Raw genomic sequence first — 45483 nt, 5'->3', positions numbered from 1 at the left:
CCTTCGACTTCGCTCCCTTCGACTTCGCTCCCTTCGACTTCGCTCCCTTCGACTTCGCTCCCTTCGACTTCGCTCCCTTCGACTTCGCTCCCTTCGACTTCGCTCCCTTCGACTTCGCTCAGGGAACAGGAATGCCTTTATTTTCTCAGGGTAAATCTCATGCTGAACAAATGGCGACTAAAAAGATTTGGTATTATCAATTAGATCCGGGGCGAAGTTTGGGGAAAACTAATCCTTTAAATGATGATGATTTACGGGAGTTTGTGGAGTTACAAGCTACTTTTGCAGTGTCGGAAAAGTCTTGGTTAGTGGATGTTGCTGATATTGATCAGGAGTCGTTTGATTTATCGGTGAAAAATCCCAATAAGGGGGAGGAAGTGAGGTTAAGAGAACCGCAGGATATTTTGGATGAAATTGCAGTTTTGGATCTGGAAAGTGCTGATATTTTGGCAGATATTGGAGGGATGTTATGAGAGAAGGTTGGGAAGTAAAAACTTTAGGAAGTTTATGTGATTTCATTCGCGGACCATTTGGAGGTAGTCTTAAAAAATCCTGTTTTAAAAGTTCTGGATATGCGGTTTATGAGCAACAACACGCAATTTATAATCAGTTCAAGGAAATTCGATATTTTATTAATGAATCAAAATATCAAGAGATGAAGAGATTTGAGATTTTTCCAGGTGATTTAATTATGAGTTGTTCGGGAACTATGGGAAAAGTTGCAATAGTTCCTGATGGTATTCATAAAGGAATTATAAACCAAGCTCTTCTGAAACTTGCTCCTAGACAGGATATTAATGCTAATTTTTTAAAATATTGGATGAGTAGTCCAAATTTTCAAAATCAAATTTTAAACCTTTCTATGGGCGTTGCAATTAAAAATGTTGCTTCTGTAAAAGTTCTTAAAGAAATTCTAATTAATTTACCACCACTTCCAGAACAAAAGAGAATTGTAACGATATTAGATGAGGCGTTTGAGGGAATTGATAGAGCAATAAGCAACACTGAAAAAAACCTCAGCAATGCACGGGAACTATTTGAAAGTTATCTAAATTCTATTTTTAGTCAAAAAGGCGAAGGTTGGGAAGAGAAGAAATTAGAGGATGTTTGCAGTATTACATCTAAACTCGTTGATCCTCGACAACCAGAGTTTATTGATTTACCACATATTGGCGCAGGTAATATGATTTCTATGACTGGGGAACTAATAGAGGTTAAAACTGCCAGACAAGAACAATTAATATCTGGAAAATTTCTTTTTGATGAAACTATGGTTCTCTATAGTAAAATTCGTCCTTACTTGATGAAAGCTTGTAGACCTGATTTTAGTGGTCTTTGTAGTGCAGATGTTTATCCACTACTTCCTAATAATGAACAATTAAACAGAGATTTCTTATTTTATATTCTTATGAGTCGAGATTTTACAAATTATGCAATTTCAGGTTCAGACCGAGCAGGAATGCCGAAGGTAAACCGAGATCATCTTTTTAGATATAGTACATGGATTCCTAGTATTTCAGATCAAATAAATATTGCACAAAAAATTGATGAATTATTTACTGAAACACAACGCCTTGAAAATATCTACCGTCAAAAAATCGCTGCATTAAAAGAACTGAAACAAAGCATCTTACAAAAAGCCTTTGCAGGGGAATTAACAGCAGATAACTCGAAAACCGAAAAGGGGGAAGTAGCCGCATGATTATCTTAAAAAAGTGTTTTAGAGCAAATCGAGATTAGCAACCCTCAATTCCTGAAACCCTCGCAAAATCAACAAAAAAGTGTTTTAGAGCAAATCGAGATTAGCAACTCTCAATTCCCGAAACCCTTGTAAAATCAACAAAAAAGTGTTTTAGAGCAAATCTAATTGCTAGAACTAGATAAAAGTGGTATTCATGTTGCCTCATACCTGACCGTGTTACCACTTAAAGAGTTGTTACAAGCTAAACTACAAGAAGCGATCGCTACTGCCCGTCGCTGACTGCCATATTCTCAAGATGAGCCATAATAAATACAGCACAACTTATTGATGATTAACCACTAACCGAAAATTTCCCAAAATTTAATTTATGTTGATTGATAAAATTATCCAAGAACTGCGAGACATTCCTGAAGATAAATTAGCAGAAATCTATGATATAATCCACCACTTTCGTCTAGGCTTACAAGAAGAATTATCTGCGGAAGAAACACCTACAGAAATCGTCATCGAAGGTATTCATCAAGGCATCAGAGAGGCTTTAAGTGGGCAAACTCTACCCCTTTCACAAATGTGGGATGGTATTGATGCAGAGTGAACCATTGATCCAAATTGCTCTTACACCTCGATTTCAAAGGGATTTAAGAGAACTTGCTAAACGCTATCGTTCAATTCGCAGTGATATTCAACCCTTAATTGAACAACTGCAAACAGGAGAAACTCCTGGAGATAGAATTTCTGGGCTGAAATATCAGGTGTTTAAAGTTCGTCTGAAAAATAGCAACATTCAAAAAGGAAAAAGTGGAGGTTATCGAGTCATTTATTATGTGAAAACTGCCCAAGCCATCATACTCACTACGATCTATTCTAAATCTGATATTTCAGATGTGAGTAATGAAATAATTGAAGAAGCGATCGCCAAATATGAAGAAGAAAATCAAATAGAAGATAATCCAAACTAACACTACAAATTAAGTTAAATTTACTTAACTACTGTCAACTGTCAACTGTCAACTGTCAACTGTCAACTGTCAACTGTCCAATGAACGAAGCCGAAACCTCTAAGTTGAGCGAAGCCGAAACTCGCGCCGAATTAATTGACCCCGCCCTTACTGCTGCTGGTTGGGGAGTAGTTGAAAATAGCCGCATCCGTCGAGAAGTCATCGCCCCTGGCCGTTTAATTGGCAATGGTAAACGGGCTAAAGCAGACATCGCTGATTATGTATTAGTTTATCGTGGTGAAAAACTCGCTGTTATTGAAGCTAAAAAACGCGATTTACCCGATACAGAAGGTCTAGCACAGGCGAAAAAATACGCCGAAAAATTAAAAACTCGCTTTGCATATTCTACCAATGGTGTGGGCATTTACCAAGTAGATATGCACACCGGAAAAGAAGGTTATATCAACAAATATCCCACACCCGATGAACTATGGAAATCCACCTGGCGGTTGAGCGAAGTCGAAACCAGCGAAGTCGAAACCAGCGAAGTCGAAACCAGCGAAGTCAAAACCAGCGAAGTCGAAACCAGCGATTTCCCTTCGACTCCGCTCAGGGAACAAGAACAAGAATGGCGTGATTCTCTTTCAGCGATACTTCGTGAACGCTTTGCAACTATTCCCTTTGAAGATAAAAGCGGTACATGGGAGGCTCGATACTATCAACATAATGCCATCAAATATGTATTAGAGGCGATCGCTCAAGGACAAAACCGAATTTTATTAACCATGGCCACTGGTACAGGTAAAACTTTTATCGCTTTCCAACTGGCCTGGAAACTCTTCCAAAGCCGATGGAACTTGAGCTATAACCCCACACTTCGACTTACTTCGACTTCGCTCAGTACAAGTCGCTCAGTGACCACACGCCGCCCTAGAATACTGTTTTTAGCAGATCGTAATATTCTCGCAGACCAAGCCTTTAACGCCTTTTCTGCCTTTGCTGATGATGCTTTAGTTCGCATAGATCCCGAAACCATTAAAAAACGGGGTCGAGTTCCCAAAAATGGCAGCATCTTTTTTACAATTTTTCAAACCTTCATGACTAAAACAAGCGGTTCTCTGAGCAGTTGTCTGAGCGAAGTCGAAGACAACACCCCCAAATTTAACGACTATCCCCCCAACTTTTTCGACTTTATTATTATTGATGAATGTCACCGAGGGGGAGCAAGTGACGAAAGCACCTGGCGAGGAATTTTAGAATACTTTTCCCCTGCGGTACAACTAGGACTTACTGCCACACCCAAACGCAAAAATAATGCTGATACTTACGCTTATTTCGGCGAACCAGTTTATACTTATGCTTTAAAAGATGGTATTAATGATGGGTTTTTAACTCCCTTTAAAGTCAGGGAAATAGAAACTAGTTTAGATGAATATATTTACAGTGCTGATGATGATGTCATAGAAGGGGTGATAGATGATGAAAAAACCTATACAGAAACAGACTTTAACCGCATTATTGAAATTGAAGAACGGGAACGCTACCGAGTGCAATTGTTCATGGAGGAAATAGATCAAAATCAAAAAACCCTTGTATTTTGTGCTAACCAAGATCATGCCCTAGCGGTAAGAAATTTAATCAATCAAATCAAGATTAGTCATAATCCTAATTATTGCCACAGAGTGACAGCTAATGATGGGAAATTAGGAGAACAACACCTGAAGAATTTTCAAGATAATGAAAAAAATATTCCCACAATTTTAACCACTTCTCAAAAACTTTCCACCGGGGTTGATGCTCGCAATGTGCGGAATATAGTTTTAATGCGTCCTATTAATTCCATGATTGAATTTAAACAAATTATCGGTCGTGGTACTCGGTTATATGATGGAAAAGATTATTTTACTATTTATGATTTTGTCAAAGCTTATGAACATTTTAACGATCCAGAATGGGATGGTGAACCCCAAGAACCTGTGAAAGTTACCAACAGAAAAGCACGGGAATTATCACCAAATACAGATAAGAATACCACAAAAGAGAGAACCGAAAAAACAGAAGATACCACACCTAAAATAATTAAAGTTAAATTAGGAGATGGTAAAGAAAGAACTATTCAACATCAAATATCTACCAGCTTTTGGAGTGTAGACGGTAAACCCATAACGTCCGCAGAATTTATAGAAAGGCTATTTGGTGAAATTCCCGAATTGTTCAAAAACGAAAATGAATTAAGAACTATTTGGAGTCGTCCAGATACTCGAAAAGCACTGTTAGAAGGATTATCAGAAAAAGGTTATGATGCAGAACAATTAACAGTAATTAGCCGTTTAATTAATGCGGAAAAAAGTGATTTATATGATATTTTAGCCTATATTGCTTATGCTGCTGTACCTATTAGCCGTCGGGAAAGGGTTTTAGCTCATAAATCGTTAATTTTCTCTAAATATGTAGGTAAACAACAGGAATTTCTTGATTTTGTCTTGGATCAATATATTAAAGATGGAGTAGAAGAACTGGATCGATCTAAGTTACCCCAATTATTAGAGTTGAAATACCATACTATCCATGATGCTATTAAAGAATTAGGTAGCGTTGCTAATATCAGTGAAGTATTTATCGGGTTTCAGCAGTATTTATATTCACAGGATATAGCAGCTTAATTGTCGCAATCTGTCAAATTAAGCTTCCAAATGACGAGTATAAACACCAAGAGTATCTGCTACTGCCTTATTTATCTGAGATTTAATAGTGAGGTTGGGTGATTCAGCAAACCACTGGATGAGATGAAATTTCAGTTTTGCCTTGATTTGCGACATACAATATGCAAAATAGGCAAATTGGTCTGGGGTAGAGATAAATAAGCTATACTCCTTACATAGTAAAGGTTTCAGCTATTACATTCTATTGCGACAGGAGTTGCGAAAAGCGACATTTAATTTGCGAACGTACACATATAATACTCGGTTTATTAATGTTTTGTAAGAAATCGCACTTTGGGCTAAAATTTACCGTAGCATAATAATATATATATGAATAAAATTCAAGTAGAAATCAAAGAACTCAACTCACAAATTCAAGCCCTCCTAAGAGAAAGGGCTGCATTAACTCAAAATAGTATAGAATCTAGTGAAAATAATACAAATTTGGCAATAGTTGAAGCTTATCGCCGTCAAGCTAGGGAAAATCCCGAAATTGCGGCAGAAATTCAAGGTATAGATAATGCGATCGCTTTTTTAGAAAAACAAAAACAACAAAAACAAGCTCAGTTAAATGGTTCACTAACTTTTTCTAAACGTCTTGCTCAACAACAACAAGAATTAGAAGCAGCGAAAAAAGTAGCCGAAATTCACGCCCAAAGGGTAAATGAACTCGCACAAGAACTAGCAGAAGAAATTAAACTACTCAAAGCTTGTGCTGATGAACTTAGCCCCATGTATTGGCAAGTGTACTATAAACCGTTCATTACCGGATTCAAAACCATTTCAGTTCCCCATGTTCGTTCTGATGGAGAAGTTTGGACAATTGTCAACCGTATTGTTTAGGTATTTAATACCTTGCGTGTATCTGGGTTTCTGCTCTTTTTTAACTCAAGAAAATCTGCCTTTGATCTTCCCACAAGATAAAATTTTTAGTAAAAGCGTTGATGAATCGTCAGAGGAACTCATGGCTGTAAAAAAAGGAAATATGGTTCGTGCTGTGCGCGAGAAGTTGGAAAATAGTGTAGAAGCAAAAGCTAGTGATACTCGCTTTCCCTCCTATTTATTTGATAGTCCAGGGGAAATAGTAGATATTAAAGGTGATTATGCTTTGGTGAAGTTCGGAAAAGTACCAACTCCCAATATTTGGTTAAAATTAGAACAATTGGAAGAGTTTGCATAACAAAGGTTGTGCTTTAGTGTACAATTCCCGCAAGGAACTTAAGTTCCTTGCTAATAGCTGAAGTCATCTAAAGATGACTAAATAATTGAGAGTTTCCCAAATTTGTAAATTTATTTCTATCCAAGGAAATAAAATAATCCAAGGAACTGGATATGATTGAACCGCAAAGGGCGCAAAGGACACAAAGGTAAGAGAATTTAAGAGATTTTTTGGTTTTGCTGTGGTGATTTTTTTTCCAAATTGGGATGCTCCAAATTAAATTAGAAATTTAATTTCTAACTTCAGTGGATATCAATATTTACTAATCTACTCTACTATTAGTCAGGAATTGCAATTGTCAAGAAAATATTTCTTATGTCTTATTTACTTTCTTCTCCTGTTTTCTGTAAATCTCCCCGTGTGACTATTGTGGGTGCGGGTAGAGTTGGTAGCACTTTAGCCCAACGCATCGCGGAGAAAAATTTGGCCGATGTAGTATTGTTAGATATTGTCGAAGGAATGCCCCAAGGTTTAGCTTTAGATTTGCTAGAAGCGAGGGGATTAGAATTACATAATCGGCAAATTAGCGGTACTAATAATTATGCAGATACGGCTAATTCTAATATTGTTGTCATTACCGCTGGTTTTCCTCGCAAACCGGGAATGAGTCGGGATGATTTGCTAAAAATCAATGCCAAAATTGTGGTTGAAGCGGCAAAAAATGCGATCGCCCATTCTCCCCATGCTATTTTTATTGTCGTCACAAATCCTTTAGATGTGATGACTTATTTAACTTGGCAAGTTACAGGTTTACCCAGAAATCAAATCATGGGAATGGCTGGAGTTTTAGACTCAGCAAGATTTGAAACTTTCATTGCTTTAGAATTAGGGGTTTTACCTGCGGATGTCAAAGCAATGGTTTTAGGAAGTCACGGTGATTTAATGGTTCCTTTAGCCCGTTATGCTACTGTTAATGGTATTCCGATTACAGAATTATTAGATGCAGAAAAAATTGAACAGTTAGTACAAAGAACACGCAATGGCGGCGCAGAAATTGTGGAATTAATGCACACAGGCGGCGCGTTTTTTGCTCCTGCTTCTGCCACTTCTTTGATGATAGAATCTATTTTATTAAATCAGTCTCGCTTATTACCAGTTGCAGCTTATTTACAAGGTGAATATGGTTTAAATGATGTAGTGATTGGTGTTCCTTGTCGTTTAGGATGTGGTGGAGTCGAGAGTATTTTAGAATTGACTCTCAACGATACAGAAAAAGCAGCTTTACAAACTTCGGCTAATTCTGTAAGTAATAATATCAAAAGAGCGCAAGAAATTTTATCTAATATAGGTGACTGGTGACTGGTGATTGGTGACTGGTGATTGGTGACTGGTGACTGGTGACTGGTGACTGGTGACTGGTGACTGGTGACTGGTGACTGGTGACTGGTGACTGGTGACTGGTGACTGGTGACTGGTGACTGGTGACTGGTGACTGGTGACTGGTGACTGGGTAATAAATTTGATGTTTCCCTATTAACTATCAACTATCAACTAGTATCAATTACCAATCACAAATTGATCAAATTTTACAACTTGCGAATCAGGTTTTTTGGTATTAAAGCGATAACTACTAATAGTACCTGTTCCCGTGTCGAAAATGCTGAAAACTGTAATCTCATTACTAGCAATATAAGGTAAAGGTTGACCATCTTCTCCTAATAATGGAGAAATCGTTGGTATAACTGGTTCTAAACCATTGGGATCACCAATTCTGGTATAATCATCTTCTGGATAGTTTACGGGAACATCTCGCTTTCTTTCACCCCAAGCAGCACCATAGGAATTACCAACATTAGAAGTTTCTAAAAAGTGCATTCCACTAGAACTAACAAACCTATTCCATAAATGGGAATGTCCATAAAATACTAATTGCACTTTAGCAGCTTCTAATAAAGGAATCACATCACGAATAATGTAATCTGCATTTTTGGGATATTCGTAATTTACAGATTTAATATTTCCTGTTTGATCTTTTTCAATAATCTGTAAAGGATTAGTGTAAGCTGGAACAATATTATCACCCAACGTATGAGGAGGATGATGGAACATAACCACCTTATATTTTGCCTGTTGAAATTCAGGACTTTTTAATTCTTCCTCCAACCAATCATATTGATCACTTCCTTTAAAACTAGGTTCAAAAATTAACTGTCCATAACCCCAATTTTCAGGATTATTCAAATCTGTTTCTGGTTCTATATATCTACCTTTTCTCTCTGAATTTAATTGAGGATGTCGCCACATATTCGTAATATACAAAACCACCAAACGGACATCACCAAAAGTAACAGCGTAATAGGTTTTTCCACCTGATTTAGTTTCAGGTAAAGTAAAAATTTCCTCGTAAGTGATAGTATTAAAAGAATTATCTATTAAAGATTTTTTACCATACAAATTTTCAGCTACTTCACGGGGAACAGTATCATTAAATTCATCATTTAAACTCTTTTTTCTCTGATATCTTCCCATGACTTCATGATTACCAATACAAGGAAACATAGGGGCATTTTGAATAATTTTCCCACCAGTGTAAGTAACCTTGACACCATCATGAGATTCCATTGTATAATTACCACGACCTTGTAAACCTGGAAATAAAGCATTTCCGCGATTATCATCAAACCATTCAGAAGCACGATCTGGAACATTAATTAAATCTCCAGCAAACCATACGCCGTCAACTCTCCCCACAGTTTCCACAACTTTTTGTAAATTTGCTGCTGTCATTGGTTTTAATTGATGATCAGATGTGAGGAGAACTTTTAACGGTGTACCGGGTTTTGGAGTAGATGCAAGAGTAAAAACCTCACTATTAACCTTTTTCCCATCTTCTCGTATACTGGTGACAAAATAGGGAACTCGTAGATTAGGAGTTAAACCAGTAACTTCAGCTTCATGTCGCCAAATATCTCTTTTTACAGGTTGTTCATAAACTTGCCCATTTGCCTTTTGATCTGCTACTCTTGACCCTTGATCTTCCCGAACACGACTAAGTTTAGTAGTTTTTGCAATTGAATTTCTATCAAATTTATCACCGTAAACAACCAAATGTTTATCACCGGCAAACTCAGTAAACCAAACTACACGCACAGAATTTTCTGTTGGTAGTTGTAAAAATGGATCTGTTAATAGTTGTGGTGGTGATATCATAGTTGCTTGTCCCAAATAACTTACACTTACTACCGTCAAACATATTACCAAAAAAAGTACAATATTTAGGGTATTCTTCATATGCTTAGTCCAAAAACTGAACTCCTACCTTCAACCCTAAAGAAGACTTCTTTTCTTCCTTTGTGTACTTTGCGTACTTTGCGGTTAGTTTAATCAATATCAAAAGCAGCATAACAGATAAGTAGTCGTGCAAAATAAATTTTATATTTGGGAGAGGGAACAGGGAACAGGGAACAGGGAACAGATAAGGAATACAGGGATTTTTGTTTGTTCCAAAAATGTTAAATTAATTTTGCCCAGGTACTTAATTCTTATTACTTTGCGTCTTTGAGTGAGAAAAAATATGAACATCCAAAAATCAAACCGACAAATCTTCATCATATACGGATTATTGACAGCGATCGCACTCCTCACCCTGTTTCCCTTATTATGGCTCATTAGTACAGCCTTAAAATCACCCACCGAAAATCTTTTACAGTCTCCACCCCAGTTATTACCCATTCAACCGACTTTAAATAATTTCTCTCGTGTTTGGCAATCTTTACCTTTTGGGCAATATTTATATAATAGTATTTTGGTATCTGTATTGACTGTAATTTTGAATTTAATGTTTTGTTCTTTAGCCGCTTATCCTTTAGCCAGATTATCATTTTTAGGACGGAATGGAATTTTTATTGCGATTGTTTCTACAATTATGATTCCCTTTCAAATAGTCATGATTCCCTTATATATTTTGATAGTGCAGTTAGGGTTAACAAATAGTTATTTAGGAATGATTTTTCCCAGTTTAGCTTCTGCTTTTGGCATTTTTTTATTAAGACAAGCTTTTATGGGAGTGCCTAAAGAAATAGAAGAAGCCGCCCGCATGGATGGTAGTTCTGAGTTAGGATTATGGTGGTTTGTGATGTTACCCGCTATTAAACCAGCACTAATAACTCTGGCTATTTTTGTATTTATTGGTGCTTGGAGTGACTTTTTATGGCCGTTAATTGTTATCCAAGATGAGAGTTTATATACTTTACCCTTGGGAGTGGCTAAATTAGCAGGTACATTTTCCTTAGATTGGCGATTAGTAGCAGCTGGATCTGTAATTTCAATTGCTCCAGTTTTGCTGTTATTTCTCTTTTTACAAAGGTTTATTGTCCCCACAGATACAGGTAGCGGTGTTAAAGGATAATTGCAATTCAAAAGTCAAAGTGTAAAAATTCAGGAGTCGTAGGGGCGAAGTAGGGGCGAAGCATTCGGAAAATAACCTGTGATCAAAATTGAGAATTGATCGCCCGAATGCTTCGCCCTTACAGGAAAATAACCTGTGATCAAAATTGAGAATTGATCGCCCGAATGCTTCGCCCTTACAGGAAAATAACCTGTGATCAAAATTGAGAATTGATCGCCCGAATGCTGATGCTTCCAGCACGCTTCGCGAACGCCCTTACAGGAGTCAGGAGTTATTAATTTTGGATTTTGGATGCAAGGATTTTGGATTGTTTTTGTTATCTCCAATCTAAAATCTAAAATCTAAAATCTAAAATTTTCCTCCCTGTTTCCTTTCTCCACGAAAAAACTTTCTCAGCAAACCCTATTTATTGGCTAACAGTTGAGATCAAGTTAACCGCTAAAGGTTCTTTTAGTGATTGTAAAGAACTAGCTTTGATAGCATCCAGATAACGACGCAACAATAGAAGTTGTTGAGAATTGGGACGATATGTGAGATTTCCTTGTTTTTGAAACAATGGTGCAGAGGCGATCGCCTGATAATCAGGATTTTCCTGAGAAGTTTTTGCTAACCATAGAGAATTTAAAGATGTTTGCCCTGAAAGAAGTTTATCATCTGGTTCTGGTAAGATTTCAGCAGCAGTAGGTATTAAACCAGCAGGTAGTTCACCTTCCAAAAAAGCCAGCAAACGCTGTTGACAAATGCGGGTATTGATGCCACGATTCTCAAACAATTGCAGAATTTCACCAAAAGATAGAGAACGCATAGTTTCACCACCTGAGCTATGCGGTAAAATTTTCAGCAATTCCGAAAACAAGAAGTAATCTGTATACTGTTGTTTAGGTACTTCTAAAACCTGGGGATGTAGAGGTAAGGTAGCCAACCCATAAGCCACCCGACTACATTTAGGAGCGCCATTTTCACCCAGATATAAATCCTGAATAATTTTGGCATTGGGAAGTTTTTGTCTTAACCAACGGTTGACTGTAGCAATAGCAGCCACCCCACCAGAAATAATTGTCTGATCAACAGCTTCCGTAGGAATACCACGAGCTACTAATAATTTATTCAGTTCCCGGTTGAGACGACGTATGTAGGGGACAAAAACCTGAGTTTCCAAATCTCGTCGCTGCAATATCCAGCACTGATCTGCTAACTCCAGAGTGAAAGATTCTTGATGTTGCAAAATCAGCTTCAGAGCCAGAGCAGCATCTAACAATCCTTGTCCCAACAAAGAACTTTCTAACTTTTGCTGGAAGCGGATGCGGGAAAGTAGATCCGGTTCTCCAACTCGTGGTAGTTCTAACGCTTCCAAACTCAAACTAGACCATTGTATCTGGTCTAAACCAGGAATTGAGGGTTGCCAATGCCAAGGATTACTACTAGAAATGCTACTGTTAGCTTTTGACCTCCCACGGGGTTGGCGAGATTTTGGTGGTAGTAGCAACTGACAAATAATATCCTGCTCCATAGCCTTACCAGCATAGGCAAAACTGTGAAGCATAAAATCTCTGTATGTTAATTGGCTCAAATCTGTCGGTAAATCAACCAATGCCATCTCTGTAGCAGTAGCACCAATATTTAGAGCCAGGGTTGTACCCCCATGGAAATTTTCACTGGTTTTTAAAGGACGCAAACCTTGATTGTCATGCAACTGTACTGAAGGAGAATTGTTAGGATTAAGTTCTGGCAGCAAACTAGCGATCGCCTCCTCCACAAAAAATATCTCTTGGGGATGGGAAACAAGCTGACTAGCCAGTATTGCTTCCCGCACATTAAAACGATATTGTTCAGACCAACTAGAAGGACAACTACAAACAACACCGGCAATATTATTCATAATCTCAGAGAAAACTTGAGTATCTATCCCCACAGCATGAGCAATTAAAGCTGGAGTTGTACTTGTTTGATCCGATTTGAGAGTTAACAGTAATTTAGAGAGCGATCGCACCACCCAAATCAAAGGACCTGCGGAAAATTCATTTAACTGCAATACAGGTTCCCATTTTTGCTGCGTAGTTCTATAAGGAATCCCTATGTCTAAAAAAGGCTTTAAATGAGCAGAGTAAAGATTTTGTTTCGGTGCTGTTGTGGAGTGAGTTTGATCCTGTGCCACCGCCGCAGGTGTTGTCTGCTCTCTATTTTCTCTGCTTTCTGCGTCTGAATGAGGTATGGAAGCCGTAGGTAAATAAACTTCTGCCGGTAAACGAAAAGATTGCTCAAAAGCAGTGTTACCTGATGGATTTTCTGTTGACCAGTAGATCGGATACACAACCAACTGCGAACGATTCAACAACGCCGCAGAAATCCCAGTTGTACCCAAATCAATTCCTAAATACCAAACAAAGTTTGGGTCGTTGACTCTCAACACAGAATTATCACTTAACTTTTCATCGCCCAGCAAAGCAACTTCTGGTGCAGAATTTGTGACTTCCTTTTTTTTTTCAGTTTGCGGACTTTGCGGACTATTCACATTAGAAACAGCAGCTAATGGGATATTTTCTGTTGCTGTGCTGCTAGGAGATTCCATCAACTGCATTCCTGTATCCAGGATATCCTGGAGAATATTCTGACCTTCAGATACCGAATCCTGCAAACTTTCTACATTCGTTGTCTGTTGCGATTCAGAATTTAACCGCCAATCAAAATTGGTTAAATCTCGATCCAATTGTTGCAACTGCGCTTCATCTAAAACAATATTCGGTATACCTTGCGTCTCTGTATCCGTGTTATCTATAGATAGTAAATTTTCCTGTGGTGAAGCCAGAATGTAAGCAGATGCTAAATTTTGTGTCTCTGTCGATTCCTCTACAGCAGAGCTAACTATGGGAGTCTCTAGTTCTGTCGTGTCTGGATGATCATCAACAGCTAAAGCTTCTGTAACTTGTTCTTCACCGAAGACATCAACTAACAAGTCCGTCAGCACTGTGATTGTATCACTACTATCTGGATGAAAGTTCAGTAATGTAGGAGTGCTGGCAAATTCAGCTTGTGATTGCGTATCCTCTGGCAACAAGGATTTTTCCCATAAATCAGATGATGCTGGCTCTGTGGTTTCTACAACCATAGCCGCATTTTCAGGTGGAAAATTGTTACTCTGCTCAAAAATATTTAAATCCTCTTGCTCTACACTTTCTGACGACACCTGCACATTAAGCTCTTGTGCTTCTTCTTGTGCTTCTGGAATAATTGGTGATGCTGACATACTTTCACTAATCTCAGCAGTGTTATTTACCTCACTTGTCACCACTGGCACAGCAGTAGATTCTGTAGTCGATTTTGTTGATTTAATCCTATCTGCACCACCAAACAAACTCGCATAAAGTTCATCTACTTCATCAATACTCTCTGAGTGAGTTTCATCAGGGGTGGTAAAAGAAGCAGCAACTGAACTTGAAATCTCATCTGACCTCAGTTGTAACAGCACTGCTTCCAAATTCTCCACAATCTCAGGTTCTTGAGTGTCCGCAGTCACAGTATCCTGAATTAATTCCTCCCCATTCTCTGATGGAGTTTCATCAGAACTAATATTAGAACTAATATTAGAACTAATAAAACTATCAACTGCTGAAACTGGTGCTGGTTGTGCAGTCAATTGTGAAAGCACTGCTTCCAGATTTTCCACAATCTCAGGTTCTTGAGTGTCCGCAGTCACAGTATCCTGAATTAATTCCTCCCCATTCTCTGATGGAGTTTCATCAGAACTAATATTAGAACTAATATTAGAACTAATAAAACTATCAACTGCTGAAACTGGTGCTGGTTGTGCAGTCAGTTGTGAAAGCACTGCTTCCAGATTTTCCACAATCTCAGGTTCTTGAGTGTCCGCAGTCACAGTATCCTGAATTAATTCCTCCCCATTCTCTGATGGAGTTTCATCAGAACTAATATTAGAACTAATATTAGAACTAATAAAACTATCAACTGCTGAAACTGGTGCTGGTTGTGCAGTCAGTTGTGAAAGCACTGCTTCCAGATTTTCCACAATCTCAGGTTCTTGAGTGTCCGCAGTCACAGTATCCTGAATTAATTCCTCAGCAACAGAAGAAACAGGTTGTACTTCTGTTGCAGAATCTAACCCAAAGGTTAAAGGTGGAGCATCTGGAGATTGTATTTGTAAAGTCTGATGCAAATTATTCAGAAAATTTGCCATCAACTGTTCACCTTGCAACCCCTGACTGTGCATTCTTGCCAGTGCTTGGGATAAAGACTGATAATAAGTGTTAATGTTACGCTCTAATGCCTCAAAGATAACGTTAACAGTTCCATCTAGTGATAGTAAACGTTGATCCAACTCCTTGGCCAAACTAGCTAACCTTTCTAACCCTTCGACGGATTCCACAACAGGTTGAATAGCAGAGTTGCTGACTTCTTGCTTAGTTTCACCTGTAGTCAAACTAGAAGAATTAGCTGCATTTCTTGTTAAATATGGAATTAAATTTGGCACTAAACGACTGATTAGCACTTGTAAAAATTCGCTAATTATCTGCTCTTGGGTGGCTAACTGCTGTGTTAAGGAATAGTTTTGCAGTCGCTTTTGCTCTAGCTGTCTAATTTCCTGGACAAGAGAAGCTCTTTCTTGCAACAGACTTGATAATTCTGCCTGCAAAGGTTGAAGCACAACCAAAATTTCATCTTTTAATTGTTCTGCGGTAAAATTAGCCTGTGGCTGTTGGGATTGATAAGACTTTGATCCAGCTTGGTTATGCTCCTGCTCCACATATCGCGCCAACAAAGATGACAGTGGTTGTGTCTGTGATTGCTCCACAGGAGTTTCTTCTGGTGTCTCACTTTCATTGAGTTTGACAAGAAACTCACGCACTCGCTGTAAAACATCTCTCTCTTCTTGTCCCTGACCAGACAGCAGTTTTGATAGGGGATTACCACTATTGACAAGCAAGTTGTCAATATCTGCAATCAGTTTGTGAATTTCATCTTTACGGGAAGTCACGTTAAATTACCTTAGCTAGAAATGTACTGTGATGTTTATGGTAATTAAGTTTACGAAAGCACTGAGTAACCAAATTTATTGCTCGTACTTCTGACGGCAATTATGTTATGAATCACTCAGAGATGCAACTTGATCTAGATGATTAGCTGTGTTTTTAGGTAGTTTGCCAAATTTTGCGTTAGGTTAAGGTAAAATCAAATTCGTGGTATTGGTGACAGGGGGGTTAAGCCTGGTGTATTTAATCAGCAAATACTAAGGGAAAGTAAAAATTGTTGAGAAAAAATTATTTGTCGTTTTCTTGTGTAACATAGTTTAGTCTCCTCTTTGAAAGCGGCTGTAATAATTTGATAGGTAAGGCTAAAAACACCGATCTTACTTGTTCTGTTCATAGCAGCTTAAATAAATATGTCCTAATGGAAGACCGATATAGCTTGCAGACATCCGCTCAAAACTTGATCACTTCAGCACCCTTTTTTCAAGGGTTGCCTGAATCTATTGTAGAAACAGCCCTCACCAATCTTGTTACCCGTACCCACCCAGCCAACCAAGTGATCCTGCTAGAAAATGACTGGGGTGGTTCAGTATATTTTATTTTAGAGGGATGGGTAAAAATCCGTACATACAATTTAGAAGGAAAAGAGGTAACACTAAACATTATTGGGCATGGGGAATTATTTGGAGAAATGGCGGCACTAGATGAAGTTCCCCGTTCCACTGATGTCATAACTCTTACCCCAACCATGATAGGCAGTATGCCTGCTCAAGATTTTGTCAAATTGTTGCAAACAGAACCTTTAGCGGGAATGAGATTATCCCAATTAATGGCGCGACGATTAAGACAAGTAAATCGTCGTTTGCGTCTGCGAGAATCAGATAGTCAATCACGGGTAGCAGATACTTTGCTATTTTTAGCAGAGGGACAGGGTAAGATAGGAGAAACAGGTACAGAAATTCCTAATTTACCTCATCGAGAATTGAGCAGTTTGAGTGGACTGGCACGGGAAACAGTTACACGCGTACTGACAAGGTTAGAAAAAAAAGGCTTGATTATCCGGGAACAAGATGTAATGTGTATCCCTGATGTAGTAGCTTTGGAAAAAATGATCATTTAATAGGGAATAGGGAATAGGGAATAGGGAATAGGGAACAGGGAGCAGGGAACAGGGAACAGGGAGCAGGGAACAGGGAGCAGGGAGCAGGGAGCAGGGAGCAGGGGGAAATTATTTGTATTTTCCCAGTCACCAATCACCAATCACCAATCACCAAGCAAAACAGATATGATAGGTGTTAAAACAAACATGATATGAGTATTTTAGATTCTATGCCAGATGAACCGGGAGAAGATTCATCACCTGAATCATCAAACCCTGGTAATCAGCCAGATATACACCAACACTTAAAGCGTCCCCAACTTAAAGTTGATGCTCCTTTGAGGATGGTGGAAACGGCATTTTTAGCCAGTACAGCTAGTTTAATTTGGTTTATTAATTTTTATTTTCCTTTGGGTCCGGTTTTACGGATGTTTTTCCCTTTACCCATTGCTTTAGTTTATTTGCGCTGGGGTAAACGTGCTGCCTGGATGGCTGCGGTAACATCTGGTTTACTGTTGGCGGTGCTGATGGGACCTGTTCGCAGTATGTTATTCGTGATGCCTTTTGGTTTGATGGGTGTACTTTTAGGGGCAACTTGGCATCGTCGTGTACCTTGGATTGTGTCAATTACTTTAGGTATGCTCCTGGGTACTTTGGGTGTGTTTTTCCGACTGTGGTTACTGTCGGTTTTATCTGGTGAAGATTTGTGGGTTTATGTGATTAACCAGGTGACAGAAATTATTGAATGGATATTCCTGAAACTGCAAATATTAGCAACTCCCAATGTGTTTGTTGTTCAGGTGGGGGGGATGCTTTTGATTGCATTCAACAACTTGATTTATTTGTTTGTGGTACATCTGGTAGCATGGTTACTTTTGAATCGTCTGGGAAATCCTATCCCCCGTCCCCCACGTTGGGTACAAATCTTGTTGGATTATGAAGGTTAATTAATAATTGATAATTGATAATTGATAATTGATAATTCATAAACTCCTGTCTCTTCCCTGTTCCCTATTCCCTGTTCCTAATGACAATGATTAAAATTTATACCCAAATTGAACAGGGTGAAGCATGGCTCAAACGTTATTATGGTAGTTTACCTATTTTTGCCTGTGTTTTAGGTTTTACAGAAACTTGTTTGATTCCTGGTATTTCTGCTGCTGGTTTGACTCCAGAGGATAGAAAATATACTGCTTGTGCTGATGCGGAATTTTTGTATTATGGTGCAGCACATCAGCCTCAATATCCCTTACCACCTTTGACTGCTGGCGCTTCCCCGGTGCTAATTTCTCGTGCTGTGGTGGAAGAACTAAAAATACCAGTTTATTTGTTTAATGCGGGTTTACCTTTGATTCCGGCTGTACCATTAATTGATTTGGGAGGCACGACTGCTAGGTGTTTAAGCACAGGTGCAGCTATGGAAATAGCCACAGTTAAACATTTGCTGGAACAAGGTTTACTTTGGGGTGATCAACTCGGTGCTAAACACTCTCAGGGATATCTAATTTTAAGTGAGTGTGTGGTGGGTGGTACTACAACTGCTTTGGCAATTTTAACTGGTTTAGGTATTGATGCGGCTGGAAAAGTTAATAGTAGTCATCCTGTTTGTAATCATGCACAAAAGTGGGCTGTAGTACAAGCAGGTTTGGAAAACCGACACAATTTTACAGATCCTCTGGAACTGGTGGCCGCAGTAGGTGATCCCATGCAAGTAGTGGTAGCTGGGATGGCGATCGCTGCTAGTCGGCGTTGTGGGGTTTTGCTGGCTGGTGGTACACAAATGCTGGCTGTTTATGCTTTACTGCAAGCGATCGCTCAAGCTTACTCTTTATCTTGGCAACCAGAAGCAATAGTTGTTGGTACAACTCGTTGGGTTGCAGAAGACACTACCGGGGCTACAGTTGACTTAGCCCTCAGCTTGGGTAAAAACAACTTTAGTTGGGGTAAAATCACTCCTCCCCTACTAGCTACACAATTAAGTTTTGCTAATTCTCGTTATCCCCAACTCCAAGCTTATGAGCAGGGTTTTGTCAAAGAAGGTGTTGGTGCTGGAGCAGCGTGTCTAGCGGCCTATCTCAGTCAAAATTGGCTGCAAGAACAACTTTTAACAGCCATTGAAGCCCAAATGACACAATTAATAAATTCGTTGTCGCATTAATTGTTCTTCTAAAGCAGCAATACGATTATATGCCGCTGTTAATTGTGCTGTTAGTCGTTGGATTTGAATTTCTGGTGTTATTTGCCTATCTCCAGCTTGCATATTCATATCTGGATAAATGCCATCTATTAACACATCCTTATGTTCCAAATTAGAATTGAAAGTAATCTGTGGTTTGAAGTTGAACATTTCAACTTCATGATTTTCTAGATAATTATCTTTTGGCTGTTTTTGCTCTAAAAAGCAATCAGTCAAACCCTGAGACAGTTTCCTGTCAAGGTTTTCAATCACCTGGTATAGAGCATCTACTTTCTGGCTCAAAGTCAGTATCTGTGTTTGCAGTGAGTCCATTTAATACCTTTATTCCCAAATAGTGTTTCTATGTTATTCAATTTACTGGCAATGTTAAAAATACTTATGATTTATTTAATCTTTGATATTTTTCTTGGTAGGTTGTGAAAGAGATTATTAATTATATATGTACATCAATAAAATCTATCCATATCACTCAAATATTTATTAATAAATTGAAGTATTAGGCGGCATTGCTCACCAACACTGATGGGAAAGTTACAAGATGTAAATATTGCTATACGCAAGATTGTACTAAAAACTGATTCTTGTGTAGGGGTAATTCATGAATTACCCCTACTTTTGTTCTATTTTGCGTAAGTCCTGCTAATAATCAGTTACAATTTGTTATCATCGGTTTCTAAAGATACAGGAGTGAGATATTGTTATTTTCTTAGCAAATTTTGCTCCTATGGTTAAGATTATGTTGATAGCCCTAGAGTTGAAAATAAATGGATCGACGGTTTTTTTTACTAGGTACAAGCGGGTTCGTAGTTTCCCAAATGCTAATGGGTTGTAATAGCCAGAACCAGGCGCAATTCAATGTGCAGCTATTAAAGGGTTCTATACCAGGCTACGTGGTTAATCAATTTCGCAAAACTGTACAGTCAGAGGTAAATTTCAAGTTTGTCCCTGTTAATCAAATTTATGATTTATTTAAACAGTTACAAACTTGGCAACAACCAGACGCTAATAACAAAGAAGGATGGAGTCGTTTGATTCCATTTAGGCAAAATCAAAAAGTTACTAAATCTGACTTAGTAACATTAGGAGATTATTGGCTAAAAGCAGCTATTGAACAGAAATTAATTCAACCATTGGAAACAGAAAAAATTAAACAATGGTCAACTTTAAATCCAAAATGGCAACAACCGGTAAAAAGGGATGATCAAGGAAATATAGATCCACAAGGTAAGGTTTGGGCTGCACCTTATCGCTGGGGTAATACAGTAATTGTTTATAATCGGGAAAAGTTGCAACAATTTGATTGGCAACCAAAAGATTGGAGTGATTTATGGCGCAGTGAGTTGCGATCGCGCATTTCCCTACTAAACCATCCTAGAGAAGTAATTGGGTTAGTTTTAAAGAAACTCGGAAAATCCTACAATACAGAAAATCTTGCAGAAATTTCCGATTTAGAAACAGAATTAAAAACCTTAAATCAACAAGTTAAATTCTATGATTCTACTACCTACCTAGAACCGCTAATCATGGGAGATACTTGGTTAGCTGTGGGGTGGTCAAATGATGTTATACCCATACTCAGTCGTTATCCTAAACTTAATGCTATAATTCCCCAATCAGGAACAGCAATTTGGGCTGACTTATGGGTAAAACCAGCAGGAGTTGAGCAAAGCAATTTATCATCCGAATGGATTAATTTTTGTTGGCAACCAAATATAGCTAAGGAAATTACTATATTGACTAAAACGAACACGCCTATTACCACAAATATTGCTGCCTCTGATATTTCCCAACCATTACAAAACCTATTATTAACTAATCAGGAATTGTTGGAGAAAAGCGAATTTATTATCCCATTATCAGCAGCAGCAACACAGCAATATGAATCTTTATTTAAGAAAATGAAAAATCCAGGCTAGGGAGAGAACCACCTCGCTTGTTAGACACCGCAAGGGATCTAAAGAATCTGCGATCCTTTAGGACGCAGAGTGTCAAAAAATCACCGCTTACAAAATAACTGCCCCTTGCACATCAATGGGAAGCGATCGCACATGAGAAGTAATTCCCTCTTGCTTCCAAGCATTAGCCATCGCAGTTACTACAGCTTGTGTATGTAAATTATCAGTCAAAGCTAAAAGCGTAGGTCCTGCACCACTAATAACCATTCCATAAGCACCAGCAGCTAAAGCAGAAGTTTCTACATTATCATAACCAGGAATCAAAGCCTTACGATAGGGTTGATGTAATTTATCTTGCAAAGCAGCTTTTAGCCATTCTTCCCTACTCGTTGCCAAAGCCCGCAACAACAAACCCAAATGAGCAGCATTAAAAATCGCATCAGCCCGACTTATTTCCGTAGGTAAAACCTTACGTGCTTCCGAAGTTGATAACTCAAAATCAGGAATTGCCACCACAGGTATAATATCTTTGTGCCAAGTCAGATCACAAATTTTCCAACCATTCAAACCAGTGGCCGCTAAACGACATCCACCCAAAAAAGCAGGAACAACATTATCAGGATGTCCTTCCATTGCGATCGCCAATTCCATTACCTGCACATCAGACAACGGCGAACCCGCTAACGCATTACCAGCAACCAAACCACCCACAATAGCAGTAGCAGAACTTCCCAAACCTCTGGCTAAGGGTACACCCAACTTAATCTCAATTTTCACAGAAGGCGGTTTTTCCTGGATATATTCATATAACTTGACAAAAGCCTGATAAAGCAGATTACTTTCATCAGTTTGCACCTTATCCGCTTCCGTCCCAGAAACCTGAATCACCAAACCGCCATCATTGCGAGTAAACTTAAATTCATTGTGCAGTTGCAAAGCCGCACCGATGCAGTCAAAACCAGGACCTAAATTAGCAGTAGTAGCAGGGACCTTAACAGTAACAGTAGAAATAGTAGACATTTGCCGATATTTATTAATCAATAAAATAGCATCTCATGGAAAAGGCTAATTTAACACTAAAACTGACATTTTAGAGAGCGATCGCTTGGGCTAAACACAAACTCACCGGAATTACAATCACGACGTACCATAACCATAGTAACTTTACCATTTTTGAGGTTGCCCCCCTCAAATCTCATCACTCCAGTCACCCCCATAACGGAAAATTGTGATAGAAAACGTTTCCAGGTAAAGATATACTATTTGCAAAAACTTCCGCATTTTCCCAGTTCCGTCCGGGTTCGAGAATTTGACTCGCAGTTTCTAACCAAAAAGGATTATCAATCGTCCATCCTTTTCTTTCCGAGCCTGTTTGATGATGTGCAGTCCGGTAACTGAGAGTTTGAGACTAGGCATGAGAGATTATTAGGGGCTTGTGCTAAATCTGTCAAGCTCAATTTTAGATCAGTATTATAGTGAACCGAAACTGAACTAGAAATAGTTAATAGACATCAGTGATATTAAGTATATTCCTCAAAGACGACGGAAAAGACCATGAAGCACTTTATCTCAACCTCTGTTGCTACGGTTACAATTATGGCTTCGTTATCAACTCAGGCATTTGCTCAAACCAAACCTTCCCCGGTTACAGCCTTCTTGGATCGCTTAGGGATGAATTATGAATTCCAAAAAGATGGGACTATTGCAATATTTAGCTGGAGTTGACGGTAATCGGACTCAAAATGGATTTATCGTGCCAGAAGTTGGAAAAATTGGTAACAATGATTTTATTCTCGTAATGTCTTTTTCTCGAATTGCTAAAACACCTCCAGATGGGGAAAAAACCAAGCAATTGTAAAGCAAAGTTAATGACATATCAAGCGGTTGGGCTTCTAAACAAAGATCCGGATTTGGCGCGTAAAGACATCATAGAAATTCTCAATATTGCAGACACCGAAGAAAAAAATCTGGGTAGCAGAGACAGATTGTAAACAATTCCAAATAGAACACAGAAAATTATGCAAAAAAGTAAATTCTTAGGGATTGTATTTATTCCCTTGCTGCTAGTTGAGGCAGTATTTGTACCCACTGCTCATGGGTTGGATGCAAGAAAGCTATACCAGCTATGTTCTCGCTTTCCCCTCAATTCCCAATGTCAAGGATATGAAACGCCTATAGCCTTGGATGATCGAGCCGGCAAAATAGGTGATTGCATATTTAAAAATAATGAGGTAGAAAGCCGAGGACTTTGTAAGATTACTGTCAATGGTACAGGCATTACCATTTACCAAGAAACTGGCAAAGAACTGGAAATTATTAACGATAAAAAATCTACTCGTACCGTACAGATTACCCCGACTAGCGTGGGTAGAATTCAATATCGTGAAGATGAAAAAGGCAACACAGGCGCGAAGATAGTCAACACGATCCTATTTGGAGTTGCTGGTTTGCTACTCACTCCCAACAAAAAGGTATCAGAAATTGAGTTTGACTATACATCAACTACTCCCCAAGACACCAGCCAGGAAAAAAGTGTGAACTCCTTAAGGGTATTTATCGAGCGAGAAACTGGTAGAGAAATGCGATCGCAGTTAGAAAAAATCACTGGTCGTCAAGCAGAAACTCCACAAACTAAACTTTGATCCGAAAAATTAACGGCAAAAGAAATTTACTAGCAACTAATACATATCTATCATGAGCAACTGACTATGGCGAAGGTATTGCCAGCGATGGAGCAGGTAATAGTTACATCACAGGATATTTTTCAGATACTGCTACTTTCGGAGACATTACCCTTACCAGTGCAGGTGGTAGTGATGGGTTCATAACCAAGCTCGATAGTAGTGGCAAATTCCTCTGGGCAAAGAAATTGGGTGGTACATCCTATGACTCTGCTGCTATATAAAACCTAGACAAAACTAGACTTTACTTTCTACTTCAACGGGAGCATGGGAGCAGTTATCCCTCAGTAGACTTTCACGCCTTAGCCAGACGCGATTGTGTTCCAATTAAGTTTCTCAAAAAGACTACCACCATCATTGCTTGGTTTTCGCGTCGGCAATAGTCTCAATTCAATACTTGATATCACCGTATTATATATCAAGTAGTTGATTTTTTCCTAAAAATATATTGATTTTTGTCAATATAAGTATAGTTTTGTCTATGAAATTGTCAACTTAGGACTTGCTCACGGCATTACTGTCGATAGTTCTGGTAACACCTACATCACGGGAAGTTTCAATGGTATTGCCAAAAGTGGCAATATTACCCTAGTGTTGTCAACGAAATTGGACTATTTACTGTAGACGATGATCAAGGAACTATAGACGGTATTGCGCCCAACGATTCTAATTACACTCAAGCGGTGCTGTCACGTTCTCGCAGTATTTTCTCAACTTTAGGAAATTCGCCCAACGGATTTGATACTAACCTCACCCGGACTCTAGACCTCGATGCAGGTATTCGCTTCCGCCTCCTATTAGTACAAAACGGCACTCTCGATGGTTTAAGGAATGGTACAGTACCACTGTCACAATTGTTGCTATCCTCTCCTGCCTCCTTGCAAGTTTCTGACGTAGGTAACAGCACCTTTGACCTGCGTTTTGAGGATAGTCCTGGGAGTGGTCAGTTCAATGATGCAGTGTTGCAAATGCAACTAGGAACAGAAGCTGATAAACCTATAGGTACTAATCTACAAGACCAGCAGGAAGGTGAGGTACTTGACTTACGTGGGCTAACAGATACGCAAACGGCAACATTTACGGTTAACCGTGAGGCAGCATATAACAACTTTGTTGGGTTCTTTAGTGTAGCTGATGCCAACGGTAGTATTGATATCAACGGTGACGGTATAGGGGATTTGCTACCCGGACAAACAGGTTATGGAGAAGCTGCGGTAAAGAACCGTGTCGGTGGTATTAACCTGAGTGTGGGCAATCAAGGTCAAGCAAGCTTTACGGGTCAGTTTGAAGGTGGCTCAATATTTGCGCCGTTTCTCATTGTCAATGGCACACCAGACCAACTTCTTGATAGCAACCCCAATAATAACCCCGCCATTTACTTCCCGTATCTTGGTGCAAATTCGGACAAAGTAGACCATGTGCGGATGTTAGGTAACAATGTCTTCGGATTTGAGGACTTGACCAATGGTGGTGATAAAGATTTCAATGATATCATCGTTAGCGTCAAGTTCAACTGATTTCTGGCTCTCAATACTATGACTTTGAGTAATAGAGAAGCTTTTAATTATTGTGCGGAGATTTGTGAAATTTCCGCTTCATAAATAATTCTTGAACTACATTCAATAGGTTAAATTATGTGGATTAAACTTATCCGAAGATTGTCTCTATTTTGCGTTGCTCTATTTTTCACTATTGCACTTTCTCTCAATCATGCTGCCGCACAAACACCTCTTTTCAGCAATCAATAATCGAAAATGTCCTGAATGTGAAAAATTTACGCTAAACAGGAATTCTACAATATTAGTTGCTGCAACGACTAGCAGTACAGGAAAGAAAAGAGTAACCCACCACTGTACAAACTGCTCATACCATAACGAGTATGAAGAAGTAATTCCAGTAATTAGTGAAAGTAGTGGTGGTGGCGGCAGTTAATTCGTAACCCACATTTCACAGAAAAACACTCACAAATTGCTTTCCTAGATATCAAAATTGATATAAAAAAAGGGGTAATCAAATTTAAGATTACTCTTTCTTTTATCAATGTTTTTGACTAGATATCAAGAGAGCGATCGCCGATTACAAATTTTGTCCCACTCTCAATAGAAATAAGTAAGTAGGCTTAATTAACTGTTAGATAGTGGAACAGGCTTCTAGCCTGTTGACGGTCTGTCTGGCCCATCTCACATCTTATATTTAATTGCAACTAGCTACTGACTTGATAACCTGAAGTTCAGATTATATCTGATATCTCAAGATCAGATGAGTTAGCTAATTTCACTTAAATTTAATGCTTCACTATAAAAAATACCCACTACCAATATAGTAAAAGTAGTGGGATTAATTTATGATCAAAAATTTTCTATTTTGTTGAGTAAACAATAAAAAACTTAATTTCGTTCGCAAGATTAGAGGATGTTTGAAAAGTCTAACTTGGGCGATTAGAAATCACATCTACTACAGACAAAACCTGCCTATGCAGGTTTCAAATCCTTAATTTTTCGTTAGTCCACGCAGGTGGACTTTGCTTGTGTAGTAGCGAATTATATTCGCCGAAAACTTTTAAGACAACCTCTTAGGTTTATTCAACAGTCGCCAAAACCGAGTTGACCTCAACATCAGCAATTTTTGGACTGGCAAACCCAGCATAAATACCAGGCTTAGTTTCAGAAATCACAGTGTAAGATTGACGTACCTGGGCATTAATAGCCACAGTTGTAGCGTCATACATCTGCATCGCCACTTTAGGATAGAAACCAATACCGATAATTAAAACTAGAAAACAAGCTGCAATAAACACTTCACGGGGTCTAGCATCAGTGTAAAGTGATTGACCTGGTAATAAACAATCAGTACCAAAACAAGCAGTACCTTCATCTTCCAGGTTTTCCGAACCTCCATTATTGATATCACAAATCAATGCTGCATCCTTACCATAAAATACCTGACGCAGCATAGAAAGTAGATAAATAGGTGTGAGGATAACACCCACAGCGGCGAGGAAAACTGTCACTGTGCAGAAAGTGGAACTATAAACATCGCTGGTTGTTACACCCACAAACACCGAGAGTTCACCCACAAAACCACTCATACCGGGTAAAGCCAGAGATGCCATTGCACCTATAGTAAACAACGCAAACACCACAGGCATCGCTTGTCCAATACCACCCATATCCTTCATCACCATTGTATGGGTGCGGTCGTAGGTGACACCTGCCAGGAAGAATAACACGGAGGCGATTAAACCATGTGATATCATTTGCAACATAGCCCCATTCATCCCTAAATCGGTGAAGGAAGCTAAACCTAGCAGTACAAAACCCATGTGAGAGATAGAAGAAAAGGCTAAACGCCGTTTCATGTTAGTTTGGGCAAAGGAGTTTAACGCACCATAGATAATATTGACCACACCGAGAATAGCTAAAACTGGTGCAAAGTAAATATGGGCATCGGGTAAAAGCTGCATATTCAGGCGAATCAAACCATAACCGCCCATTTTTAGTAACACACCTGCCAAAATCATAGATACAGGTGAAGATGCTTCACCGTGGGCATCGGGCAACCAGGTATGTAAGGGGAAAATTGCCAACTTCACCCCAAAGGCAACAAACAAACCTGCATAAAGCAGTAATTGTAAACCGAGAGGATAACTTTTAGTAGCTAAGTCACTGATATCAAAACTGAGAACACCGTCACCTTGTAAACCCATTGCGAGGGCGGCTACTAAGATAAATATAGAAGCTGCTGCTGTATATAGTATAAATTTGGTTGCGGCGTAGCGTCGTTTTTGACCACCCCAAATGGAAACTAATAGATATACAGGGAGTAGTTCTACTTCCCATGCGATGAAAAATAACATCAGGTCTTTGGCAACAAACACCCCTATTTGTGCCGAATATAGCACCAACATTAAAAAGTAAAATAGGCGTGGTCTGCGGTCAACTTGCCAAGCTGAAAATATAGAAAGGGTGGTGACAAAACCTGCTAAAAGTACCAAAGGCGCAGAAATACCATCCACTGCCACAGACCAGTTTAGTCCCAGGGTAGGCATCCAGGCATAATTTTCTATTAGTTGGAAACTCGCATCAGCAGGATTGTAATGTGTCCAGAAAGCATAGCACATTAACGCAAAGTCAGCGATACCTACACCCAAAGCATACCACCGGACAAGTTTACCGTCTTTATCAGGTAGTACAGGAATCAGAAAGGATGCAAGGAGAGGGAGGAGAATAATCGCGGTCAGCCAAGGAAATTGTTCCGCCATCATGTCAATAGAGAAAAATACTTATTTGTGTAATGATGACATTGTACTGGAATTTGTAACAATTTCTTTATAAATTTTTACCCTCTTTACATATAGAGAGAATAAATACCTAGAAAAATCCTATGGTTAGTATTGGTAAGGGTATATGTAGCTGATGTTATAAGATTTAGTTATGTTATAAGTGGTGATCGCGCTATTACATTAAATCTATTAAATCCATGACAGAGATTGAATTAGTAACAGAAGGTCTTTATGATCAGGATCAGTATCTATGGTTAGAAGATACCATCCTCAAACTCAAGGCGCGAGATTTTCATGGGTTGGATGTGGAACATTTAATTGAGGAGATGGAAATCTTGGCGGGTAGGGATAGGGCTGAAGTTGAAAGCCGTTTAATTGTATTATGGACACATTTATTAAAAGGGATTTATCTTAATAGTGAATATGATATTGACATTTGGCGTTGCATAAGTGTGGGATGAATTAGTTGAACACGGGTATTTGATTATATTTCAAATAATGAAGTAATAATCTAACTGAATATTTAAGCATATCTACGGATTTAGAATAACATAATGTCTTTCTATGTAGACGTGCTAGATAATGACGTAAACGTGTATTTTCTCCTTCAACTCTAGTCATATATGTTTTACTCACAATATGGTCTTCTGGTTGAATGAAACTAGGATAAACTTTCCATCCATCAGTGACATAAAAATAGCATTGCCAGAGTTTAACAATATCCCACAAAGGCTGAAAAGTTTCCGCACTGTGGTCTCCCAAAACCCAAGCTAAAATCCCTTGACTAAAGTGATTTACTGCTGTCCACAACCAAATTTTGTTTTTTTTGAGCCAATAAAAGTCTCTAATTCATCTAATTCACCTACTTCTGGTATTTCCTCAATTGGTGGTGCATCTGGCAATTTCTCACCAATTTGTTTAACCCAAGAAATTACAGTTGTATGATGAACACCTTGAGTACGTTCTATGGCTCTAAATCCCATCCCATTGACGTAGGATTTTAAGCATCTTGTTTCACTTCATTTGAGTATCCTCTTGGTGGACTATAAACATCTATAAACTGACGACCACATTTGACGCAAATGTGATTTTGTTTACCTCTGCGTTTTCCATTTTTTCTAATCTCAGTAGACCCACAGTATGGACAATGCACCGTATCAACCCTCAATTCATCCCTCTATTATGCAACGCCATACTTTACTATTACCCATTGCAGAAATAAAACCCTATTGGTAAATATCCCGCCCTGAAAAGAGATTAGCAATTTACAGCTAGATTTTGATTTTTGTCAGAATCAGGATGTCCAGGATTAAAGGATTAACAGGATTGAGAATTTAAGCTACTGCAAATCCTGTATATTGTCTAACGTTAGGTTCATGAAATCCTAAAACAATCTCTTCTTTAGGAATACCTGCTGCTAACAAATCTAAAGCTATTCCATCCTCTGTACTATCACTTTGAATCCAAATTTTATGATCAATAATATCTATATGAATAATACAAGCATGAACTCTAGTATCATCTTCCCATCCTGATGTAATCACTAAATAACGATTTTCGTCCTTGCTAATAATTACTTCGGCTTTTAAATCTCCATAATGATAGGGTATAGCAGCATATTCTGTGAGGACTTTTTCAATAATTTGACGATAATTAGTTAATTTATCCATTTGATAATTATCTCCTTTTTGGCATCAACTATCATCAGTTTAATTTGATTTTTATGGATAACTAAATCACCAATAGGTTCTGAGAATATATCATTAAATGTTGATTTTGTAATTGCCAAATATAATAAACGTTCAGGTTCTTTTTCTTCTAAAATATTGCGATATAATATATATTGTCCTAATGCTTTTTCTAATTCTGTGGCTTGGGAAATACCCGCAAAACTTTTAATTTCAACCGCAATTTTTAATTCTCCTTTTTGTGCGGCTATCAATTTTTTAGCACCAATATCAACAAAAAAATCTCTTTTACCCCAAGTTAATTTCAAAGGATCATCTGTAATTATCCAATCGTCTTTTTCCAGAGCTTTCCTGAAAGTATCGTGATAAATATCCTTTGCTGGCATGATGATAATCGTAATCTAATTTTAGGAAAATTTTGAGATCACACAGTTCAAAAAAATCATAGGTTGGGTTTTTTGTAATGTTGGGTTTCGCTTGCGCTCTACCCAACCTACTAATTATTAGAAGTTGCTAAAATTAGAAATCGCTTCCTGCATTTTATTCACAACTTCATCTACAGATATCGCTCCCAACTCCCCAGATGCACGGGTACGAATACTCAAAGAATTACTTTCTACTTCCTTCGCACCTACTACCGCCATTACTGGGATTTTATCCTTTTCCGCATTGCGAATCAATTTACCCAAGCGATCGCCACTTAAATCAACTTCGGCTCTAATTCCTAAAGCTACCATTTTCGCAGCAACTTCTTTGGTAAAATCAACTTGCAATTCACCTACAGGTAAAAGTCGAATCTGCACAGGTGCTAACCATAAAGGAAAATCACCCGCATATTCTTCAATTAAAATCCCTATCAACCGTTCCAAAGATCCAAATGGTGCGCGGTGAATCATAACAGGACGTTTACGCGAACCATCTTCAGCAACGTATTCTAAATCAAAGCGTTCAGGTAAATTATAATCTACCTGCACCGTCCCTAATTGCCATTCTCTATCTAAGGCATCACTGAAGATAAAATCGAGTTTTGGACCATAAAAAGCCGCTTCCCCAATACCTTCAAAATAGTCCATTCCCAATTCTTGCACAGCACGACGAATCGCACCTTCCGCTTTATCCCAAACTTCATCCCCACCAATATATTTATCACTGGCTGGATCACGGAAACTCAATCTCGCTTTAAAATTCTTCAGTTGCAGACTTCTAAACACCGTCAAAATCAAATCTACAACATTCAAAAATTCCTCATCCAGTTGTTCAGGAGTAACAAATAAATGGGAATCATCCACAGTAAAACCACGTACCCGCGTTAAACCACCCAGTTCTCCCGATTGTTCATAGCGGTAAACTGTACCAAATTCCGCCAAACGCATCGGTAATTCCCGATAGGATCTTAATTCACTCTTGTATATTTGGATATGAAAGGGGCAGTTCATTGGCTTGAGGACAAAACCCTGTTCAATGGCTTTAGCTTCCTCATTTTCAGCCATCATCGGAAACATATCTTCCTTGTATTTTTGCCAGTGTCCCGATGTTTTAAATAAATCAACTCTGGCAATGTGAGGTGTAACAACAGGTAAATAACCCCGTTTTAACTGTTCTTTTTTCAGGAAGTCTTCTAAAATGCTTCTCAACAGCGTACCTTTAGGAGTCCAAAGGGGTAAACCAGGACCGACAGGATCGGCGAAAATAAACAAACCGAGTTCTTTACCCAGTTTACGATGGTCACGCCTTAACGCTTCTTCTTTGCGGCGTTTATATTCTGCTAGTTGTTCGGGAGTTTCCCAAGCAGTAGCGTAAATGCGTTGTAACTGGGCTTTGGTTTCATCTCCGCGCCAATAAGCACCGGCTACGCTTTCTAATTCTATCGCTTTGGGGTTGATGTCCTTGGTATTTTCGACGTGGGGACCCGCGCACAAATCCCACCATTGATCACCTAAATGATAAATGGTAATGGGTTCTTCTTTAATATCTGCGAGAATTTCTAATTTATACGGTTCTTGAATTGCTTCAATTCGTTTTTTTGCTTCTTCGCGGTTGACTTCTTCCCGAATAACTGGGAGTTTGCGGTTAATAATCTTCACCATCTCTTTTTGGATGGCTTTTAAATCCTTATCGCTAAAGGGTTCGGGGTTATCGAAGTCATAATAAAAACCGTTTTCAATCCACGGACCAATGGTAACTTGCGCCTTGGGAAACAGCTTTTGTACGGCCATGGCCATGACGTGAGAAGCGGTATGGCGAATTTTTTTTAATGTTTCTGATTCGCTGGTGCGGGGTAAATAGATTTTCTCTGCTGGTTTTTCTAGGTTTTGAGTTTCTTGAGTTGGCGACATCGGCTGTTGAACCATTGGCGATTACAAATAGAATTGTTGAAAATATATTCTTAAAATCATAGTCCACTTGCTGACGACGCAGTGGGCTTTATTCTCTGGACTCTCCTAATTTATCACCCCCACTGAGCTAGTTGGGAAAAGCATTGCCGATTAACCGCAGTTCTGTTAACAGTTGGGGAGCAATGCGATTTTGTGCGATGACCCCACCTCACAGGGGTAGGTTTTTAATATGATCTGTGAAGGCAAGACCAGGAAGACAAGGAAGGCTTGTCCTGAGCGTAGTCGAAGGGATGGACAAGGAAGATTTTATACGGACAATGGTTTTTTGACGGACTATTTTTGTGACTAAGAATACAGACCCTGAAAATGAGCATTGCGTGTAACTAAAATTAGATTATATTGAAGACTCATTGCGGCGATCCAAATATCATTTTCAGGTAAGGGACGACCTTTTAAACGTAGCTGATTTTTTATTTCACCATATATTCGAGATGTTTGTGTATTACATTCAAGTACAGTATTTTTGGCGATAAATTCTTCAATACGTTCTATATTCTCTTTTGAACGTCCCGATTTTCTAGCACCATAAAACAATTCCCCTACTGCAATACTGGGAATGAAAACTTCAGTTGCTTGTGAAAGGTTGTTTTTGACAGCTATTTCATCAGCAAAGAAAGCAATAATAATATTAGTATCGAGCAAGTATCTACCATTCATCAAAGTCAACCTTTTCGCAATCTTGGTTTATTGCTTCACTCATTAGCTGTAAATCTTGTTTGGGTATTGAACCTGCAAAATTTAGTAATTCTTTACCGGGAACACCTTTGATTTTTAAATTTGTCAAACTGCGGGCAAATTCCAGGACTTGATATTGCAAGTCTTGAGGCATTATTTTTAATTGTTCAATAATTTGGTCAGCAATAGATACATTCATAATATTTTTTCCTTGAATTTTGAAATACTGTTGGACTGACTTTTGCAGTGTAACCCAGATCAACAAGCCAAACTTCTCCACGTCTAGGGGTACTCATAATCTGTTTCTTGTTGATATAATTATAAAAAGAGTTCTTCAGCATTCCACACTAAATCGTCATCGGATAAAGGTGGAAAGTCTAAATTTGTAACCCGTTTTAAAATCTCCACAGCTATTTCTAATCTTTCGGATTCTGGTAAAATATCAAATGTGCTTAATAATTCTTTCACTAAAGTAGTCATGGATCTTTTCTCCATACACTTTTATATCATAACATGATTATAATATTTGTGTGATACAATAATATATTTACTCAATCACATACAATGGGCAAAGCTATTAAAATCCAAATTGTCAAAATCGGAGATTCGCAAGGTGTTTTTATTCCTAAAACACTGTTATAAAAAAGCGGAATTAACTCAGAAGTAGAAATAGAAGTTCAAGGAAATCATTTCATTATTCGCCCAGTTAAACAAGTAAGAAAAGGTTGGGAAAAAGCATTTATAGAAATAGCGGAAAATGGCGATTATGTTTTATTAGATGATGTCTAGAAACTGGGGTAAGTAAAATAATTCTTTATATATATATTTATTTATAGTCAAAGTTTGACCAAATTATTTAAAAAATAAAAGTCAGTCAAGGGTAAACCTCTTGACTATTTTACTATATATACTTTTCTAGGCAAAACTCGTAGTTATACTTCGTGTTACAGTAATTTAAACTACGGTATTATTTTTATCTGTTTACAAATAGTAGATTTGACAAAAACTAATCTCAAAGTAAAATTTGGCCGTAAATTAAGGCAAATACGTAGATTGAAAAATTTAACTCAAGAACAATTAGCTGAAGCAATAGGAGTTTCTGTTGAGTTTATTAGTAATATCGAACGTGGTATTAATGCACCTTCTTTCGATACCTTGGAAAAACTCTCTGAATTTCTCCATGTTTCTTATGTTGATTTGTTTAACTTTCAAGATGAGTAACAATTATGGCAAAAAAGAAAGATGAGAATTTAAGTAACAAAAAAGTTCAGATATTTAAAAAATTAGAAGATAGAGATGAGAATGATTTAATAGACAAAACCATAGCAGAAATTAAAAATTCATCTGTCAAAGACAATGTTTTTCCTGTAGAGGCAATTTCTGAAAATATCAAAAAATTAGCTGTACAAGAATATAATATTTCTGTAGAGGCAGTAACACAACTTATCAAGTTAACTTCTAGTTTATTTAAAACACTATTATTATCAGCAGGATATGAAGAGAAAAAAATTCGTGCTATTATCACAAAATTTCGTGATGCAGGGAGACGTTCTGCACCTTGGAAACCTACATCTAGTCGTGTGCCAGGTAGGCCGCAAGATGGAAAAGATGGAAATAGAATAAATCGCTGGGAACTTCCATCAGAACATAAATTTTATGCTTCACAAGTGGATGCAACACTGGTTGAAGTAAAGTATTTTCTACAAGCTTTATCAATGAATGGATCACCTAGTTTACCAGATAATTCTATTCAAGATAGCTTTATTTGGCTGTTGGAACATTCCGTAAAACCGGGAATATATCTTGATCCTATACAATTAATTCCCATTGAATTTTCTCAGCTTATTGATACACCAAGAACAATTCAATCCGGTCATTTAATTCCTTTGGATCGTGGTGGTAAACATACCCCGCAAAATACATTTTTAATGTTAGAAAGAAGTAATCAAATCCAAGGTAATCAAACGTTAGATGAACTACTAGAACTCATGACCAGAGTAGTTAAAGGTTATCACGAAAAAGGCAGGATATAAACTATAAGTAACTACACATCTAAATTATTAGATTTTCAATTGTTTGAGTAGTTTCTTGAATTAAAATTGACGCTTGATATCTGAGTAGATCAGCTTCATACATTTTTGCACCAATTTTATCAGCATAACTTTTATCTTGAGGATGGAGAACTGGTATTGATGCAATATAACTAGAATTAATTTCATCAATCACAGATCCAAAAATCCCACTTTTGAGTAAATTTTGTCCAATTTCACTTTTCAAATAACCGTATAAATAACCAGGATGCAACTTTTCAGGATCAGGAATTATTCTAATAATATGTTCTGATGCTGCAAAACCTTCCCAGTTTTGAGGCACACTTGATACTATTCCTGTAGTACCACTTCTGGTAATTAAAATCCATCCTGCTTTTAAAGCTAATTGTTGATAGTGAATACTGTCTTTTAAAATTCTTTTTTCTGTGACAGGAATTAGTTGTGTAATATTAGAACCTCCCAAAAAAGGAACTGAGTTTTCTAAATCTTCTGTGTATTCACGTTTAAATCTACCAGGGTAAAAAATATCTTTAACTAAATCTCCTAATGGAGTAATTGTTAAAGATAAATCCTGCTTAACAATTGTAATTAACTTATCGCGTAAATCTATTGATGAAGGACGATAATAAGCAGCATTCAAGCGAATATCGGCATTATTTTTGATGAATTGAGAAGAGATAGTAAAAGCTAATTCCGATACTTGACTGGGATTATTTCCAGCTAAAAAAGCATCATAAGCTGTGGAAATTTCAGGTAAATCAACATCTATTTCTGCCGATTCATTATTTTTAAAAATCGGTCTTCCCCGTCTGTCATGTCCGATTTTTTGGGGACAGGCCATAAATATTGGATAATCTAGTTCATCTCTCCATTGAGGATTAGGATTCAATCTTTTTTCAACTACTAAAAGTGATCCTTTTGTTCCTGTATAGGGTTGAAATGTATCTTCCGGTAAATCAACAATTGCAATTATTTTACAATTTGTCATTAACCATTCACGAACAAAACCTTCTTTGGGTCCGCTGAGGATTTGATATGGTACAACTAATACCATTCTACCTATTCCGGGAATTAAAAAATCTAAATTGCGTTCAATAAATAAAATATCCGGTGATCTGGGTACAATTTTTTCGGTTGATTTTTGCCATTTATGACCCGCTTTTTTCCAAGCATAAGCTAAAGAGAATCTTTTTAATGTTTCTGTATCTTTAACTACAATCTTTGTACCAAAGGGGGGATTTCCTACCATAAAATATCTAGATTTTGGTTGAATACGCTCAGATATTTCCTTTTTCCAAGTTCCATAAGGAGCTAAACTATCTTGTCTTTCAACCAACATTTTAGGTAGGCTAAAAAATTCCGGTGAAGTGTTAGATATCTGCACCAAGTCTTGATCTACTTCTAACCCAATAAGTAGTTCACTAACTAAATTATTTTGTTCTTCTTCGGTAATTATACTTTCTGCTTGAGCTTTATTAATAATAATGTTTTTTGCACTATGTAAAAAACCAGAAGTTCCACAACTGATATCTGCTAATGTTTGATGTTTTTCTCCTGTAAATCCTACTAAATGTAAAGCTAAATCTACTACATAACGATGGGTAAAAAACTGACCTCCTTCTCTTTTAACTGTATAAACTCTAAATGCTTCTAATGCATCACCTAAAACATCTGTAGGAGTTTTTTTCAAAGATAATCTTTCTAGTTGAAAAACAGCATGATAAAGGGATTGATCATCCAAGTCTAAATTTCCTAATTTTTGCTTTTCATTTCTTTCTAAATCATATTGAGTAAGTAATTTACGCAGACGATTTGCGACTGAGACAACAGCATCAGATGGTATAATTTTATCACCATTTAACCCCTGTGGTAGTTCATTTTCTGCAATATAAAAATTAATTCTGTTATGAGGTTGTTCTTCATCAAATTTTTTCAATAAAATTATTTTTTGAATTTCTGTACCCAAACGGGAAGGAATGCGAATATTACTATTACCATAAAAATGATCATGCAAGTCTGATAAAATTTGCTTTAAATCATAAGCAGGAGTTAAATTAGATTTGAAATGTTGACTGAAAATACTATTTTCTTGATTAATTTCAGCCCAATTAGGTAAAAATGGAGGAAGTTCTTGATATTTTTCTTGAGAATTAAGATAGAAAAGCTTTAAGATTTTACCATTAAACCAAATTATTTTTTTTGCTCCTGAGTCTTGAAATGAGTTTACCCATTCATAGCTAAAGGTAAAGCCATTTTTAGCTATGCTGACCACTAATAATGGTTCTATATGCAGGACAGCATCAGGAGAAAAAACAATAATATCTGCTGCGTAATTTTGACCATTTTTACCTAAAAAGCTAGAGTTTAAAAGTAAGCCATTTGGAGGATAGCCAGATGCTTGTATCCTTCTTAATATTTCCTGTCTTGTTGATTCTAGAGAATTTGCTTGTAACGGGATCTTTTGGGACTTGAGATTACTTGATTTCATGAGATTAGCGCAAATGTTTGCTGAATAAATAACCTTCTCTTTTCTTCCTCTTCCTCTTCTTCCTTCACGCTCTTCGCGTCTTCGTGGTTAATTCCTCCTAAAACAAAAGACGCAGAAAACAACTCTCTGCGTCTCTGCGTGAAAAAAACCTAAACCATCTCCGAAGTCTGCACCGTAGGCTGAGGCTGAGGCTGGAACATAAACAGCGAATAAACCACATCACGGCGGATATTCACCATCATATCCAAGAACAACTCATAACCCTCACTCTTATACTCAATCAGCGGGTCTTTCTGTCCATAACCACGCAAACCAACCGACTCACGCAAAGCATCCATTTGTTGCAAATGTTCTCTCCACAAAGTATCTATGCGTTGCAAAATAAAGAACCTTTCCGCTTGACGCATCAAACCCGGTTGAATTTGATCAATTTCTGCTTCCTTAATATCATAAGCAATACGCGCTTGTTCATGGAGGAAAGCCTTAATTTCCGGTACTCCCATATCCTCCAACTGACTAGACTGCATATCAGCCAACAGGTAAACAAACTCCTTCACCTTATCCACCAACTTCTCTAACTCCCATTCTTCCGAAGGTAAATCAGGGTTAATGTAATAATCAACGATGTCATCCATCGTCTTCTCGGCATATTTAATCACCTGTTCCTTCAGGTCTTGACCTTCCAATACCCGCCGACGTTCCGCATAAATAGCACGACGTTGGTTATTCATTACCTCGTCATACTCAAACACCTGTTTACGGATGTCGTAATAATAGGTTTCAACCTTTTTCTGTGCGCCTTCCAAACTGCGAGTCAACATACCCGACTCAATAGGCATATCTTCCTCTACTTGGAAAGCATTCATCAAGCCGGCAACGCGATCGCCCCCAAAGATCCTTAACAAGTTATCCTCTAAACTGAGGAAAAATCTCGTTGTTCCAGGGTCTCCTTGTCTGCCCGCCCGTCCGCGTAACTGGTTATCAATGCGTCGCGATTCATGGCGTTCAGTACCAATAACGTGCAAACCGCCACGGTTCACCACATCATCATGTTCACTACTGGTAAATTCTTCATACTCATGCTTAATGTGTTGGTAAGCTTCCCGCAATTTTTGAATCACAGGATCATCAGTAGGCGCTTTTTCCGCAGCTACCGCGATTTTTTCTTCCGCTTCCAACTCCGGTAAACTTCTTTCACCGTAAGCTTTTACCGCCACGTCTACCGCTTCTTTTAACAGTTGTTCTGTTTCCTTTGATATCTGAGTGGGGAAAATTTCCGGGGAAGCACGCCAAGTTTTCACCTTTTTACCAGGCACAAAACCCTGTCCTCCACCATGACCGGTAGGAAGTCCAGAAGCCCGTTGAATGCTAAACTCATCATCTTCTGGGGACACGATCCGGGGCATAAAATATTCCCGCAACTTTAACCGCGCCATATATTCAGAGTTACCACCCAGGATGATATCTGTACCCCGTCCTGCCATGTTGGTGGCAATGGTTACAGCCCCTCTGCGTCCAGCTTGGGCGACAATTTCCGCTTCCCGTTCCACGTTTTCCGGTCTAGCGTTCAGTAACTCATGGGGAATTTCTATTTCTTTCAAGAGACGGCTAAGAAGTTCGGATTTTTCCACGCTGGTCGTACCCACTAACACAGGTCTACCTTGTTCGTGCATTTCCGCACATTCTTTAGCGATCGCCCGCCATTTACCTATTTCCGTCTTAAACACCATATCCGATAAATCTTGGCGTTTTCTCACCCGGTTGGTAGGAATAATGCTTACTTCTAACTTATAAATCTTTTCAAATTCCACCTCTTCCGTCTTCGCTGTTCCTGTCATTCCTCCCAACTTGGGATACAGCAAAAACAGATTTTGATAGGTAATAGTTGCCAGAGTTTGGGTTTCTGGCTGAATATCTACCCGTTCCTTCGCTTCAATAGCTTGGTGCAGTCCATCACTCCAACGTCGTCCTGGTAATACCCGACCCGTAAATTCATCAACGATCACCACTTCCCCATTACGGACAATATAATTCACGTCTTTGAGAAATAGTTCCTTAGCTTTAATCGCATTAAACACAAAATGCGCCCAAGGATTTTCAGGATCAAACAAATCAGTTACATTTAAAAGGTCTTCCGCTTCTGCAAAACCTTCATCCGTTAACAGGACATTACGTGCTTTCTCATCTACTTCGTAATGTTCATCTTTTTTAAGAGTAAAAGCAATTTCTGCCGCTTGTAAATACTTTTCTGTCGGTCTTTCGACCTGTCCAGAAATAATTAGCGGTGTCCGTGCTTCATCAATCAGAATCGAATCTACTTCATCAATAACACAATAATTAAACGGACGCTGCACCACCTCCGCCATAGAAGTGGCCATATTATCCCGCAGGTAGTCAAAACCGATTTCACTGTTAGTTACATAAGTAATATCACAGTCATAGTTTTTCTTCCGTTCTGTGGGACTCATGCTGGCTTGAATTAGCCCCACACTTAAACCCAAGAAGCGGTGAACCTGTCCCATCCATTCCGCGTCCCGACGTGCCAGGTAATCGTTCACTGTAATAACGTGAACACCTTTACCCGTGAGGGCATTTAAATAACTCGGTAAGGTAGCGACCAAGGTTTTACCTTCACCGGTTTTCATTTCCGCTATTTGCCCAGTATGCAGAATTGCCCCACCGAGTAACTGTACATCAAAATGTCGTAATCCTAACACCCGTCGAGCAGATTCACGAACAACCGCAAAAGCCTCTGGCAGAATATCATCAAGGCTTTCACCCTTAGATATACGTTGTCTAAACTCAGTAGTTTTACTTTTTAATTCATCATCAGAGAGTGCTTTAATTTCTTCCTCTAAGAGATTAATTTCTGTAATGTAAGGCTGGTATTTTTTTAGTTTACGAGCGTTGGGATCGCCCAACAATAGTTTTAGCATGGCAGTTTATAGAACTAGAACAAGGGGAATGGAAATTAAAGGTTTAGCTAAAAGCTATATAATTATAGACGCTTAACTCAACCCAACCGTTTTGGTGGTGGATGGGTAGAAAATGAGAATCAACTCAAAACCGAAATGAAAATTTACCAATCACCCGATTTTGTGATTGGTTTTAACTCATATCTTATAGTTAAACTTCTTTCATAGTATCATTTTGCCACTAGAACAGGTGACTGGTGACTGGTGACTGGTGACTGGGTAATCAATTTGATGTTTCCCAATCAACTATCAACTATCAACTATTATCACCAATTTATTTTTCCCACTCTGGTGTCAGTTTGCGGAAATTATATTCATTTGCACCAGGATGACAACTAACACAACTACCCATTGTTACAGGATTTGGTAATTCTACGCCAGGATGTAAAGCTTTAAAATAACGTGATCTGTTTAAACGATAGGGTGTTTCTTCGTCTTGCAGTTGCACACGGGAAAAGGTAGAAACATATTTCCATACTAAATTGCGTTGTATTCCTATTAAGGGCGTAATAGTTGCGCCATAGTGCTGGGAGTCTTCCAAGATATTTTTCCAGGTTTGGGTAGGAAATACCTCTGGTGGTAAAGCTAGATGACAGGTTGAACAGTTTTCTATATATAATTCTTTTCCTAACTTATATTGTGCGCGTACTACGTCAACTGTACCAATTTCCGGAGGGTTTGCTGCTTGGGTGCTGGTGGCTAGACCTAGTATAAATCCTATGGCGACACTCCAACCGAAAAGAATCAGCATGACTATCAGTAGTTGGCGTTTGAGTTTTTTGTGGGATGATTTAGCTTTAAACATACTAGGCATAAATAGAATTATGGTAAAAGTGAATATTTTGGTTTTTGTATATACCTGATATTTAGACAGATTTTATTATAATTTGTTGCATTAGTTTCTATTTACTTGCAGGTTTTATCATTCCTTTCAAAAAGTGGAATACCATAATCTTCTAAAAAATTCTGTGCTAATGCTTGCCAACTGGCATTTTATCTAGGGTAAAATTCAGGAGTACAAACATAAGCTTCTAAATTTAACCCTGCATAATTCCTTTCTAGTTTATCATCAAATAAATCTATAGTATTTTTGGCGTTGCTGAATCATGGGATGATTTCGCCCAATTTAGAACGAATTTTCAACGGTTTCAAACGCCGATTCATCCCTCTATTATGCAACGCCGTATTTTTTAATTGTCTAATCGCATCTACTCTATTTTTGTTTACCTTCCTCAAACTGGTTGCATTTAATTTGAACTGTACAAAACAGAAATAACTTTCATCAAAAAATACAAAATCACAATGAGAATTACCAAATCCTAAAAGTCCCTGTTTACCATCAATAGGAATAAAAGCAACTCCCGTAGCATTAATGATATTAAATAATTTGCTGCTATCAAAACCATTAATTATAGTTTCCACACCATTGATTTTTAGAATAAATGTATTATCATCGAAATCAATACTGATGACAATAAAAGATTGTCCTTTATAGTCTATAACAGAAAACTCTGCTCTCAATTCTATTTGTACAATATCAGGAAACTTAGGAAACGCATTTGATAGCAGTTCTTTAATATCGTCAAATTTGCTCATCTTCTTTTAAAAGTTCTAGCGTGGACACTGTATAAAGTCTGAAAATCACCACCCAAAATTTCGGAAACAGTATCCAAATAATTTTGTTGAATAGTACCTTTTTCAGCATTAAAAATTGATTGACAATAATGCGTTGTTTCAGAAACAGATTGATTACCTAATGAATAAGCTGAAAAATCCTCAGCTTTTAACCAAGAGTCTTTAGGGATAATTTCTGCTACTTCTGATTCTGCGGAGGGATTTTTTTCCACTACTCTATTTGCAAATAGGAGATTATTAAAAACTGTGAGTATATAAGGACTATGGGTAGTAATGATGAGTTGATTATCTTGATCATGATTCACCATTACAGATAATAACTCAATGAGTTCTTTTTGGGCAATAGGAAATAAATGTGCTTCTGGTTCTTCTATAATTCTTAATACTTTTACATCATCAAGGATATTCAGGAAAATATCTTGTAATATTCTTATCACTTCTTGTTGTCCTGATGAAGCATTAGAAAGATCAATATATTCCTCTGTTTCCTGGTTGAAGACAATTTTTTCTCCTCTGTTATCAATGCGGTATTCACCTTTTATGATTCTTGCTATGTGATTGTTGATTAGATATAATTTTTGCTTGATTGTGGTTTCTTCATAAATTTCAATTAGTCCTTCAAAATTATCAAATTTTTTAAATTTATCTTTGATTTTTCCAACTCTCTCCATGAACTTTAACATTAAAGTTTCATCTATAGTTTGTTCTTTCGGTTGAAACCCTTTTCTTCTATTTCCCTCTATGGTATTCTGAACACTTGCGAATAAATACTTTTCAAAAAAATCAGAATAGCTTACTGTTGCATTTCTACCTGCAATTACAAATAGCGGATTTGTATAATAAATTTCAAACAATTCATTTAATAAACTAGAAAGTCTTTGAACATATTTAATTCTGTTTTGATCAAAAGCCAATTGTTCATGAATAGCATTGGTAGTTAAACCCTGTTGAAAAAGCTTTTTCATCTTACTTGCAGAAGATTTAAAATCTTCATTTAAAAAATTGGAGTTCAAAAATTTAGGATAAAGTTTTTTCCTATCATCAAGGGTTAATCTGAGATATTTATCATTCTCAAAACTGTAATAAAATTTTATTTCAAAATCAGGCAAATGAAATGTAGAACCGAAAAAATCGTAAAATTTTTCTCTTATAGGAAATATAAGGTCAGAAGTAATATCAAAATAATCTTTTTGTGTATCCTGATAAATTTGACTAAACAAATCATCTCTTATGGATTGAAAAAAATAAATCAATTTAGCAATTGTGCTTTTACCGCTTGCTTGCTCACCAATCAAAACTAAGATTTTCTTAACTTCAATCTCTGCATATTCAATAGCAGCGAAATTTTTAATAATAATTTTCTGCATAATTAGCAACTCTCATATCAGCCAATAATAAATTTATTATAGTTGTAACAAGTGCAAGATGTAACTATACAAAAACAAAATTTTACATCTGTTACCTGTCACTCCTTCGGGGTTCGCCACTTGCTTTATGCCGGGAAACCCGTCCACCGCAGTGGCTCACCTGTTACCTTTAAGGAATGGCAACCGATCGCAATAATCTATCAACTATCGTTTTCGCATTCCTTCCCCCTCTAGGAATCAAACGATGACTCAAAACATAAGGTGCTAAAAACTTCACATCATCAGGTATTGCATATTCTCTACCTAAAATAAAAGCTAATGCTTGGGCAGCTTTTTGTAATGCCACACTACCACGAGGACTAACACCTAAAGTAATTTCCTCATCCTGTCTAGTAGTCCGCACCAATTCTAAAATATATTGTTGTAAAGAAGTTTCTACTTTTACCTGGGAACAAAGTTGACGTAATTGTGCGACTTCTTCCAAAGTAATACAAGGTTGTAAATCAGTAACTTGTACACCTTCCTGAAGATTTTGCAGCATTTGTAGTTCTTCTGTTTCCGAAGGATAACCCAAACTCAAAGACAACATAAACCGATCCATTTGTGCTTCTGGTAAAGGAAATGTTCCTTGATATTCCACAGGATTTTGAGTTGCAATCACAAAAAACGGTTGCGGAACAGCACGGGATACACCATCAACTGTCACCTGATGTTCTTCCATCACTTCCAGCAAAGCTGACTGGGTGCGAGGAGTAGCGCGGTTAATTTCATCAGCTAATAAGACATTAGCAAATACTGGACCTGCCATAAAAGAAAATTCGCCGCTTTTGGGATTCCAAATATTTGTACCTGTGATATCTGTTGGTAGTAAATCGGGGGTACATTGTAAACGTTGAAATTTACCATCTACAGAACGCGCTAAAGATTTAGCTAGTAGGGTTTTACCAACACCAGGTACATCTTCTAATAAAGCATGACCACCACCTAGCAAAGCAACTAAAACTAAACGTATAGCTTCATTTTTACCGACAATGGTACGAGCCAGATTTTGGGTTAAAGCGTCAATTTTTTCTCTCATTCTCTTTAGGTAATTGGTAATTGGTAATTGGTAATTGGTAATTGGTAATTGGTAATTCAATTTTGGATTTTGGATTTTGGATTGTTTTTGTTAATTCCAATCTAAAATCTAAAATCTAAAATCTAAAATTTTCTTCCCCAGTCACCAGTCACCAGTCACCAATCACCAATATATACATTGTTCCCAAGTAATTATTCAAATTCAGTATGTCCTATTTAAAATTTCTTTGGCTATGGTGCAGTCAAGTTGAATTTGGGTTTTCAGAGCTTCTATATCAGCAAATTTTTGTTCTGGGCGTAAAAATTTGACTAACTCTACCACTAATGTTTTACCGTATAAATCACCAGACCAATCAAACAAATGTACTTCTACTGTTGAGTATGTACCGTTGACAGTGGGACGGTTGCCAATATTCATCACGCCTAATTTTACGCCTAATTTTTCCACAGGAGCGGTATCAGGGGTTTCACTGTGAATGACAACCCGCACAGCGTAAACTCCCAGACGGGGTAAAAATTTATCTTTTGGAAGTTGCAAGTTAGCAGTAGGAAAACCAATGGTTCTACCTAATTTTTGCCCTGTTATCACCACACCAGTTAAACTATAAGGCCTTCCCAGTAAGCGGGTTGCTCTAGTCATATCTCCTAATTCTAAACTTTGGCGAATTGAGGAAGTGCTAATACGACCATCTTCTGTGAAATCATTGGGGATATTATCAGTATTGTTGGGAAAATTTACTGTATCAGTTTGTATGGGAACTATTGTTACAGGTATATTGTACTGAGCAGCGATAATTTGCAAATCTTTGGCGTTACCCATGCGTTTTTTGCCAAAACAGAAATCTTCCCCAACACTGATTTTTTGACATTGCAGTTTTTGGACAAGGATTTTTTTGACAAAATCTTCTGGTGATAGAGCAGATAATTCTCTATCAAAGGGTAATAATACCAGTTGTTCTACACCTAGCGATCGCAGTTGTTCGACTTTTTCATCTAGGGGAGTTAACAAAGCACGGGGTTGACCAGTAAAAAACTCCTGGGGATGAGGATCAAAGGTAACAACCGTTGAATATGTATGGTTTGGGG

At 37.8% G+C, this 45483-nt stretch carries 40 protein-coding genes and 4 pseudogenes (1 of these 44 cut by a window edge); 22 read left to right on the top strand and 22 right to left on the bottom strand.

Annotation, left to right across the window (positions count from 1 at the left end):
* From H5968_RS25365 to hsdR, 6 genes and pseudogenes are all read left to right on the top strand, one after another.
* Nucleotides 1-473 (top strand): annotated as a pseudogene (locus tag H5968_RS25365) (hypothetical protein); the annotation flags it as partial.
* Entirely contained in the window at nt 470-1702 is a 1233-nt protein-coding gene (locus tag H5968_RS01720) for a restriction endonuclease subunit S (RefSeq protein WP_187038550.1), read from the top strand. The pseudogene H5968_RS25365 and the gene H5968_RS01720, both read left to right, overlap by 4 nt.
* A 165-nt stretch (nt 1703-1867) precedes the next feature.
* A pseudogene (locus H5968_RS26000) lies at nt 1868-1981 on the top strand (DUF1016 domain-containing protein); the annotation flags it as partial.
* Nucleotides 1982-2069: 88 nt separating this feature from the next.
* The gene (locus tag H5968_RS01710; protein ID WP_187038549.1) at nt 2070-2297 is read left to right on the top strand and encodes a hypothetical protein; all 228 of its coding nucleotides are present in this window, start codon (nt 2070-2072) and stop codon (nt 2295-2297) included.
* Complete coding sequence (locus tag H5968_RS01705; protein WP_137666228.1) at nt 2287-2661, top strand: type II toxin-antitoxin system RelE/ParE family toxin; 375 nt, start codon at nt 2287-2289, stop codon at nt 2659-2661. Before H5968_RS01710 ends, H5968_RS01705 begins: the two co-directional genes overlap by 11 nt.
* Nucleotides 2662-2765: 104 nt before the next feature.
* The gene (gene hsdR, locus H5968_RS01700) at nt 2766-5303 is read left to right on the top strand and encodes an EcoAI/FtnUII family type I restriction enzme subunit R (protein ID WP_187038561.1); all 2538 of its coding nucleotides are present in this window, start codon (nt 2766-2768) and stop codon (nt 5301-5303) included.
* 18 nt (nt 5304-5321) lie between these two features.
* Here the strand turns inward: hsdR and H5968_RS01695 are convergent, their stop codons facing one another.
* A complete protein-coding gene (locus H5968_RS01695; RefSeq protein WP_187038548.1) occupies nt 5322-5459 on the bottom strand; it encodes a hypothetical protein in 138 nt (45 codons plus the stop codon).
* Nucleotides 5460-5672: 213 nt separating this feature from the next.
* On the opposite strand from H5968_RS01695, the gene H5968_RS01690 reads away from it, so the two are divergent.
* The 3 genes from H5968_RS01690 to mdh all read left to right on the top strand — a co-directional run bounded on the left by H5968_RS01690 (nt 5673) and on the right by mdh (nt 7860).
* A complete protein-coding gene (locus H5968_RS01690) occupies nt 5673-6185 on the top strand; it encodes a hypothetical protein (RefSeq protein WP_187038547.1) in 513 nt (170 codons plus the stop codon).
* A gap of 121 nt (nt 6186-6306) precedes the next feature.
* Nucleotides 6307-6522, top strand: a complete 216-nt coding sequence (locus H5968_RS01685) for an NAD(P)H-quinone oxidoreductase subunit O (RefSeq protein ID WP_096572168.1) — start codon at nt 6307-6309, stop codon at nt 6520-6522.
* A 354-nt stretch (nt 6523-6876) separates the two neighbouring features.
* A complete protein-coding gene (gene mdh / locus H5968_RS01680) occupies nt 6877-7860 on the top strand; it encodes a malate dehydrogenase (RefSeq protein WP_187038546.1) in 984 nt (327 codons plus the stop codon).
* 198 nt (nt 7861-8058) lie between these two features.
* Here mdh and H5968_RS01675 read toward each other — a convergent pair whose 3' ends face one another.
* Nucleotides 8059-9711, bottom strand: a complete 1653-nt coding sequence (locus H5968_RS01675) for a metallophosphoesterase (protein ID WP_187038560.1) — start codon at nt 9709-9711, stop codon at nt 8059-8061.
* Between the two features lie 364 nt (nt 9712-10075).
* Here H5968_RS01675 and H5968_RS01670 point away from each other — a divergent pair, with 364 nt between their 5' ends.
* Complete coding sequence (locus H5968_RS01670; protein WP_187038545.1) at nt 10076-10909, top strand: carbohydrate ABC transporter permease; 834 nt, start codon at nt 10076-10078, stop codon at nt 10907-10909.
* Between the two features lie 29 nt (nt 10910-10938).
* Here the strand turns inward: H5968_RS01670 and H5968_RS01665 are convergent, their stop codons facing one another.
* On the bottom strand, nt 10939-11235 hold the full coding sequence (locus tag H5968_RS01665; protein WP_187038544.1) for a hypothetical protein: 297 nt from the start codon (nt 11233-11235) through the stop codon (nt 10939-10941).
* Nucleotides 11236-11315: 80 nt separating this feature from the next.
* Nucleotides 11316-15899, bottom strand: coding sequence for a hypothetical protein (locus tag H5968_RS01660; protein ID WP_187038543.1), 4584 nt, complete (start codon nt 15897-15899; stop codon nt 11316-11318).
* 413 nt (nt 15900-16312) lie between these two features.
* Here H5968_RS01660 and H5968_RS01655 point away from each other — a divergent pair, with 413 nt between their 5' ends.
* The 3 genes from H5968_RS01655 to cobT all read left to right on the top strand — a co-directional run bounded on the left by H5968_RS01655 (nt 16313) and on the right by cobT (nt 19148).
* Nucleotides 16313-17011 (top strand): Crp/Fnr family transcriptional regulator, encoded by a 699-nt coding sequence (locus tag H5968_RS01655; protein WP_096572173.1) that lies wholly within the window; start codon nt 16313-16315, stop codon nt 17009-17011.
* A gap of 191 nt (nt 17012-17202) precedes the next feature.
* Entirely contained in the window at nt 17203-17937 is a 735-nt protein-coding gene (locus H5968_RS01650) for a DUF2232 domain-containing protein (RefSeq protein ID WP_187038542.1), read from the top strand.
* Nucleotides 17938-18023: 86 nt separating this feature from the next.
* A complete protein-coding gene (gene cobT / locus H5968_RS01645) occupies nt 18024-19148 on the top strand; it encodes a nicotinate mononucleotide-dependent phosphoribosyltransferase CobT (RefSeq protein ID WP_096572175.1) in 1125 nt (374 codons plus the stop codon).
* Here the strand turns inward: cobT and H5968_RS01640 are convergent.
* Nucleotides 19125-19499 (bottom strand): hypothetical protein, encoded by a 375-nt coding sequence (locus H5968_RS01640; protein WP_096572176.1) that lies wholly within the window; start codon nt 19497-19499, stop codon nt 19125-19127. The genes cobT and H5968_RS01640 overlap by 24 nt on opposite strands.
* A 452-nt stretch (nt 19500-19951) precedes the next feature.
* On the opposite strand from H5968_RS01640, the gene H5968_RS01635 reads away from it, so the two are divergent.
* Complete coding sequence (locus H5968_RS01635; protein WP_187038541.1) at nt 19952-21103, top strand: extracellular solute-binding protein; 1152 nt, start codon at nt 19952-19954, stop codon at nt 21101-21103.
* 87 nt (nt 21104-21190) lie between these two features.
* On the opposite strand, the gene thrB is transcribed toward H5968_RS01635, so the two are convergent.
* Together thrB and H5968_RS25360 are read right to left on the bottom strand one after the other, a co-directional pair.
* Nucleotides 21191-22102: a homoserine kinase gene (gene thrB, locus H5968_RS01630; protein WP_187038540.1), complete on the bottom strand. Its 912-nt coding sequence runs from the start codon at nt 22100-22102 to the stop codon at nt 21191-21193.
* 56 nt (nt 22103-22158) lie between these two features.
* Nucleotides 22159-22284: a hypothetical protein gene (locus H5968_RS25360; protein ID WP_255427012.1), complete on the bottom strand. Its 126-nt coding sequence runs from the start codon at nt 22282-22284 to the stop codon at nt 22159-22161.
* Nucleotides 22285-22760: 476 nt separating this feature from the next.
* Between H5968_RS25360 and H5968_RS01625 the strand changes: the two genes are divergently transcribed.
* The 5 genes and pseudogenes from H5968_RS01625 (at nt 22761) to H5968_RS01610 (ending at nt 25280) form a co-directional block, all read left to right on the top strand.
* On the top strand, nt 22761-22940 hold the full coding sequence (locus tag H5968_RS01625; protein ID WP_187038539.1) for a hypothetical protein: 180 nt from the start codon (nt 22761-22763) through the stop codon (nt 22938-22940).
* Between the two features lie 160 nt (nt 22941-23100).
* Complete coding sequence (locus tag H5968_RS01620; RefSeq protein WP_096572181.1) at nt 23101-23724, top strand: hypothetical protein; 624 nt, start codon at nt 23101-23103, stop codon at nt 23722-23724.
* A gap of 59 nt (nt 23725-23783) precedes the next feature.
* Nucleotides 23784-23987 (top strand): annotated as a pseudogene (locus H5968_RS25995) (SBBP repeat-containing protein); the annotation flags it as partial.
* A 223-nt stretch (nt 23988-24210) separates the two neighbouring features.
* Nucleotides 24211-24387 (top strand): SBBP repeat-containing protein, encoded by a 177-nt coding sequence (locus H5968_RS25990; RefSeq protein ID WP_187038559.1) that lies wholly within the window; start codon nt 24211-24213, stop codon nt 24385-24387.
* Nucleotides 24388-24446: 59 nt separating this feature from the next.
* Entirely contained in the window at nt 24447-25280 is an 834-nt protein-coding gene (locus tag H5968_RS01610) for a DUF4114 domain-containing protein (protein WP_187038538.1), read from the top strand.
* Between the two features lie 1061 nt (nt 25281-26341).
* On the opposite strand, the gene H5968_RS01605 is transcribed toward H5968_RS01610, so the two are convergent.
* Nucleotides 26342-28027: an NAD(P)H-quinone oxidoreductase subunit 4 gene (locus H5968_RS01605; RefSeq protein WP_187038537.1), complete on the bottom strand. Its 1686-nt coding sequence runs from the start codon at nt 28025-28027 to the stop codon at nt 26342-26344.
* A gap of 215 nt (nt 28028-28242) precedes the next feature.
* On the opposite strand from H5968_RS01605, the gene H5968_RS01600 reads away from it, so the two are divergent.
* Entirely contained in the window at nt 28243-28506 is a 264-nt protein-coding gene (locus tag H5968_RS01600) for a DUF29 domain-containing protein (protein WP_255427011.1), read from the top strand.
* A 1-nt stretch (nt 28507) separates the two neighbouring features.
* Here H5968_RS01600 and H5968_RS01595 read toward each other — a convergent pair.
* From H5968_RS01595 to H5968_RS01565, 7 genes and pseudogenes are all read right to left on the bottom strand, one after another.
* Nucleotides 28508-29198: pseudogene (locus tag H5968_RS01595) on the bottom strand (IS1 family transposase).
* A 181-nt stretch (nt 29199-29379) separates the two neighbouring features.
* Nucleotides 29380-29715: a XisI protein gene (locus tag H5968_RS01590; protein WP_187038536.1), complete on the bottom strand. Its 336-nt coding sequence runs from the start codon at nt 29713-29715 to the stop codon at nt 29380-29382.
* Nucleotides 29703-30119 (bottom strand): XisH family protein, encoded by a 417-nt coding sequence (locus H5968_RS01585; RefSeq protein ID WP_187038535.1) that lies wholly within the window; start codon nt 30117-30119, stop codon nt 29703-29705. The genes H5968_RS01590 and H5968_RS01585 overlap by 13 nt, the downstream gene beginning before the upstream one ends.
* Nucleotides 30120-30236: 117 nt before the next feature.
* On the bottom strand, nt 30237-32084 hold the full coding sequence (thrS, locus tag H5968_RS01580) for a threonine--tRNA ligase (RefSeq protein WP_228051585.1): 1848 nt from the start codon (nt 32082-32084) through the stop codon (nt 30237-30239).
* Between the two features lie 330 nt (nt 32085-32414).
* Nucleotides 32415-32771 (bottom strand): type II toxin-antitoxin system VapC family toxin, encoded by a 357-nt coding sequence (locus H5968_RS01575; protein WP_255427010.1) that lies wholly within the window; start codon nt 32769-32771, stop codon nt 32415-32417.
* A gap of 4 nt (nt 32772-32775) precedes the next feature.
* The gene (locus H5968_RS01570; protein WP_187038533.1) at nt 32776-33003 is read right to left on the bottom strand and encodes a hypothetical protein; all 228 of its coding nucleotides are present in this window, start codon (nt 33001-33003) and stop codon (nt 32776-32778) included.
* A gap of 119 nt (nt 33004-33122) precedes the next feature.
* Nucleotides 33123-33284, bottom strand: coding sequence for a hypothetical protein (locus H5968_RS01565; protein ID WP_187038532.1), 162 nt, complete (start codon nt 33282-33284; stop codon nt 33123-33125).
* Between the two features lie 516 nt (nt 33285-33800).
* Here H5968_RS01565 and H5968_RS01560 point away from each other — a divergent pair.
* Both H5968_RS01560 and H5968_RS01555 read left to right on the top strand, forming a co-directional pair.
* A complete protein-coding gene (locus tag H5968_RS01560; protein WP_096572190.1) occupies nt 33801-34025 on the top strand; it encodes a helix-turn-helix domain-containing protein in 225 nt (74 codons plus the stop codon).
* 5 nt (nt 34026-34030) lie between these two features.
* Nucleotides 34031-34837 (top strand): hypothetical protein, encoded by an 807-nt coding sequence (locus H5968_RS01555; RefSeq protein WP_187038531.1) that lies wholly within the window; start codon nt 34031-34033, stop codon nt 34835-34837.
* A gap of 19 nt (nt 34838-34856) precedes the next feature.
* On the opposite strand, the gene H5968_RS01550 is transcribed toward H5968_RS01555, so the two are convergent.
* The 7 genes from H5968_RS01550 to H5968_RS01520 all read right to left on the bottom strand — a co-directional run.
* Complete coding sequence (locus H5968_RS01550; protein WP_187038530.1) at nt 34857-37343, bottom strand: N-6 DNA methylase; 2487 nt, start codon at nt 37341-37343, stop codon at nt 34857-34859.
* Nucleotides 37344-37492: 149 nt separating this feature from the next.
* Nucleotides 37493-40279 (bottom strand): preprotein translocase subunit SecA, encoded by a 2787-nt coding sequence (gene secA / locus H5968_RS01545; RefSeq protein ID WP_187038529.1) that lies wholly within the window; start codon nt 40277-40279, stop codon nt 37493-37495.
* 313 nt (nt 40280-40592) lie between these two features.
* Nucleotides 40593-41132, bottom strand: coding sequence for a cytochrome C (locus tag H5968_RS01540; protein ID WP_187038528.1), 540 nt, complete (start codon nt 41130-41132; stop codon nt 40593-40595).
* A 290-nt stretch (nt 41133-41422) separates the two neighbouring features.
* Nucleotides 41423-41914, bottom strand: coding sequence for a hypothetical protein (locus H5968_RS01535; RefSeq protein WP_222620519.1), 492 nt, complete (start codon nt 41912-41914; stop codon nt 41423-41425).
* Nucleotides 41911-43320, bottom strand: coding sequence for an AAA family ATPase (locus H5968_RS01530; RefSeq protein WP_187038527.1), 1410 nt, complete (start codon nt 43318-43320; stop codon nt 41911-41913). The genes H5968_RS01535 and H5968_RS01530 overlap by 4 nt, the downstream gene beginning before the upstream one ends.
* 169 nt (nt 43321-43489) lie before the next feature.
* Nucleotides 43490-44398 (bottom strand): MoxR family ATPase, encoded by a 909-nt coding sequence (locus H5968_RS01525; protein ID WP_187038558.1) that lies wholly within the window; start codon nt 44396-44398, stop codon nt 43490-43492.
* A gap of 201 nt (nt 44399-44599) precedes the next feature.
* Nucleotides 44600-45483, bottom strand: partial view of a bifunctional riboflavin kinase/FAD synthetase gene (locus H5968_RS01520; protein WP_187038526.1) — the 3' portion only. Its footprint extends 214 nt past the window's final position; the window shows 884 of its 1098 coding nt (coding positions 215-1098); its start codon lies off the right edge, out of view; its stop codon occupies nt 44600-44602.

This window comes from Sphaerospermopsis sp. LEGE 00249 (genome assembly GCF_014299995.1).
Lineage (GTDB): Bacteria > Cyanobacteriota > Cyanobacteriia > Cyanobacteriales > Nostocaceae > Sphaerospermopsis > Sphaerospermopsis kisseleviana.
The sequence above is the reverse complement of the archived record's forward strand: the minus strand, read 5'-3'. Positions and strand labels throughout refer to the sequence as shown.

Coding starts and splice junctions, on each gene's coding strand:
- H5968_RS01720 (WP_187038550.1), top strand. CDS start 470: ATGAGAGAAGGTTGGGAAGTAAAAACTTTAGGAAGTTTATGTGATTTC.
- H5968_RS01710 (WP_187038549.1), top strand. CDS start 2,070: ATGTTGATTGATAAAATTATCCAAGAACTGCGAGACATTCCTGAAGAT.
- H5968_RS01705 (WP_137666228.1), top strand. CDS start 2,287: ATGCAGAGTGAACCATTGATCCAAATTGCTCTTACACCTCGATTTCAA.
- H5968_RS01695 (WP_187038548.1), bottom strand. CDS start 5,459: ATGTCGCAAATCAAGGCAAAACTGAAATTTCATCTCATCCAGTGGTTT.
- H5968_RS01690 (WP_187038547.1), top strand. CDS start 5,673: ATGAATAAAATTCAAGTAGAAATCAAAGAACTCAACTCACAAATTCAA.
- H5968_RS01685 (WP_096572168.1), top strand. CDS start 6,307: ATGGCTGTAAAAAAAGGAAATATGGTTCGTGCTGTGCGCGAGAAGTTG.
- mdh (WP_187038546.1), top strand. CDS start 6,877: ATGTCTTATTTACTTTCTTCTCCTGTTTTCTGTAAATCTCCCCGTGTG.
- H5968_RS01675 (WP_187038560.1), bottom strand. CDS start 9,711: ATGATATCACCACCACAACTATTAACAGATCCATTTTTACAACTACCA.
- H5968_RS01670 (WP_187038545.1), top strand. CDS start 10,076: ATGAACATCCAAAAATCAAACCGACAAATCTTCATCATATACGGATTA.
- H5968_RS01655 (WP_096572173.1), top strand. CDS start 16,313: ATGGAAGACCGATATAGCTTGCAGACATCCGCTCAAAACTTGATCACT.
- H5968_RS01650 (WP_187038542.1), top strand. CDS start 17,203: ATGAGTATTTTAGATTCTATGCCAGATGAACCGGGAGAAGATTCATCA.
- cobT (WP_096572175.1), top strand. CDS start 18,024: ATGATTAAAATTTATACCCAAATTGAACAGGGTGAAGCATGGCTCAAA.
- H5968_RS01640 (WP_096572176.1), bottom strand. CDS start 19,499: ATGGACTCACTGCAAACACAGATACTGACTTTGAGCCAGAAAGTAGAT.
- H5968_RS01635 (WP_187038541.1), top strand. CDS start 19,952: ATGGATCGACGGTTTTTTTTACTAGGTACAAGCGGGTTCGTAGTTTCC.
- thrB (WP_187038540.1), bottom strand. CDS start 22,102: ATGTCTACTATTTCTACTGTTACTGTTAAGGTCCCTGCTACTACTGCT.
- H5968_RS01625 (WP_187038539.1), top strand. CDS start 22,761: ATGAATTCCAAAAAGATGGGACTATTGCAATATTTAGCTGGAGTTGAC.
- H5968_RS01620 (WP_096572181.1), top strand. CDS start 23,101: ATGCAAAAAAGTAAATTCTTAGGGATTGTATTTATTCCCTTGCTGCTA.
- H5968_RS01605 (WP_187038537.1), bottom strand. CDS start 28,027: ATGATGGCGGAACAATTTCCTTGGCTGACCGCGATTATTCTCCTCCCT.
- H5968_RS01600 (WP_255427011.1), top strand. CDS start 28,243: ATGACAGAGATTGAATTAGTAACAGAAGGTCTTTATGATCAGGATCAG.
- H5968_RS01590 (WP_187038536.1), bottom strand. CDS start 29,715: ATGGATAAATTAACTAATTATCGTCAAATTATTGAAAAAGTCCTCACA.
- H5968_RS01585 (WP_187038535.1), bottom strand. CDS start 30,119: ATGCCAGCAAAGGATATTTATCACGATACTTTCAGGAAAGCTCTGGAA.
- thrS (WP_228051585.1), bottom strand. CDS start 32,084: ATGGTTCAACAGCCGATGTCGCCAACTCAAGAAACTCAAAACCTAGAA.
- H5968_RS01570 (WP_187038533.1), bottom strand. CDS start 33,003: ATGAATGTATCTATTGCTGACCAAATTATTGAACAATTAAAAATAATG.
- H5968_RS01565 (WP_187038532.1), bottom strand. CDS start 33,284: ATGACTACTTTAGTGAAAGAATTATTAAGCACATTTGATATTTTACCA.
- H5968_RS01555 (WP_187038531.1), top strand. CDS start 34,031: ATGGCAAAAAAGAAAGATGAGAATTTAAGTAACAAAAAAGTTCAGATA.
- H5968_RS01550 (WP_187038530.1), bottom strand. CDS start 37,343: ATGAAATCAAGTAATCTCAAGTCCCAAAAGATCCCGTTACAAGCAAAT.
- secA (WP_187038529.1), bottom strand. CDS start 40,279: ATGCTAAAACTATTGTTGGGCGATCCCAACGCTCGTAAACTAAAAAAA.
- H5968_RS01540 (WP_187038528.1), bottom strand. CDS start 41,132: ATGCCTAGTATGTTTAAAGCTAAATCATCCCACAAAAAACTCAAACGC.
- H5968_RS01535 (WP_222620519.1), bottom strand. CDS start 41,914: ATGAGCAAATTTGACGATATTAAAGAACTGCTATCAAATGCGTTTCCT.
- H5968_RS01530 (WP_187038527.1), bottom strand. CDS start 43,320: ATGCAGAAAATTATTATTAAAAATTTCGCTGCTATTGAATATGCAGAG.
- H5968_RS01525 (WP_187038558.1), bottom strand. CDS start 44,398: ATGAGAGAAAAAATTGACGCTTTAACCCAAAATCTGGCTCGTACCATT.